Here is a 56,477-nt window from a genome sequence, read left to right as displayed (position 1 = left end):
CAGCCCATCGTCGCGGCCGGGGCGAGCCCTCCGCATGAGTACCGCTACTCAGCTCTCCCGCTGATCAGCTCCCGGCGATGACGTCCGCCAGGAAGTCGTCGACATGGACCTCCTCGCGGCCCGGCCGCACGATCTCGTAGGTCTCCCGCAGGAACGCCGCGAACGCCGGGGCCCACGCGAACACCACCGCGTGGTGACGGCCGCCGTCCGGACGGGCGTCCCCGAGGAACTCCATGCGCAGCTCCTGCCACATGCCCCGGGACTCCGGCCGCATCCGCACGTCCCCGATCCCGACGGGGCGCCGCAGCGCGTCACCGAGCATCTCCCGGTCCAGCTGCCACCGGGCGAGGACGCGGCCGTCGTGGCTGAAGACCACGGTGACGGCGAAGGGGTCCGTGGTGTCGTAGCTCAGGTGGGCGAGCACGGAGAAACGGTCCGTGTCGCCCGCCTGGAGCTGCACCACCAGGGTCTTGTGCACGAAGGAGTTCACGAGAGGGCCTCCGGTAAGAACCGACGTAGAGCCCTCTAGTACCCCTCACACGCACAAGATGCTCAGCCCTCCGGGTGATTCGCGCGGGCTCCGCGCAGGGACGCGATGCAGACGGCCACGGCCTGCTGGAGTTCCTCCAGCCGCTGGACCATGTCGTCCTCGTAGAAGTCCCCGGCGTCGTCGAAGGTCAGCTCCTCGAACACCTTCGTCGCCTTCTGCAGGCTGCTGTAGAACTTCGTGCGCCGCTCCTGCACGCGCAGGCCCGGGTCGGTCTCCACGGCCTCGACGACGAGGGACTTCATGGTGTCGTAGGCCTCGGCGGCCCATTCCCCGGAGTCCTCGCCCTCGTCCAGCTCGTCGATGAGCGACAGGTGCCGCTCGGCCTCCTGCCGCAGCTCGACGGGCGCGTCGACGGTCTGCCCGGCGGGCGTCTTGATCTGCCCCGACTCGGCGATCTGCCGCACGTACCCGATCCGGTCGGCCGCCCTGCTCTCGCCGGCGACCGCCTTCTTCAGCTCGTCGGTGCGCACCACGTCACGGGCCAGCTCGGCCTGGAGGTCCGGATCCTCCCGGACCCGGTCCAGCAGGGCCTGGCGGGCCGCCCGGGCGGTGGAGGGGTCGGCGAGGATCGCGGCCCGCAGGGCGGTGGGGTTCTCGGCGACCTCCAGCGCCTTGGTGGGCCGGATGCCCTCAGCCTCGGCGGCCTCGGTGATGGCGGTACCGCGTTCGGAGGTGGCGCTGTTGCGGGAGACGTAGTAGCTCAGCCACACGTCGGCGTCCGGCAGCTCCACCTCCTGACCCGGCGTCAGGGCCTCGAACTGCGGGACCAGCCCGTCGTCGGCCGCCCGGTCCCACGCCTTGTAGTAGCGCATGACCCGGTCGGGGGAGCACCCGGCGAGCTCCGCGAACTCCTTCGCGGACACCTTCGGCGTCTCGTCCGCGCCCTGCCCTCCGGGCCGGACGCTGCGCGCCACCTTCAGCCCGAAGGCCCACCCTCCGGTCCGGGCGTACGCTCCGAACTCCCGCGCGTCCCGCGCGACCGGGTCGCAGACGGGCGCGGGCGGCGCGGGGGACGTCTCGGGCGGGGTGAAGGCTACGGTCACGGACGACTCTCCTGGGACGGGGCAGGTCGGGGTGCACGAGGTGCGGACGGAAGCCTATCGGCATCCGCCGACCCGCTGTTCACCGTCTGCGCAGGCCAGGGCCGTAAACCGGTTTCCCCGCCGGTCGCGGGTGCGCGAGGATGCGCACCATGGTGCGACCCGAGGTCGGTGCGGCGCCGCGCCGCTGCGCCCGGTGCGGTGGACTCGAGTACGGCGGTGCCCCCGCCTGTGCCGCCTGCGGTGAACTGGTGGACGGCATCGTCGAGGGGGAGTGGGCCGCCTTCCTGCGCCGGTGGGACGTCTCCGGCGCCGGGCAGGAGAAGGCCCTGGCCGAGATGGTCGCGGCCGAACCCGACCGGCACGACTGGCGGGTGGTGGACGCCGCCCTCGACCGGCTGGTGTGCCCCGACTGCGGCGACCGGCTCGCACGCGGCCCGGCCGGCTGTCCCTCCTGCGACCTGGCGCACGGCTTCCGCTACGCCGCGATCGAGACGGACCGGCCGGCTGTTCCGCCGGGCAACGAACACGCGATCCGGGTCAACGTCTCGGTGGTGCGCAGACCGCAGGGCAACTCCGCGACCGAGGTGCTCGTCAGACGCCTGCTGCTGCCGCTGCTCCTGGTCGGGTACCTGCCCACCACCGAGGAGGCGCAGCGGATCAGCGCCGTCGTGAAGAAGAGCCCTCCGGCGCGGAGGGCTCAACTCGTCGAACAGGTCGTCGAAGCGCTGGCGGCGGACTTCAGCCGAACGCGTCGCGCAGCGCGGGCAGCAGGGTCTTCTCCGACCAGTCCAGGTACGCCGGCTGCGACTCGCCGCCGATCTGGACCAGGGCGACCTCGGTGAACCCGGCCTCGGCGTACGGGCGGACGGCCTCCACGAACGCCTCCGGGTCGTCACCGCACGGGATGGCACCGGCGACGTCGTCGGGCCTGACGAACTGGGTCGCCGCCTCGAAGGAATTCGGGTGCGGCAGCTCCGAGTTGACCTTCCAGCCGCTGCCGAACCAGCGGAACTGGGAGTGGGCACGCTCGATCGCGGCGTCCCGGTCGGGGTCGTAGCACACCGGCAGCTGGCCGACCCGGGGCTTGCCCTCACCGCCGTGCCGGTCGAACGCCTCCAGCAGATCTGCCTTGGGCTCCGTGGCGATCACCAGGTCGCCGAGCCGGCCGGCGAGCTCGCACGACTGCTCCCCGGAGACGGCGACACCGATGGGCGGCGCCTCCTCCGGCAGGTCCCACAGCCGGGCCGACTCCACGTCGAAGTGCGTGCCGTGGTGGTTGACGTGGCCACCCTTGAAGAGGGCGCGGATGATCTCCACGGCCTCCTCGAACATCTCGTGCCGTACGTCGACGGCCGGCCAGCCGCCGCCCACCACGTGCTCGTTGAGGTTCTCGCCGGAGCCGAGCCCCAGCCGGAACCTGCCCTCGGACAGCAATTGCAGCGTCGCCGCCTTCTGCGCCACCACCGCGGGGTGGTAGCGGAACGTCGGGCACGTCACGTACGTCATCAGCGGGATACGTGACGTGGCCTGGGCGGCCGCGCCGAGCACCGTCCACGCGTAGGGCGAGTGACCCTGCGAACGCAGCCACGGGAAGTAGTGGTCCGAGGTCACCGAGAAGTCGAAGCCCGCCTCCTCGGCCCGCACCACATGGTCGACGAGCTCCCGGGGGCCGGCCTGCTCGGTCATCATCGTGTATCCGATTTGCACCATGGCCGTCGAGTCCCCTGACAAGGGGCCGGAAAACAGCTCGATCAAGGTGCGCTCGGAGGGGCAGGATGCCCCCATGAGCGCCTCTGACCTGCCCACCGGCAGCCCCGCCGCCCAGGGGGTCGACGCCTTGGGCGTCCACGCCTTTCTGGACGCCCTCGAAGCGGCCCCGGAGATCGAGCCGCACAGCCTGATGATCATGCGGCACGGACACCTGGTCGCCTCCGGCTGGTGGGCGCCGTACACCCCCGACCGCCCCCACCTGCTGTACTCGCTCAGCAAGAGCTTCACCGGGACCGCCGCCGCCCTGGCCGAGGCCGAGGGCCTGCTCGACTTCGACGCGCCGGTGATCTCCTACTTCCCCGAGTTCGAGGCCGACATCACCGACCCGCGCAGCCGGGCCATGCTCGTGCGGCACGTGGCGTCCATGTCGAGCGGCCACGAGAAGGAGACCGTCGACGAGGCCTACCGGACGGACCCCCTGGAGCCGGTCCGCGGGTTCCTGCTGCAACCGCCGGACCGCGACCCCGGCACCGTCTTCGCCTACAACCAGCCCGCCACCTACACGCTGGCCGCGATCGTCCAGCGGGTGACCGGGCAGCCGCTCACCGCGTATCTGCGACCCCGGCTGCTGGATCCGCTGGGCATCGGCGAGGTCTCCTGGCGGCGCGACCGCACCGGCCGCGAGATCGGCTTCAGCGGGCTGCACGCCACCACCGACGCCGTCGCGCGGTTCGGTCAGCTGTATCTGCGCGACGGCGTCCGGGAGGGCGAGCGGCTGCTGCCCGAGGGGTGGGTGTCCCGGGCCGCGCGCCCGCACATTCCGACCTCCGGCGCGATGGGTGACGCGGACCGGCAGGACTGGGACCGGGGCTACGGTTTCCAGTTCTGGATGTCCCGGCACGGCTTCCGGGGCGACGGCGCGTACGGCCAGTTCTGCCTGGTGCTGCCCGAGCACGACGTGGTCATCGCGACGACCGCGGCGACCGAACGGATGCAGGACTTCCTGAACCTCGTCTGGGAGCACCTGCTGCCCGCCTTCGGCCCCGGGCCCCTGCCCGGCCGGGAGGCCGCCGACACGTCCCTGCGGGAGCGCCTCGCGGGCCTCGCGCTGCCGCCCGCCCCGGGCAGGCCCGCACCCCCGGACCGGGCCGAGGAGTGGTCGGCCGCCGAGTTCGCGTCTTTGCAGGGGGACGGTCCGGCCCGGGCGGCCCGGCTCGTACCGGACGCCGGCGGCTGGACGCTCAGGCTCACGGAGGGCGAGGACCGGCTCGATCTGCGGATCGGGGCGGACGGCTGGACTGTGGCGGAGGAGCCGCTCCCGACCGCGGTGAGCGGCGGCTGGACCGATTCCGGCACGCTGGCCGTGGAGGTGACGTTCCTGGAGACCCCGCACCGCCTGGCGCTGACCTGCTCCCTCGCGGAGCGTACGCTCACCGCGCGCTGGCGCACCCAGCCCCTGCACCCCGGCCCGCTCACCTCCCTGCGCGCGCCGCGCGGCTCAGTCTGAGCCCGGCCGGAAGGTCTTCAGGACGGTCCGCAGTGCCTCCTGGTTCGCGGCGTCCTTCCAGTCGGCGTCCGGGGCGCTCCAGCGCAGCGAGAAGCTCCGGCCCCCGCCGAGCAGGAAGCCCCTGCCGAAGGTGTGCGTCCGGATGTCGCCGACGTCCGCCGTCCACTCCATGTCGGCGGCCTCGAGCCCCTGGTACGTCGTCGCGCGGATCTCGCCGATCCGCCGGTAGTCGCCGGACCGCTCCAGGTTGGGTTCGACCTCGTCCCGCCACACGGCCACGGGGTCCGGGCCCACACCCTTGCTGTAGGTGACGGCCAGCGTGCGGTCGTCGCCGTCGGCGCCGAAGACGACCCGGTACCGCAGATCGCCCTGGCGGTCGGTGTCCAGCCGCTTCCAGCCCTCGGGCAGCGCGACGGAGAAGCCCTCCGGCGCTTGGTAGCGGTGGAAGCCCGGCGGCAGGGCCGTGGCCGGGGCGGACGCTGTGGGCGTGGGCGTGGGGGACGACGGGGTGGGCGTGGGCGAGGAGGGGCTCTTGGTCGGACTCGGCGCGCCGGACGGACCGGTGCCGTCGCCGCCGGTGGGCTCGCCCGGCGTGGCCGCGGAGGCCGGTGGCCGGGCCGGCGAGTCGGACGCGTCGCTGCCGGAGTCGCCGCCGGGCAGCCCCTGCGTCGCGGCGAGCACGGCGACCGCGACCGTGACGACGGCCAGGGCGGTCCCGGCCATCATGGTCCGTCTGCTCCACGCCGGGCTCCCCGGCCGGATGGCGGCGTACGCGCCCCGCAGCCGCGGAGCCGGAACCGACGCCAGGCCCGCCTCGGGGTCCTCGCTGAGGGCACGGGTCAGCGCCTCACGGACCACCGTGCGGGTCAGCCGCTCCCGTGAGTCCTTGCGCAGCAGCCCTTGCACGACCTGCGTCAGCGGCCCGGCGCGCATCGGTGTGCGCAGCGGCAGCCGGTCCACGCCCTTCAGGGTGTTCTCCGGACGCCCGCGGTCCCGGAACGGCGGGCGCCCCTCGACCATCGTGTACAGGATCGCGCCGAGCGCCCACAGGTCGGCCGCCGGCCCGATGCGCTCGTCACGGGCCTGCTCCGGCGAGGCGTACGCGAACGCCGTGAGCCGGGGCGCCAGGGTCGCACCGGCCAGGCCGAAGCCGGTGACGACGATCGAGTGGTCCTCGCGCACGAACACCTGGCCGGGGCTGAGCTCGCCGTGGGTGATGCCCTCGGCGTGCGCGGCGTCCAGTATGTCGAGCAGTTCCAGGCCGACGCGGGCGGCCCGCACGTAGTTGAACGTGCCCTGCTCCGACAGGAGCTCACCGAGGGGAGTGCCGTCGATCCACTCGTTGACGGTCCACAGGGTGCCGGCCTCCTCGACGGCGTCCACGACCGCGGCGATCCGGCCGGGGCTCAGCAGCGCCATGTTCTCGGACGTGCGCAGCAGGCGGGCGGCGGCCCGCCGCTCGGTCTCGTACGCGTTGTCCGGAAGCCCGACCTGCATGACGACGCACGGCCGGGAGATGTCGCCGGTGCCGAGGTCCTCGGCGTACCAGCAGATGCGGTTGGTCTCCCGCTGGATGATCTCGAGCAGCCGGTACCGGCCGGCGACCAACTGGTGTGTGGAGACGTGCGCCCTGCCCATGGCCATCCCTCGCTGGAAACCTGGCTCTCACCTTTTCCAGAAGTACGGGGGATGAGGCGTGCCGCGTTCAAACGGATCGCAACTCCGCGGTCATTCTTGTCTTTTATTCAAGAGTGGGGAGCAAGTGTGCGAGAGAAAACGGTCTTTCGCGGGCTCAGCGGCGGCTCAACTCGGCCGCCTCGGGCCGCCGAAGGGTGAGCGAATTCGCCGGCCGAAGCCCGGGGATTCGCAAATCCCGGGCTGGCCTGGTGGTAACCGGGGGTAAATACGAAGCTGTCCGACGGCTGAACTCGAACCCCTCCGACGAATTCGGCGGCCGATTCCCCGGGGGGCGGTCGGCTCAGAGGTCTCGTCGGACCAGGAAGCCGAGCAGTGCGCGCAGTTCGGCGGCAGCCCCGGCCTCCAGCGGCACCCCGGCGAGCGCCGTGTCGATGAGGGCGATATGACGCCGGGCCTCCGCCATGGCCGCCGAACGGCCACCCGCCTGCTCGATCAGCTCCGCAGCCTCACCGGGCGCGTCACCGGCCTCCAGGAGTGCGGCGATCCGGCCGCGCGCGGGGGAGCCCAGCGCGACCAGGACCGGGAACGTCTTCTTCCGCTCCCGCAGGTCGCCGTGGACCGGCTTGCCGGTGACCCGTGGGTCTCCCCAGATGCCCAGTACGTCGTCGACGATCTGGAAGGCGATCCCGAGGTGCCGGCCCACCCGGTCGAGGGCGGCGACCGTCTCGGGGGCGGCCCCGCCGAGCGCGGCGCCCAGCGCGGCCGCGCAGCCCAGCAGGGCACCGGTCTTGTGCTCGGCCAGCGTCCGGTACTCCTCGGGCCGTACTCGTTCCGGCCCCGTCCAGGGACGGTCGGTGAACAGCAGGTCGTCCGCCTGGCCGCGCACCAGGTCGCCCAGCGCCGCGGAGAGCGTCCGCACGGCCCCGGCACCGCCCGGCTGCGCGGCGAGCGTCTCGACGGCCAGCGCGAACAGGGCGTCTCCGGCGAGGACCGCAGGGCCCGTGCCGTAGGCCTTCCACACGGCCGGGCGACGGCGCCGGTCCGCGTCGCCGTCCATGATGTCGTCGTGCAGCAGGGAGAAGGTGTGCACCAGCTCCACCGCCACGGCCGCGGCCACGCCCGCTCGCGCGGGTGCGCCGGCCGCCTCGGCACCGAGCACCGCGAGGGCCTGCCGAACGCCTTTGCCGCCGGGGGCGGCCACCGGGGCGCCGCCCACCTCGCACCAGCCGAAGGAGTAGGCGGCCATCTCGCCGATCCAGGGGTGCAGTCGCCCCACGGCTTCGGTGAGGGCGGGACGTACGAGCGCGCGGCAGCGGTCGAGGACCCGGTGCGCGTCGGCGGGGTGGCCGGGGTCGCTTTCGTGGCCCTGCCGCTCACCGTGCGGTGACGTGGCCTGCCGCGCCGTCTCCGCCGTCAGGGAGGACACCGTCACCGGGCCACCTCCGACGCCCTCGCCGCCGCGCCCCCGGCATCCGGTATGCCGAGCTCCTCGAACGCGCGAGCCACCATCTTGCGGGCGTGCTGGAGGCCGATCCGCTCCAGCGTGCCGGCGAGATCGGCCAGTTCGGCCGCCGTCTCGGCGTGATCGCGGCCCAGCCGGGCCCGGGACTTGGCGAGACCCAGCCGCGACAGGGCCTGACCGCGTGGTTCGCTCATGGTGCGGAACTCCTCGAGCGCCTGTTCGTACAGGGCGCGCGCCTCGGCGTAACGCCCCGCCCGGTACAGGACGTTGCCGCGCATCTTGTGGTTGTAGGCCAGCGCGCTGGAGAGCCACATCGCACGGCACGTCGTCTCCGCCTCGCTCAGCAGCTCCAGCGCCCGCTCGGTGTCCCCGTCGCGCACCGACACGACATCGGCCAGACCGCGCAGCGCCCAGGCGTGGCCGCGTCGGTCGTCGGCGCGTGCGGCGATCTCGGCGGCCTCCTCGAAGAGGGCGTACGCGGTGTCGTAACCCCCGGTGTTGCGGTGCATCTGCGCGATGCCCTCCAGCGCCCAGACCGTGTGCCGCGCCTCCCCGCGCCGCCGGGCCTCGGCGAGCAACTGCTCGTGGAGCCGGCCGACGGCCTCGTAGTCGCCCTGGATGCGGCCCGTCTCGGCCAGGCCGGCCAGTGAGTAGCCGCGTACGACGATGTCCCCGCCGCGTTCGCCCAGGTCGGCCGCGAGCTGGAGGAGCCGCCGGGCCAGGGGGAACGCGCCGCGCTGGCGGGCGAGCGTGCCGCCGCTCCACAGCGCCCAGGCCATCGCCCCGACATCCTCGGCCTGACGGGCGGCACGGTAACTCGCCTTCCAGGCGCGGTCCGCGTCCTCGACCCGGCCCAGCCGGCGGTGTGCCTCGGCCACCGCGAGTCCGGAACGCGCCACCTCGCCCGGACGTCCGGCGCGCTCGGCCGCCCTCAACTGCTCGGTGCCGGCTGCCAGGACGTCGGTCAGGGAGGAGTTGACGGACAGGGTGGTGAGGGCGCCCTGGTATTCCGGGGCGAATGCCTTGCCGTACATCGATGCCTTTCCGTCGGTGAGCATGTCGGTATACGCACCATGTATACACAGAGCGTATACATGACGTGCATAGCAGGCTGAAAACCTGCCCCGGCCACAAGGGCCAGGGCATCACCTGTTGCCGATCAAGACGACGACGGGTCGGACGGGGTTGCCTGTGAGGCGCAGATCACTGACAGGGTCTCAGTGCTGGCCGGCTTTCTGCGGTGCCGCCTCGCTCGGCCGCACGACGACGTATCCCTTGCCCTGGAGCATGAGTTGCACGGCCTCGCCGGAGCCGCCGCGCAGCATCGACCCGATGGACTGGGAGCGGTGCAGGGAGGTCTGGAGGCCCGCGGTCCAGCCGACGATCGCGTCGGTGTCCACGTACACCGGGTACTGGGGCGAGACGGGGATGACGAGCGGATTGCCCTCGCAGACCAGGCCCAGCCTGCCCTGTCCGGTGAAGACGCTGTTGAACAGGCCGCCGCCGGTGATGCCGGCGCCCTTCACGGTCGCGATGCGGTAGGACAACGTGGCGTCGAAGCAGAGCACGTTGCGGCCGTTGACCGTGAACTCGTCGCCGGGTTCGACGTCGACGACGAAGCAGTTCTGCGCCTCGTGGGCGAACCAGGCCTCGCCCTGCCCCCGCACCGCCATCAGCGGCAGACCCTCCCCGGTGACCGCGCGCTTGAGCATGCCGCCCACGCCCTGGCCCTTGCGCTCGAACTGGAGGTTGCCGCGGTAGGCGATCATCGCGCCCTGCCGGGCCAGCATCTCGCCGTTCACCGTGTACCGGACGCACTTGGCGTTCTCGACCGTCATGCCCGGTGCGACGGCCGGCTGCACGGTGTGCTCGCTTGAAAAAAGGTCACCCTTCATGCGGGCATCCTCGCCCGGAGCGTTCCCCTCCGCCAAGATCGCGCCCGCTCGAACCCGCGCCGACGGCACGGCCGCCCGCCGAGGCCACCCCGCACGGCGTCGGAGGCCGCACCGCTACCGTGTGGTACGCCGGGCGGGCACGGCGGGTCCGGTTCGCGCCCGGCGGCTCCGCGACCTCGCGGGATCCCGCCCCCCGACCCCTCCCGCCCACGCCCACCGGCCGAAGGAGCGCCCTCGTTGCCCCGCACCGCACGCCCCCGCCGCCGCACCGCCCTGGCCGCCCTGTCCACCTGCCTCGTGCTGGGCTGCGCGTCCGGCGAGATCCCGGGAGAGGAGCCGCCCCCCTCTCCCGGCGCCACGGCGCCGTCCGGCGACGGTGTGGTCACCTGGGCCTCCTCCGCCGACCGCGTCGGCGTGGCGGTCGACGGCCGCGGCTACCGGCTGGTCGTCCGCACCAGCGTCGGCGGCTCCGGTCTCCGGGTGCGGCTGTCCAACGCCTTCGGCGACCAGCCGGTGACGTTCGGGAACGTGCACGCGGGTCTCCAGCGCCGGGGAGCCGCGCTCGTGCCCGGCAGCAACCGGCGGCTCACCTTCGGTGGCGCCCGCTCCGTCACCGTCCCCGCCGGCGGCATCGTCTACAGCGACCCGCTGCCCGTCCGCGTTCCCGCCGCGAGCGCGCTCGTCGTCAGCCTGTTCGTGCCGCGGGCGGGAGGAGCGCTCACCGGGCACTGGATGGCGATGCAGACGTCCTACACCACCGACGGCGACCACACCGCGGAGGAGAGCGCGGCCAACTGGACGCAGCGGACCGGCTCCTGGTTCTACCTCGACGCCGTCACCGTGCGGCCCCGGCCCGCGGCGGGCGCCGTGGTGGCACTCGGCGACTCCATCACCGACGGCTGGCACTCCACGACCGACCTCGACCGCCGCTGGCCCGACCATCTCGCCCGCAGGCTGCGCGCGTCCTCCACGTCGGCCGTCAAAGGGGTGGCCAACGAGGGGATGGCCGGCAACCGGGTCCTGACCGACGGACCGGGGCAGAGCGCCCTGAACCGTCTCTCGCGGGACGTGCTCTCGCTGCCGGGCGTGCGCACGGTTTTCCTCTTCCAGGGGGTCAACGACATCAAGGCCGAGCCCGGTGCGACCGCCGACCGGATCATCGCCGGATACCGCAGGCTCACCGAGCGGGCCCACGCGGCCGGGAAGTGCGTCGTCGCCGCCACCATCGCCCCCTACAAGGGCTGGGGGGAATGGGACCCGGCGGGGGAGGCCGTACGGCGGCGGGTGAACGCGTTCATCCGCACCGGCGGCACGTTCGACGCGGTCACCGACTTCGACCGCGTCCTGCGCAGCCCCCGCGACGCCGAGCGGATCCGTCCGGCCTTCGACGGCGGCGACCATCTCCACCCCAACGACAAGGGGATGCGGGCCATGGCCGACGCCGTCGATCTGGAGAGCCTCGACTGCGAAGCCGGGCCGCACGGTCAGGGATAGGCGACCAGAAGACTCTGCGGGAGCTCAGCCGGACGCCGACGGCTCCGGAGCGATCAGCCCCTCCCTGTAGGCCACCGCCACCGCCTCACCACGGCTCGAAGCGCCCAGCTTGGCGAGGATGTTGGAGACGTGAACGCTCGCCGTCTTGCCGCTGATGAACAGCTCCTCGCCGATCCTCCGGTTGCTGCGGCCGAGCGCGAGCAGCCGCAGCACCTCCTGTTCGCGTGCGGTGAGCACACCGGCACGGTCGCCGGTGCACGTGGTGTCCGCCAGGCGGCCGCGCCGGACCAGCGCGTCGACCCGCTCCCGCAGAGGCAGGGCGCCGAGATCGTCCGCGGTCTCCCGGACGGCCCGGGCCTGCGCCACGGCTTCCTCGCGACGCCCGGCCGCCACCAGCGCCTCGGCGTAGCGCAACCGGCAGCGCGCCCGCTCGTAGACGTCGCCGTAGCCGAACGCCGTCACCACCTGCGACCATGCCGCCGCGTCCGGCCCCGACACGGCCCGGATCCACTCCGCCTCCGCGCGGGCCAGCCATGCCTGCCCCTCGGGTCCCTGGGGCGTGCCGTTGGCGCCGTGGGCGGCGGTGGCCCGCGCCAGTTCCACCAGTTCGGTCGCGACCTCCGTCCAGCGGCCGGCCCCGGCCTCGTCACCGGCCGACCGCAGACCGGCCGCCGCGTCGGCCACCGCGGACAACGCAAGGGTCGCGAGCCGGACCGTGACGTCCGGGCGGGTGCCCGCCTCGTCCGTCAGGGTCGTGACCGTGGACCGCATCCACCGCACCGCGTCCTCGGGATCGCGGCGCAGCCCCGCGGCATCGGTGAGCACGATGCCCGCGACCAGGGTGGCCATCCAGTCGAAGGGCCCCTCCAGCAGGGAACGCGCCCGGTCGGCGGCCGTGAGATCGCCGCGGGCCAGCGCCACGTACAGCGCGGGCCCGACCGTGTGACCGCCGGCCGCCGGCAGCACCTCCGCGTCGGCCGCCGCCGCGCGCACGCACTCGTCCCAGCGACCGAGGACATGCAGCACCACCAGGCGCAGATACCGCATCTCCAGCGGGTACGACGAGGACAGCAGCCCCGCGCGCCGGGCCCGGTCCAGGCCCTCGGTCAGCCAGGGCACACACTCCGCCAGGGCGCCGGACTCGTAACAGCCCATGGCCAGGTTGAACAGGGCGCGCAGCTCCACCGGCGCGTTGCCCGAACTCCGGGCCAGTTCCCGGGCCTTGAGCAGCCGCTCCTGGCCCTCCGGGCCGCGCCGCCCGCCGATGTCGCTGACGGCCAGCGAGATCAGCAGGTCCGCCTGGGCGTCGGTCACCCGCAGCCGTTCCGCCACCCCCAGGGCCCGGCGGGCGACCCGCAGCGCGGTCTCGTTCTCCCCGACGTGGCGTGCGGCCATGACATGGGTGGCCGCCGCCCACACCCAGGTACGCGACGGAGGATCCTCGGGGATCATCCCCAGGGCCTCGCTGCTGTAGGCGAACGCCGCCGTCAGGCTGTCCACGTTCAGCAGGTTCCCGGCGAGGGTGTAGCGGACCCGGGCGGCGAGCTCCGGGCCCGCGTCCTGACCGAGTTCGGCCAGCGCGGACCGGCTGAGGGAGACCGCGCGGTGCAGCTCCCCGGCGTGCGCGGCAGCCGCCGAGGCGCGCAGCGTCAGGGTCACCCGGTCGACGCCCCCGCCCGAGGGCCGGGCCCCGGGTTCCACCGCCGGCCACAGATCGAGCGCCGCTTCCAGATGCCGTTGCTCCTCGGCGGGCGCACCGACGCGCTGCGCGTGTTCGGCGGCCTCCAGGGAGGCGGCCAGCGCCTCGGCGAGGTCGTGGCTCTCCCGGTAGTGGTGGGCGCGCTCGGCGGCGCGTTCGGCGGTCCGGCCGTGCCCGGCGAGCAGCCGGGCGAACGCGCCGTGCAGCCGAGCCCGCTCCCCGGGCAGCAGATCGGCGTAGACGGCCTCACGGGCGAGGGCGTGCCGGAAGGAGTACGTGTCGTCGTCCCCGGCCACGAGGAGCTGCCTGCCCACCGCCTCGCGCAGCGCCGACTCCAGCTCCTCCTCGGGCAGCCCGACCGCCTCCCGCAGCACCTCGTGCTCCACCCGGCGCCCGGCCACGGAGGCGGTCCGCAGCACCTGCTGCGCGATGTCGGAGAGCTGCTCGAACCGGATCAGCAGCACATCGGCGAGCCCGCCGGGCACTCCACCGGACTCCGTGTCGGTGGCCGCGAGCAGTTCCTCCGCGTAGAAGGCGTTCCCCTCGGCGCGCTCCACGATCCGCCGGACAGTGGCGTCCGGCAGCGGCCGGTGCTCCAGGGCACGCACCAGCCGCGCCACGTCGGTATCGCCCAGCGGACGCAGCTCCAGCCGCTCCACGGCGGGCAGCCGTACCAACTCCGCCAGCAGCGGCCGCAGGGGATGCCGGCGGTGCAGGTCGTCGGCCCGGTACGAGGCGAGAACCGCCAGGCGGTGCCGGAGGACACCCCGGCCGAGCAGGAACCGCAGCAGGTCCCGCGACGACTGGTCGGCCCAGTGCAGATCCTCCAGCACGAGCAGCAGCGGGGCGACCTCCGCCGCAGCGGCCAGCAGCCCCGCCACCCCCTCGAAAAGCCGCAACCGCCCGTCCACGTCCCGCACGGCATCGGTCCCGGCCCCCAGCAGCCGCTCGACGACGGGATGAGCGGCGAGAGCGGCGGCGAACCGCTCATCGGCGGCGAGCACGCCGAGCACTTCGGTGAACGGCAGATAGGGCAGCCCGACGTCCCCGAGGTCGACGCAGTGCCCGGTGACGACGGTCATCCCGTCGGCCTCGGCCCGCGCGGAGACCTCGTTCAGGACCCGGGTCTTGCCCACGCCGGCGTCCCCGGCGACCAGCACGGCCCGGGCTTCACCCCCGCGCGCACGCTCCAGCACGCCGGAGAGCCGCTCCAGTTCGGCGTCCCGCCCGACCACGGGCGTCACCGACGAAGCCTGCGGCAACAGAACCAACCCCCCTTCCGGGCTCCTAGGCCCGCAACACCTTCGCCCAGTCCACCGGCACCCGCCCCGCGGGGCCCGGCGTCGGCTGATCCGCGGGATGACTCACCGGCGGGGCCAGCTCCGGCCCCGACTCGTACAACTCGTTCGTCCCGTAGTCCCAGTACCAGCTCTCACCCGGCTCGAAGCTCTGCACCAGAGGGTGCCCGGTCTCCCGGAAGTGCCCCGTCGCGTGCTTCGCGGGCGAACTGTCGCAGCACCCCACGTGCCCGCACCGCGCGCACCGCCGCAGATGGAACCACCATCCCCCGGCCGCTTCGCACTCGGCGCACCCGTTCCCGCTCGGCGGAACACTCGGGTCGATCCCGTTGTCGTCACTCATGAAGGCTCCTCCTCGACCGCGGTCAGCGGCAGCAGCACCTGGAACCGTGTGTCCCCCGGCTCCGACTCCACCTGGATGGTCCCGTGATGCTTGTTCACCACGATCCGCCAGGAGATGTCGAGCCCGAGCCCGGTCCCCTCACCCACCGGCTTCGTCGTGAAGAACGGATCGAAGATCCGGCCCCGGTCCTCCGGCGGAATACCGACGCCCGTGTCCCGGAACTCCACCAGCAGCCGGTCGTGATCCGGAGCGGTCCGCACGGTCAACGTCCCTTCGCCGCCCGCGCTGTTGATGGCCGCGACCGCGTTGTCGATCAGGTTCGTCCACACCTGGTTGAGCTCCGCCGGGTACGCCGGGATCCGCGGCAGCGTCCGGTCGTACTCCTTGACGACCCTGATCTGATTGCCGATCTTGCCCGACAGCATCAGCAGGGTGCTGTCGAGGAGTTCGTGCACGTCGGCGTTCTGGAACGGCGCGCGGTCGAGCTGGGAGTACTGTTTGGCGGCGTCGACGAGATGCGAGATGCGGGTGGTCGAGTCGTTGATCTCGTCCATCAGCAGTTCGGTCTCGACGGTGTAGTTGAGCCATCCGATCGCGCTGGTCAGCATCTCCTCGTCGACGGCCGCGGCGACCTGGTCCAGCCAGTCCACGTCGAGACCGGCCTGGACGAAGGTGGGCGCGATCCGCCAGCCCTCCGTGATCCCGTGGTCGTCGAGCCAGTCGGTGACCGTGTCCTCCCGGTCGGAGGCCTCCAGCGGACTCAGCGTGGGAGCCTTGGCGACGCGTTCGGCGGTCCGCTCCTGGATGTCGATGAGGTTGGACATGACCTCGGGGGAGTAGGAGCCCTGCGCGATGATCGCCAGCTTGTGGCGCATCTTGCCCACCCGCTCCCGCAGCGTCGCGGTCGCCCGTACGGCCGCGGCGGCGGGGTTGTTGAGCTCGTGCGTGAGCCCGGCGGACAACGAGCCCAGCGCCAGCAGCCGTTCACGCTGCCCGATGGCCCGCTGGGTGCTCTTGGAACCGAAGAAGAGCCCCTCCAGCAGATGCACCGCCATCGGGAACCACTCCTGCATGATCTCCGCGAAGGTGTCGGCGGGCAGCACGAAGAACCGCGTCGGTTCGGTGACGCGCATGGAGTTGTTGTAGACCTGCCGCACCCGGTCGCCCAGGTACGCCTGCATGGACCCGGCGTACACCCCGCGCTGCGAGGTCCGGGTCACCTCCACGTCGTCCCCGCCGACCCGGCGGTACAGCACGACGGTGCCCTCGAGCATCACGTAGAAGCAGGTGGCCGGCTCGCCCTCGGTGTACACGGGGCCGGGCTCGAACCGCTCCACGCGCCCGGCGGCGCACAGCCTGCCGAGCTGTTCCGGGGTGAGCTTCTCGAACAGGAACAGCGCCCCGATCTCCTCGGGGCTGCACGGTAGCGACTGCCCGCTCACGACTGCTCCAGATACCGGTGGACGAGCATCACGGCCATGGCTCCCTCTCCGACGGCGGACGCGACCCGCTTGGCGGACTCGGAGCGGGCGTCGCCCGCCACGAACACACCGGGCACGTTGGTCTCCAGGTGGTACGGCGGCCGGTCCAGCTCCCAGCCCCGCGGCGGCCGGCCGTCGGCGGTCAGGTCGGGCCCGGCGAGGATGAACCCGCGCTCGTCCCGCAGCACCGTGCCGTCCAGCCAGTCGGTCAGTGGGGCCGCGCCGATGAACACGAACACCCATTGCGTGTCGACCCGTTCGGTCGTGCCGCTGTCCACGTCCCGCAGGGTCAGGCGTTCCAGGTGGCCGTCGCCGTGCGCCTCCTCGACGACCGTGCGGCAGCGCACCTGGATGTTGGGCGACTCCTCGATCTGCTGGATCAGGTAGTGCGACATCGACGCCGACAGCGACGCGCCACGCACCAGCAACGTCACCGACTTGGCGCCCCGGGACAGGTACATCGCCGCCTGCCCGGCGGAGTTGGCGCCGCCCACGATGTACACGTCCTGCCCCTGGCAGGAGGGCGCCTCCGTCAGGGCCGACCCGTAGAACACCCCGCAGCCGGTCAGGTCCTCGCAGCCGGGCGCCGCGAGCTGGCGGTAGGACACGCCGGTCGCCAGGATCACGCTGTGCGCGGCGACCGCCGAGCCGTCCGAGAACCGTACGATCCGGGCGGCGCCGTTGACCTCCAGCGCGGTCACCTCGCGCGCGGTGAGGATCTCGGCGCCGAACTTCGCCGCTTGCCGCCGCGCCCGGTCGGTGAGCTGCGCGCCCGACACCCCGTCGGGGAAGCCGAGGTAGTTCTCGATGCGGGAGCTCTGCCCCGCCTGACCGCCCGTCGCGGACCGTTCCGCCAGCACGGTCCGCAGCCCCTCGGACGCGCCGTAGACCGCCGCGCCGAGCCCGGCCGGGCCACCGCCGATCACGACCAGGTCGTAGAAGTCGGCCGTCGGAGTGGTGGCCAGACCGACCCGGGCCGCGAGGTCGACGGCCTCCGGCTCGACCAGTGGCGTCCCGTCCGGAGTGACCACCACCGGCAGCCGCATCCCGTCCTCACCGGCCGCTGCCAGCAGGCGCTTGCCCTCCGGTTCGTCGGAGGAGTACCAGCGGTACGGCACCTGGTTGCGGGCCAGGAACTCCCGTACGTCCGAGGAGCGTGAGGACCAGCGGTGCCCGACGACCTTCGTGCTGGGCACCGGCCGGTAGTCGCTGGAGCGCCACGCCTGGAGCAGGTCGTCGAGGACCGGGTACAGCTTCTCCTCGGGCGGGTCCCACGGCTTGAGCAGGTAATGGTCGAGGTCCACCACGTTGATCGCGTCGATCGCCGCGTTGGTGTCCGCGTACGCGGTCAGCAGCACTCGCCGCGCGCCCGGGTACACGTCGAGAGCCTGTTCGAGGAACTCGATGCCGTTCATCTGCGGCATCCGGTAGTCGGCCAGGATCACCGCCACGAGATCGCCGCGCAGCTTCAGCTCCCGCAGCGCCTCGAGGGCCGACGCGCCGGACTCCGCGCGCACGATCCGGTACGACGCGCCGTAGCGCCGCCTCAGGTCCCGGGCCACGGACCGGGAGACACCCGGGTCGTCGTCCACGGTCATGATGACGGTCCGCGCCGTATCGGCGGCCTGTGCCATACGTCCCCCACACCGGGCGGTCGACTCACGACACGGCGTCCCCGGGGCACCGTGCCGCCCTCCGCCCATCGTATGTTCGATCGTCGCGCCGCGCTTCGATACGGAGATCGGCTCCGGCGGGGACGCGGCCGGCGGGACGCGTCGCCCCGGTAGGGAAGACTGGGCGGCACGCAGGGACCTTTTCTCAGGGAGGCAGCCGAATGACACGCCCGATCACCGCAGGGGTCGACGGATCGCAGGAGAGCCTCGCCGCCCTGGCCTGGGCGGCGCGGGAGGCGGTACGGCGCGATCTGCCGCTGCGGGTGGTGCACGCCTGGCGCCTCCAGTCGCAGGAGACGCTCGAAGCGGGGATCGAGGGGGACGCGGACAGCCAGGCCGAGTGGGTGCACGGCGCGGTGGCCGAGGCGGTCCGGACCGTCACCGAGCAGCACCCCGAGCTCGACGTGATCACCGACGTCCTGGAGGGCGCCGTCGTCGACACCCTGGTCGCGGCCGCCGCCGACGCCGAGTCGCTGGTGCTCGGCTCGCGCGGGCACGGGCCGATCGTCGGGTTCCTGCTCGGCTCCGTCGGCCAGCAGGTCATCGCCGGGGCCGGCCGGCCCGTGGTGCTCGTCAGGGCCGGTGACCAGCCCTCGGCCGAGGCCGCCGGCCGCGAGGTCGTCGTGGGGCAGCAGGGCGACCCGGAGGACAGCGCCGACGCACTGCGGTTCGCCTTCGAGACGGCCGCGGCGCGCGGCGCGACCGTCCGGGTCGTCCGCGCCTGGACGCTGCCGCCCGTGTTCGCTTACAGCCCGGGCTCGCTGAAGCTCGCCGACGAGGCCGGGGGACTGGAGCCGTACGAGAGGAAGGCACTGGCCGCCGCGGTCCGGCCGTGGCGGGAACGCTTCCCCGGCGTGCCGGTGGAGGAGCACGTGGAGATGGGCAGCGCGGGGCAGGTGCTGCTGTCGGTGGCGGGGACGGCCCAGCTGATGGTCGTCGGCCGCCGGGCGCACCGCACGGCCGTCGGCGCCCGGATCGGCTCGGTGGCGCACGGGGTGCTGCACCACGCGGACTGCCCGGTGGCCGTGGTGCCGCACACCTGACGCCGGCCGCTCCTCAGTCCGCCGTCGGCTGGAGCGTCTTGCGGGCCTTGGGGAGGATGTTGGTGATGTAGTCCTCGACGACCGCCTCGATGCCGATGTCCTGCTGGGCCCGCTCGGACATGTACCAGCGGTGTTCGAGGAGCTGGTGGTAGATCTCGGCCGGGTCCATGGCGCCGCGCAGCTCCGGCGGCACGGCCCGCACGGTCGGCCGGAACACCTCCCGCACCCAGCGGTGGGCCAGCACCTCGGGACGCGCGCCCAGGGGATCACCCGGGGCGTAGTCGTCCTGGGTGGCCATCCAGCTCTCCAGGTCGTTCAGCAGCCGCCGGGCCTGGTTCTCCTCCGTGTCGAGGCCGGTCAGACGCAGCAGCTGCCGCTGGTGGTGGCCGGCGTCGACGACCTTGGGCACAAAGCTGACCGTGTCACCGTTCGAGGCGTGCTCGATCTGCATCTCGGCGACGTCGAAGCCGAGGTCGTTGAGGCGGCGGATGCGGTGTTCGATGTAGTGGTACTTGCCGGCCGGATACACCGAGGTGCGGGTCAGCTCGTCCCACAGGCTGCGGTAGCGCGCGCAGATCTCCATGCCGAACTCGATCGGGTCCACCGAGGGGTGCAGCGCCCCGGACGCCTCCAGGTCCAGCAGCTCCCCGCTGATGTTGACCCGGGCGAGGTCCAGGTCGTACTCGCGCTGCCCGTCGCTGAGCCGCGGATGCAGATCGCCGGTCTCGGCGTCCACCAGGTACGCCGCGTAGGCGCCGGCGTCACGCCGGAAGAGGGTGTTGGACAGCGAGCAGTCGCCCCACGCGAACCCGGCCAGGTGCAGCCGCACCAGGAGCACGGCGAGCGCGTCCATCAGCCGGTGCATGGTGGCCGGCCGCATGGTCGTCTCGAACATCGAGCGGTACGGCATGGAACCGCCCAGGTGCCGGGTCACCAGAACGCTCTCCAGCGGGGCGCCGCTCGCGTCGAGGCGGCCCGTCACCACGGCCAGCGGGTCCACCGCCGGGATGCCGATCCGGTCGAGGTCCCGCAGCAGCTGGTACTCGCGCAGCGCGGGCCGCTCGGCCAGTTCCTTGACGGCGATCACCTCGTCACCGGCCCGCGAGTAGCGCACCACGTGCCGGGAGATGCCGCGCGGCAGCGGCACGAGGTACTCCTCCGGCCACTCCTCCAGGGGCACGTCCCACGGCAGCTCCAGCAAGAGCGCGGGATGCTCCGGGTTGGTCGCGCTGATCTGCAGTGCCATGAGCCGGGTGTCCTTGTCTCGCCGCCGATCGTCACATCAGATTAGAGGGCGCGATCCCGGGCCCGGAGCGCGGCGTCCCGCACCGGACCGCGGTGGACCGGCCCGTGTCCCGGCAGCAGCAGTTCGCCGTCCAGCTCCGCCAGGACGTCCAGGGAGGCCACGGCCCGCGGGCGTTCGTGGTGGAACATGTCCGGCAGCAGCTGCGGCCCCTCGATACGCGAGGTCGGATGCCCGCTGACCAGGGCGTCGCCGGAGATCAGCACACCGGTGCCCGGCACGTGGTAGGCGCAGTGCCCGTCGGTGTGGCCGGGCGTGTGCACCGGCACGGGCCGCCCCGGCAGGTCCAGGGCGCCGGCCGCCGGAAACGGCTCGGGGGCCGTGACCGGGTTGTGCGTCGTGCCGCCGGAGCGCAGGGCGTGCACGACCCACGGCAGCACCCCGGGGCGCCAGCCGTTCCTGAGCACCGTGCCGACGGACACCTGGTGCAGGAACTCCCGGCGCGCGTGCGGCACTTCGGCCTCGTGCAGGTACACGGGCGTGCCGTACGTGGCACGCAGGTACTCGGCGGAGCCCAGGTGGTCGTTGTGCGCGTGCGTGATCAGTACGGCCGCGACGGCCTCCGGGGAGCTTCCCACCTCCGCGAGCGAGGCGAGGACCTGCTCCCGGTCGCCGGGGTACCCGGTGTCGACCAGCGTGACGGCGTCCCCCTCGGTGAGGATCACCCAGTTCGTGTGGGAGCCGTGCACCAGATAGGTGCCGTCCGCGACGTGGTGTACGTCTGCCCGCATGTTCGCCCGCCTCGTGTGGTCCCGGCCCGACGGGAAAAGGAAAGCAGAACCCCCGGCAGGCAGAATGGCCGGGTCCGCTGGGCGGTCTCTCGGGGCGGGGCCGTTCGGGCGGCTCACTGCACGCCGTGCGGGCGGAACTGGATGCTGATGCGCGGGCCCGTGGCGCGCGTGCTCTTGGGAACGGAGTGCTCCCAGGTGCGCTGGCAGGAGCCGCCCATCACGACGAGGTCGCCGTGACCGAGCGGGCGGCGCACGGTGTCACGGCCGCCCCCCGCCGGGCGCAGCAGCAGGTCCCGGGGCGCTCCCACGGACAGGATCGCGACCATCGTGTCCTCGCGCGCTCCGCGCCCGATGCGGTCGCCGTGCCAGGCCACACTGTCCCGGCCGTCGCGGTAGTAGCACAGTCCGGCCGTGGCGAAGGGCTCGCCCAGTTCCTCGCCGTAGTGGGCGCTCAGCGCGTTCCGCGCCTCGGCCAGGATCGGGTGCGGCAGGGGGTCCTCGGCGGCGTAGAACGCGAGCAGCCGGGGCACGTCGACGACGTTGTCGTACATCTTGCGCCGCTCGGCCCGCCACGGCACCTCCGAGGCCAGCTGCTCGAACAGCGCGTCGGAGCCGCTGAGCCACCCGGGCAGCACATCGAGCCAGGCGCCGGAGCCGAGGTGGGTACGGCCGATCCCGTCGAGGGGGCCGAGGCGCAGCTCGTCGGTCTGGTCGAAGAGAGAGCCTTGGAGGTGCATGCGGCCAGAGTACCTCCGAATCGAAAATATGTTCCATGGGAAGGCGGTGTGGGCCGGGCCTTTCGATACATCGATGTATCGAATACAGTCCTGTATCGAAAGGGGGCCGCGCATGGCCGTCGAAGCAACCACCGGGCGCGTGACCAGGCGCCGTGTCCGGACCCGCGCCAATCTCCTCCGCGCGGCGTTCTCCGTGTTCGCCGCCAAGGGCTTCGGGCACGTCTCGATCGAGGAGGTCTGCGAGGCCGCCGGCTACAGCAGGGGCGCCTTCTACTCCAACTTCTCCAGCCTCGACGAGCTGTTCTTCGCCCTCTACCGCGAGCGGGCCGACGTGATCGCCGAACAGGTCTCCGGCGCCCTCGCCCTCGACGGTCCCGATCTCGACGTGCCGGCCGCCGTCGACCGGGTCACCGAGGTGCTGCTCCTCGACCGGGACTGGCTCCTGGTGAAGACGGACTTCCTCGTGCACGCCGCCCGCGACCCGGAGGTGGCCCGGAGCCTGCTGGAACACCGCGCCCGGCTGCGGCAGGCCGTCGCCGACCGGCTCGCCCGGGCCCGCGGCCACACCGCGCTGCCCGCCGTGCTCGGCGACACGGACGGCGCCGCCCACGCCGTGGTCGCGGCCTACGACGGCGTCACCACGCAACTGCTGCTGGACCGGGACGTCGACCATGCCCGCACCTGGCTGAAGCAACTGCTCACGGCCCTGCTGACCGATGGCAGCGGCACCCCCGACCACACGCGGAACTGAAGAAGGGAACGGTCGCATGGACGCCGACGTCATCGTCGTCGGAGCGGGCCTCGCCGGCCTGGTCGCGGCACACGAACTCACCAGCAGGGGCAGGAGGGTCGCGCTCGTCGACCAGGAGAACGCCGCCAACCTCGGCGGCCAGGCCTTCTGGTCCTTCGGCGGGCTGTTCCTCGTCGACTCCCCGCAACAGCGGCGCCTCGGCATCAAGGACTCCTTCGACCTGGCCTGGAGCGACTGGCGGGGCAGCGCCGGCTTCGACCGCCTCGACGACGAGGACTCCTGGGCCGTGCGCTGGGCACGCGCCTACGTCGAGTTCGCCGCGGGGGAGAAGCGGTCCTGGCTGGACCGGCACGGCATCACGTTCCTGCCCACCGTCGGCTGGGCCGAGCGCGGCGACCTCACGGCGCACGGGCACGGCAACACCGTGCCCCGCTTCCACATCGCCTGGGGCACCGGCACCGGCGTGGTCGAACCGTTCGTCCGGTACGCCAGGCAGGCCGCCCGCGACGGCCTGCTCACCTTCCACCACCGCCACCGCGTCGACGCACTGGTCGTCGACGGCGGCACCGCCACGGGCGTGCGCGGCACGGTCCTCGCCGAGGACACCTCACCCCGCGGCGTCGCCTCCAACCGCGACGCCGTCGGCGAGTTCGAACTCACCGCCCAGGCCGTGATCGTGACCAGCGGCGGCATCGGCGCCGACCACGACATCGTCCGCCGCTACTGGCCCGAGCGCCTCGGCACCCCGCCGCGGGAGATGGTCACCGGCGTCCCCGCCTACGTCGATGGGCGGATGCTCGACATCAGCGCCGAGGCGGGCGTCCGGCTGGTCAACCGCGACCGCATGTGGCACTACACCGAAGGCCTGCAGAACTGGGACCCGATCTGGCCCGGCCACGGCATCCGCATCCTGCCCGGACCGTCCTCGATGTGGTTCGACGCCCTCGGCCGCCGCCTGCCCGGCCCGTACCTGCCTGGCTACGACACCCTCGGCACCCTGAAGCACCTGCGTACCACCGAGGACATCGCCGGGTACGACCACTCCTGGTTCGTCCTCACCCAGAAGATCATCGAGAAGGAGTTCGCCCTCTCGGGCTCCGAGCAGAACCCCGACATCACGGCCAAGGACCGCGCAGGTTTCCTCAAGGAACGCATACTCGGCAAGGGCGCGCCCGGTCCGGTCGACGCGTTCCTGCGCAAGGGCGCCGACTTCGTCACCGCGAACAGTGTGGAGCAGCTCGTCGCGAAGATGAACGAGCTCACCGACAAGCCGCTCCTCGACGCGGCCGCGATCAGGCGCCAGATCGAGGCGCGCGACCTGCAGCTGGCCAACCCCTACGCCAAGGACGCCCAGGTGCAGGGCATCCGCAACGCCCGTCGCTACGTGGGCGACCGCCTCGGCAGGGTCGCGACCCCGCACCGCATCCTCGATCCGGCGGCCGGCCCCCTCATCGGCGTCAAGCTGCACATCCTCACCCGCAAGACCCTCGGCGGCATCCAGACCGACCTCGACTCCCGCGCGTTGGGCACCGACGGCAAGCCGGTGGAGGGGCTGTACGCGGCCGGCGAGGTGGCCGGTTTCGGCGGCGGCGGTGTGCACGGCTACAACGCGCTGGAGGGCACCTTCCTCGGCGGCTGCCTCTTCTCCGGCGGGGCGGCGGGGCGCGCGGCGGCGAAGCAGACGGCCTGAGGACCTCAGGGGAGAGCCCGGCTCACCCCTCCAGGAGGCGGGCCAGCACCGTGGCGTGGCTCCGCTCGGGCGTCTTCGACGCGGTCAGCAGCGTCACGTCGCCCTCGCGGGCCAGGTCACGGACGTGGCCGAGGAGTTCGGCGGCGTCGTCGGCGGCGAGTTCCGCCTCGTACCGCTCGGCGAACTCCTCGTACGAGCCCTCGTCCGCGTGGTACCAACGGCGCAGCTCCGTCGACGGGGTGAGCGCCTTCGGCCACTCGTCCACCCGCGCCGCGTCCTTCGCCAGTCCGCGCGGCCACAGCCGGTCGACCAGCACCCGTACGCCGTCGTCCGGCTCGGGCGGTTCGTAGACGCGGCGCACACGAACGCTCATGGTCGGCCCCTTCGCGACGGACGGGTGTGCCGCGAGCCTAACCCCGCTGCGACCGGGCGGCGCGCCGTGCGGCGCGAGCGGCCGATCCCGCTCGCGCCGGACTCGGCGACGCACCGCTGCTCGCCGACGCCCGGCAGATGAGCTGGACCGGCCAACGGGTGACGGCGGACGTCAGCCGGAGCGGCGGCGGGCGGCCGCACGCCGCTTCAGCGCGCGCCGTTCCGCCTCGCTGGTCCCGCCCCACACGCCGATGGACTGTCCCGTCTCCATCGCCCACTCCAGGCACCGATCCTGCACGGGGCAGCTCCGGCACACCGTCTTGGCCTGCTCCGTCTGGAGCAGGGCCGGCCCGGTGGTGCCGATCGGGAAGAAGAGTTCGGGGTCCTCGTGCCGGCAGGCAGCGTGGTCTCGCCAGTTGTCCATCGAAGTCACCTGCATCACAGTAGAAACGTGCCCGTTCGGATGCTTACTCCTTTTCGGGTCACCTGTCGATGCTCGGTGAAACAGCGTCTCGCCGGACTGCCGTTCACATCTCGCGGATGCCCCACGGCGAACCGTAGGCCGTCAGCAGGTCCAGGAACGGGACCGCCGGGAAGGCCTCCGGACCGAGCACGCCCGCGCCGGACCAGGCGCCCGTGGCGAGGAGTTCGAGCGCGACGACGGGGTTGACGGCCGTCTGCCACACCACGGCCTGGGAGCCGTACTCCGCCATGGACCACTGGTTGTCGACCACGTGGTACAGGTACACCTCGCGCGGTTTCCCGTCCTTGAGGCCCCGCACCCAGGTGCCCGCACACGTCTTGCCGTGCATCCGCTCGCCCAGGGACGCGGGGTCGGGCAGGCAGGCCGCGACGACGTCCCGGGGCGAGACCGCCACCGGACCGTCCGGCCCCGGCACGGTCACCGGCTCGGTGCGGTCCAGGCCCAGCAGGTGCAGCGTCTTCAGCGTCTCGACGAACTCCCGTCCCAGCCCGTACTTGAAGGTGACCCGGCGCGCGTCGACCCAGCGCGGGACGAGCAGCACCTCCTCGTGCTCGACGTTCACACACTCGACCGGGCCGATGCCCTCGGGGAAGTCGAACACCTCCGGCTCGCTGAAGGGTTCGGTGGTGAACCAGCCTCGGCCCCTCTCGTAGACGACCGGAGGGTTGAGGCACTCCTCGATGGTGGTCCAGATGCTGAACGACGGCGCGAAGTCGTAGCCGTCGACGGTCAGGTTCGCACCGTCGCGGACGCCGATCTCCTCGATCTCGTCGAAGAGTTCGTCGGCGGCGTAGCGCGCGAACACGTCCGACAGGCCTGGCTCCACCCCCATGCCGACCAGGGCCAGCAGGCCTTCCTTCTCCCAGTCGGCCGCCTGCTCGAACTGTTCGTCGCCGAGCTTGACCCCGCACTGCGCGTACGGCCGGTCGGCGTGCGGGCGGGACAGCGACATCGCCATGTCGAGGTAGCCCGCGCCCGCGGCGCGGGCCGCGCGGAACAGAGGCATCACGAAACGCGGGTCCGTGGCGTTGAGGAGGACGTCGCAGCGGTGCCGCGCGAGCAGCCGGGCCACGGCCTCCTCGTCGCCCGCGTCCACCCGCTCGGCGGTGAACCGCGCGTCGCCGCCCAGCGCGGCGACCGCGGCCTCGGCCCGGCCCGGGTCGTAGTCGGCCACCACCATCGCCTCGAAGAACGGTCGCCGGGCGGCGATCCGGGTGATCGCGCCGCCCACACCACCGGCACCCACGAGCAGTACACGCATGACGGAAACTCCCTTTTTGCGAAGAACGTGGCGCGCCCTTGGGGAGATACAACGCCGCCGCGTGTCTTAAGGTCAATGGCGTTGGCATAAGGGCGTGAGGAGGGAGCCGTCGTGCCCAAGCCCGTGGTGCCCGAGGAGAAACGCCGTCGGCGCAGGCCCACCAAGAGCGGCACCGTGCTGTCCGAGGAGCTGATCGTCGAGACCGCGTTGCGCATGCTGCACGAGCACGGCAGCGCGGGGCTGTCCGCCCGCAGGCTCGGCCTGGCCCTGGACGCCGACCCGAGCACGCTCTACCGGTACTTCCGCGGCATGGACGACCTGACGCTCGCCATCGGCGACGCGCTGATCGGCCAGGCCCTCGGCGGCTGGGCACCGACGGGGGAGTGGCGGGCCGACCTGCGGGCCGTCGGGCTGCGCATCCACGCCGCGTACGTGGCGCACCCGCAGGCGGCGGTGCTCACCGCGAGCCGGGTCTCGGGCCGGGCCAACGAACTCGCCGCCGACGAGGCCGTCCTGGACATCCTGCGCACGGCGGGCTTCCCGCTGCCGGAGGCGGTGCGCGTCTACCACGCCTTCATCGACACCACCCTGGGCATCGCCGCCCTCGACGCGGCCTCGCTGGCCCTGCCGAGCGCCTCGCTCCACGCCGACGAGGAGATGTGGCGTTCGACGTACGCGCGCCTGCCCGCCGCCACCCACCCCCGGATCGCCGAGGCGGCACCGCTGCTCGCCACCCGCATGGTCACCAGCGCCTATCCGACGGCCCTGGACATGCTGCTGGACAGCGCGGCGGCCCGGCTGGACAGGTCGCGGGAGTAGGGCGTCACGCCCGCAGCGCCCGCGCGGCGGTCGCCGTCACCGTCTCCGCCACCTGCGCCAGCGCCGGCGAGTCGAGCTTCCACTGCTGCCAGTACAGCGGCACGTCGACCGTCCGCCCCGGGGCGAGCCCGGCGAGCCGGCCGGTGCGCAGCAGCGGGTCCGCCTGGGCCTCGGGCACGAGGCCCCAGCCCAGTCCGGCGGCGACGGCCTCCACGAAACCCTCCGAGGTCGGCACGTAGTGCCGCAACGCGCTCGCCCCGCCCCGCCCGCGGGTCAGCCGGCGGACGAAACCGTCCTGGAAGTCGTCCCGCCGGTCGAACGCCACCACGGGCACCTCGGGGAGCACCCGCTCCAGAGGGCCGTCGAGGTGGCGGGCGGCGAAGTCCGGCGCGGCCACCGGGATGTAGCGCATCCGCCCGAGGGACCGCACGGAACAGCCCGGCACGGGATCGGGCGACGAGGTCACCGCGGCCATCACCACGCCCTCCCGCAGCAGTGCCGCCGTGTGGTCCTCGTCCTCACGGCGGAGTTCGAAGCAGAGCCGCAGGTCCTCCGGTACGCGCGTGAGCACCGGGAGGAACCAGGTGGCCAGCGAGTCCGCGTTCACCGCCACCGACACCCGGGTCGGCTCCCCGGTTCCGCTCAGCCCGAGTTCCGCGTAGGCGTCGTGCTCCAGGCGCCCCACCTGACGGGCCAGCCGCACCAGCACCTCACCCGACTCGGTCGGCCGCACCGGTTTGGTCCTCAGCAGCAGCACCCGTCCCGTGCGCTGCTCCAGCGCCTTGACGCGCTGGCTGATCGCCGAGGGCGTCACATGCAGGGCGGCGGCCGCCGCGTCGAACGTCCCCTCGTCCACGACCGCGAGCAGGGTCCGCACCTGGTCCAGAGGGAGATCCGTCATCACCGTGTCATCACGCTCGCTAATGATACGTAAGAATCATTAGCTGTACCTGAGGACCGCCGATCCGTAGCGTCGAGGCCATGACCAGCACCTTCACCGCCGCGGCCGCGGGTTTCGGCACCGGCCTGTCCCTCATCGTCGCCATCGGCGCCCAGAACGCCTTCGTCCTGCGCCAGGGGATCCGCCGTCAAGCCGTCCTCGCCGTCGTCGGCATCTGCGCCCTGTCCGACGCCGCTCTCATCGCGCTCGGGGTCGGCGGGGTCGGGGCGGTGGTGGTGGCGTGGCCGGGCGCGCTGACGGCGGTCGGCTGGATCGGCGGCGCGTTCCTGCTGTGCTACGGCGCCCTGGCCGCCCGCCGGGTGTTCCGGGCCGACGGCGACGCGCTCCGGGCGGAGGGGGAGGCGGCCGGGTCGCGCCGCGGGGCCGTGCTCACCTGTCTGGCGATGACATGGCTCAACCCGCACGTCTATCTCGACACCGTGTTCCTGCTGGGCTCCGTCGCCGCCGATCACGGCCCGCTGCGCTGGACGTTCGGCCTGGGCGCGGTGCTGGCCAGCGTGTGCTGGTTCGCGGCCCTCGGCTTCGGCGCCCGGATGCTCGGCCGTTTCCTCGCAAAGCCGGCCGCCTGGCGCGTCCTGGACGGCCTGGTCGCCGCCACCATGATCGTGCTCGGCGCCGTCCTCATCGCCGGTAGCTGAGACCTCGGCTCCGAGCCGCTCGGCAGCCGGTGCGATAGTGATCCCCGGCCCGGACAGATGTAGCGACCATCCAGGAAGCGGCGAGTGGACACCAGCGAGAGCCCGACCGAAGAGCAGGACCCGGCGCCGCAGGCGCCCCGCAGACGCGGCTGGCGGCGCTGGGCCATGGACACCCGCCCGCTGCGCCGCCCGGCCTACCGCCGCCTGTGGATCTCGACCATCGTCACGGCCGTCGGCAGCCAGCTCACCGCCGTCGCGGTACCCAAGCAGATCTACGACATCACCGGGTCCTCGGCGTGGGTGGGCGCCGCGAGCCTGGCCGGGCTGGTGCCCCTGATCGTGTTCGCGCTGTGGGGCGGGGCGATCGCCGACAGCATGGACCGGCGCAAACTGCTGCTCGTCACCAACAGCGGCATCGCCGTCACCTCGCTGCTGTTCTGGCTCCAGGCCTTCGCAGGCCTGGAGTCGGTGCCCGCGCTCATGCTGCTGCTCGCGATGCAGCAGGCCTTCTGGGGCCTCAACGCGCCGGCCCGCAACGCCTCCATCGCCCGCCTGGTCCCCGAGGGCGAGCTGCCCGCGGCCAATGCCCTGGGCTCGACCGTGATGCAGACCGGCCAGGTGGCCGGGCCCCTGCTCGCCGGCGCCCTCATTCCGGTGGTCGGCCTGCCCGAGCTGTACCTGATCGACGCCCTGGCCCTGTGCGTGACCGTGTGGGCCGTGTACCGGCTGCCGTCGCTGCCGCCCCTGTCCGCATCGGCGGCGCGGCGTGCGGGAGTCCGGGAGATCGCCGCCGGCTTCCGCTACATCTCCGGGCACACCGTGCTGCTGCTGTCGTTCCTCGCCGACATCATCGCCATGGTCCTCGGCATGCCCCGGGCGCTGTTCCCGCAGCTCGCCGCCCAGACCTACGCGCCCTACGGCGAGGGGCTCGCGCTGGGGCTGCTGTTCGCGGCGATCCCCATCGGCGCCGTGCTCGGCGGACTGTTCTCCGGCACCTTCTCCCGGGCCCGGCGGCACGGCTGGATGGTCATCGGGGCGGTCACCGTCTGGGGCGTGGCCATCGCGGGCTTCGGGCTGAGCGGCAATCTGTGGGTCGCGGTGGCGTTCCTGGCCGTGGCCGGGGTGGCCGACATGGTCTCGATGGTCTTCCGCGGGGCGATCCTGCTGTCCGCCGCCACCGACGAGATGCGCGGGCGCATGCAGGGCGTCTTCACCGTCGTCGTGGCGGGCGGCCCGCGCCTCGCCGACGTGCTGCACGGCACCGCGGGCTCCGCCTTCGGCCCCCGGACCGCCGTCGCCGGCGGTGGGCTGCTGGTCGTCGCCGTGATGCTGGCGCTGGCCGCGGCGGTCCCGGCACTGCGGCGCTACCGGGTCTGACGTCTCACAGGGCCCCTCTGCGGTGCAGCGTGTACTGCTCCATCAGCTTGCCCCGGGTCATCTCCAGCCGGTGCGCGAGCACCTCGGCGACCGACCGCACCAGCGTCACCCCGAGCCGGGGATCCTCCTCGCACAGCGCCAGCACGGCCCCGGCGTCGAACTCGTAGGCGCGCACCGGGCTGAACGCCACCGCGCCGAAGTCCCAGGTGTGCGGGGGGAACAGCCAGGACCAGCCGAGCAGGTCGCCCGCGCCGAGGCTCGCCACGGTCACCCGCTGCAAGGAGTTCACCTGCTGGTCCAGGGAGACCGCACCGGAGCGGATGACCCAGAAGCGGTCGGCCGTACCGCCCGCTTCGAAGATCCTGGTGTCCTCGGGGAAGGACACCTCCCGGGCGAGCGTCATCAGACGCTGCCGCTGGGGCTGAGGCAGGGCGTTCAGGAGTTTGATCGCTTTGGTCATCCGGAGCTCCTCGCCGTGCGGTCGACTTCCGGTGCTTTCCCTACGCCCATTTCAGCCGCTGGCGGGGCCCCGGGCACCTCGGCGGACACAACTTTCTCGGAGCATGAAAAAGCCCTGGCTGGACGGGGGAGACCAGCCAGGGCCGTCAGAGGTGATGCACGGAGGACGAGGGGGTCGACTCCGTCACCACGTATGAGTGAACGATAAACCATTCACCGGGGCCCAGCGTACCCGAGACCGGGCCGCGTGACCCGTTTCACTTCAATGCGCGTCCTCGGTGAGAACCCGGAGGGTCCGCAGTTCCGGGTCCGTGGGGTCCGGCAGGTGCATGCCCGCGGCCAGTCCCGTCCCCAGATAGGCCAGCACCGGCTCGGTGAGGCGCTCGCCCGGAAGGACGGCCGGGATGCCCGGCGGATACGGAGTGATCATCTCCGCCGCGACCCGCCCGGCCGCCCGGTCCGCCGGCACGGCCTCGGCCGGGCCGAAGAACGCGTCGCGGGGCAGTACCGCCTGTTCCATCCGCAGCTCCGCCGGTGACGGCACCGCCACGCGAGGCGCCCGCGGCAGGTCCTGGGCGACTGCCGCGAGGTCCCGCAGCGCCTCGAGCAACTGCCCGGTCGTCTCCCGGTCGTCGCCGTGGGTGATCTGCGCGCCGATACGGCGGTGGTCCACCAGATGCGCGTCGATGTACCGGTGCTCGCGCAGCCAGTCCGCCGCCTGGAAGCCGGTGATCCCGAGCCCGCCGAGGTCGATGACGCCGGGCAGCGGGTCGAGGTCGTCGGACAGGCCCGGGCCGCAGAAGTCGTCCCGGTCGTTGACGTGCAGCCCGTCGATCTCCTCGATGGCCGCCCGGACCTCGGCGGCGAGGTCCAGCGCGCCGCCCATCAGCTCCTTGCCGTGCAGCGCCATCTGACGGCGCCAGCCGTCGAGACCCGCGAAGATCAGTACGGACGGGCTGGTGGTGCCCAGCAGGTCCGCGCGCATCCCCAGCACCTCCGGCGGCACCAGATCGCCCTGGAGGTGGAAGACGGAGCCCTGTTCCAGACCACTGCCCATCTTGTGGATGCTGGTCACGCAGATGTCCGCGCCCGCGTCCATCGCCCAGGACGGCAGGTCGGGATGGAACGGCAGATGGGCGCCCCAGGCCTCGTCCACGATCAGCGGCCGCGAACGCCGGTGGCACACGTCCGCGATCGCCCGCAGATCCGCGCAGCCGCCGTACGGCGTGGGACTCGTGACCAGCGCGCCCCGCGCGTCCGGATGGGCGTCGAAGGCCTGGTCGAACTCCTCCGCGGACGGGGGATGGGCCAGATTCCGCTCCGCGTCCCACCGCGGCTCGACCCATACCGGCTCGATACCGGAGATGATCAGCCCCGACACCACCGATTTGTGGGCGTCACGCCCGATCAGCAGCTTCTCGTGTGGCCCCGCGACCGACAGCATCGCCGCCTTGACCGACAGGGAACTGCCGCACGTGCTGAAGAACGTGTGCTCGGCGTGGACCGCGTCGGCCATCAGCTCCTGCGCCCGCTCGAGCACCCGGCCCCGGGTGAGCCGGTCGTCCAGACCGCCCGAGGCCAGCACGTCGCCGTGGAACACGGCGTCACCGAGGATCTCCCGGACCGCCGGATCGGCGCCGCGGGCCTGCTTGTGTCCCGGCGGTGTGAACGACAGCCTCCCCTTGCGGCGGTACTCGTCCAGAGCTTGCAGAACCGGTGCGCGGGTGTGGTCGACTGTCATGCGCACCGGGTTCCCGGGACATGCCCGCACAATCCGCCCGCGCCCGTCACCGGGCCCAGGCTCACCCGGTCAGCCCTCGGCGGCGTGTTTGCCCGGGGTCAGGATCTCGTCCAGCACCCTCAGCACCGCCTCGTAGGACATCCGCCGTACGGTCGCGTCCCTGGCCCCCTGCGGGTCGGTCGCGCCCAGCTCCTCGCTCCTCGTCCGCCACGCCCGCTCCTCGCGCACCGCACAGGCCCTCGCGCGCTGGATGCGTCGCAGGAGTTCGTCCGAATCCACCACATCGGTCATGCGGACCGCGTACCCCCGCAACGCCTGAAGATGGCACCGACTCGCGGCCGTCCGGGGCCTTCCTGACTCATCGAGGGGGCTTTCCGGACGAACCGGAGGTTTGCAGGTGCGGGGAGAGGTGAGCCGAAGAGTAAGACCCGCGGCGCTCGCGCGGTGCGCGCCTCGAACGCCGTGGGCGGTGGAAGCAGTCAGCGGGTCCGTGAGCCCGGGGTGTGCCGGTGCGGCAGCCACGGCAGGCGGCCGGACCCGGCTTCGTCCTCACCGACCAGGGAGCTGAAGGATGTGCGAGGAGCACATGATCGAATCCGTATTCGAGCCGCCCGGTGCGAGCCGGGGCCGACCGTGCAAACCCGCCGAGGCGCGCCGGGCCGTGGAGCGCGCGATCGCCGAACGTTGCCGGGCCACCCACACCCCGTGTGACATGGACGCCCTGTCCGACGCGCTGCTGGTCGCCTCGGAACTCACGACCAACGCGATCCTCCACGGCGGCGGCGTCACCGACTTCCAGGTCGACATCGACGGCCCCGGCCTGCGCGTATCGGTGAGCGACGGCAGTGACGAACTGCCCGTCACGGCACCGCCGACCGACCCGCACGGACGGCTGCGGCACGGCGGCCACGGCTGGCCCATCGTCTGCCGGCTCGCGCGTGACGTCCGGGTGTCGGACCTGCCCGCCGGCGGCAAGTGCATCACCGCGGTCGTACCCCTCTCCTGAAGACCGTGTGCGGGTTCCCGAAAGATTGCACAGCAAAGCGGAGTTTGTTCCACCGGGTGCAGGGCAGTCGCAGTCTCGTGCTTCGGACCGGAGGCGCGCCAGCGGGAGCGGTATGACTGCCCCGGGGGCCCTCCAGGCGATCCGGGCGGTGCCGTTCTCGCGGTAAGTCCCTGAAACCCCTGTTGGTCAGGAGCGAATCCGCATGCTCATCGATACGCCCACGAACCGTCCCGGAACCCCCGAAACGGTGACCACCGCCACCCGGCGGCGGCACGACGACGCTCCGGACACCGCGACCCTCTTCGCCCGAATGGCGGAGCTGGAGGAAGGACCCGAGCGGGAAGCCGTCCGCGACGAACTCGTCGCCCTGTGGCTGCCCATGGCCCACCGCATCGCCGGCCGCTTCCGCGACCGCGGAGAGTCGATCGAGGACCTCCGGCAGGTGGCCGCCCTGGGCCTGGTCAAGGCCGTCGACCGCTTCGACCCGAGCCGGGGCGCCTTCGAGAGCTACGCCGTCCCCACCATCACCGGCGAGGTCAAGCGGCACTTCCGGGACCGCATGTGGGCCCTGCGGGTCCCCCGCCGTGTGCAGGAACTGCGCAACAAGGTGCGGGTGGCACGCCGTGAACTCACCCAGAATCCGGGCAGCCCCGAGCCCTCCGTGGCGGCCCTCGCCGCGCACACCGGCCTGACCGAGGAAGAGGTCAACGCCGGGCTCGAGGCCCTGGACAGTTTCAGCACCCTGTCGCTGGACGCCGAGCTCTCGGCCGACGACGACGGCTACAGCCTCGCGGACACCCTCGGCGCGTCGGACACGTCCTACGACGTCGTGGTCGACCGCGAGTCCGCCAAGGAAGGCCTGCGCCGCCTGCCGGAACGCGAACGGGCCATCCTCTACATGCGGTTTTTCGAGGACATGACGCAGAGCCGCATCGCCGACCAGCTGGGCATCTCCCAGATGCACGTCTCCCGGCTCATCAGCCGCAGCTGCGCCCGGGTGCGTGACGAGGTCCTGGGACAGCGCGCGGCCGGCCGGGGATGACGGCACCTCCAAGACGGCCTGACCACCCGACCCACCAGGAGCGACAGAACATGCTGAGGCCCCACCCTGCCGTGCTGCGCCGCCTCGTCGACGAGTACGAGGCCCTGTCGGCCGCCGAGGCGGCGAGCGAACCGGCCGACCTGAGCACACGGACCCGCGACCTGGCGTACACGCTGTGCGTGTCCACCGGGACCCGGGACGTCGAGCGCGCTCTCGAGCTCGCTCACCACTGGCTCGCGGCCGGCCCGGCACCGGCCCGCGAGACCGCCCCGCCGCCCACCGTCGAAGAGCACACGCGGACTCCGGAGCCGGCGTGATCCTCGCTCGCTCCTGACACGAGGGGGGAAGAGCCGGCACCTGAGGGGCCCGGCCGACGGACACCAGCCGTCGGCCGGGCTCCTTCGTGTCATGCCCGTTCGAGTCGATGTCCCTTCATGGGGTGTCACACAACCGGAACCCGCAGGTCCGGCGGCTATGCCGCGTATGCGGGGGAGAACCCGGGGCATCCGGACTCCGGGAGGTCTACATGAACACGAGTGTGTTGGCACGGAGCGGACGGTTCCGGGCCCGGCGGGTGGCGCGGGGGTCGGTGACCGAGGGGGCGGCGCGGGCAGGGCTCGCCGCACGGGGCGTGATCTATCTGCTCGTCGGGGCGCTGGCACTGCAGGTCGCCTTCGGCGACACCAAGGAGCAGGCCGACCGCGGTGGCGCCCTGGCGGAACTGTCGCAGAAGCCCTTCGGCGCGGTACTGCTGTGGGCGCTGGGCATCGGGCTCGCCGGCATGGCCCTGTGGCGGCTGTCCGAGGCGCTCTTCGGCTCCGTCGGCCGGGACGGCCGCAGCGCCCGCAAGCGGCTGCTGGCGACGGTCCGCTTCGGCTTCTACGTCTTCGTCGCCTACTCCGTGCTGTCCTTCGCGGCGAGCCGGAACCAGAGCGGTGGCGGCTCCAGCGACCGGCAGTCCCGGGACGCCACCGCCAAGGTGCTGGAGATGCCCGCCGGCCAGTGGCTGGTCGGCGCGGCCGGGATCGCGATCGTCGCGGCGGGCGGCTGGATCGGGGTACGCGCGGTGCTCCGCAAGTACCACGACAAGCTCCGCCTCGGGGAGATGGGACCCCGGACCCGGCGGCTGGTGGACGTCACCGGTGTGGCCGGGGGCGCCGCCCGCGGGCTGGTGTTCGCCGTGGCCGGTGTCTTCGCCGTCCGCGCGGCGATCGACTACGAGCCCGACCGGGCCAAGGGGCTCGACGACACCCTGCGCACCTTCGCCGACACCCCGCTGGGCCCCTGGCTGCTGGTCTGCGTCGCGGCCGGGCTCGTGCTCTTCGGAGTGTTCTCTTTTGCCATGGCCCGCTGGCGGCGGGTCTGAGCGGCGTCTCGCGGGGAACACGAGACGGATGAGCGATTCCGAGATTCCGCAAGACGACGGCCGTCCCGTGGACGTGTACCTGGACCTCCTGCGCATCCGGATGGACACGGAGGACTACCGCCTCCTGATGCGTGTGGTGGAGCCGGTCCTCCAGGCGATCGACGAGGAGCGCCTGTCCAGCCTCGACTTCGCGCTCGACTCCGGGCGCGACGACGAACTGCCCCAGGAGATCCGTGACGAGGTGGCCCTCGTCATCGCGACCGCGGTCACCGGCCGCCTGGACAACGAAGTGATCGAACTCGACGTCGACGACACCGGACCGGTCAGGATCGTCACGGACGCGAGCACCGCGTCCGACCCGATCCGCCTGAGCGAGATCGCCGACTACATCAAGGAACGCCACCGGCAGACGGAAGAGCTGCGCGGCATCGCCGAGGTGAGCGGACTGCCCACGGACTTCTGATGCGATCCGGGCGCCCTCCGCGCGGCGCCCCTCACTTCTGGGGCGCCGCCACCGGCACGTCGAGCGGCCTGGCGAGACCGACCACGGCCTCGTCCAGCCGCTCCAGATGCCGCAGCACGCGGTCGGTGATCCGGCCGTAGCGCGGAGTGCCGGCGTCGGACCCCAGCAGCGAGGCGATGCTCGGCCCCGTCACCACCAGCGCAGGGGCGTGCTCGTCCGCGACCCGGGCCGCGATGGCCTCGATGTTGCGCACGGTGCGCGCCGCGGCCCCGCGCAGTCGCGGGTCCGCCGCGATCGAGGGATGCGTGGGCAGCAGCTCGGCGGTCGCCGCCAGCGTCCGCGCGTGGTAGGCGCAGGTCTCCAGCAGCGCCACGACGTACCGGGCCGTGTGCCGCCGGGCCCGCAGCGGTGTGACCGGATGGATCAGAGGCTGCGTGGCGGCTCGCAGATCGGCCAGCGCCTGGTCCAGGTCGCGCGCCTTGTCCAGCAGATCGTCCGCCGGCCCGCCGCTCAGCTGGCCGACCGCGGCCTCGGTGACGGCGGCCAGCCGCTCCAGCACGGTGCCGAGCAGCTCGTTGGTACGGCGGTCGGTCCGCACCGGCAGCACCAGCGCCGCCGCGGCCACTCCGCAGGCCGCGCCCAGTGCCGTCTCCTCCACCCGCAGCAGCAGCACGTCCAGGCTGTAGGTGTGCAGCAGCGTGTACAGCAGCCCCAGCATCGCGGTGACGAAGAACGACATCAGCGTGTACGACAGCGGCGCCACGTAGAACATCGCGAAGATCAGCACCAGGACCAGGGCGAACGCCGTCCACGTGTGCTGCCCGACCAGACCCGCCAGCAGGATCCCGGCCACCACACCGAACACCGTGCCCAGCAGCCGGCGATAGCCCTTGACCAGGATCTCGCCCGTCGAGGCGGTGTTGAGGAAAACGATCCAGCAGGTCAGCACCGCCCAGTACCAGCGCTGTGTGGACAGCAGCTCACCGCCCACGATGGCCAGCGACGAGCCGACGGCCACCTGCACGGCCGCACGCGTGGTGGGCCTGCGCAGTCCCGTCTCCTCCGCCGGCTCCGCCTCCTCGCCACCGGCGTCGATCGCGGCGTCCTCGGCATCCAGTTCCTCGCGGGAACGGGCCGTGGCGGGGGAGTCGTCCGACTCGTCCTGCGGGCCGTCCAGCGCGATCCGCAGCCCCAGCACCGCCCGGGCCAACTCTCCGATGCCCCGGAACACGTCCTGGACGGCGGCGGACGCCGGCGGCAGGTTCTCCTCGTCCCGGTAGCCGAGGAGCCGGTTGCGCACATGGGCCAGCGCGGTCCCCGAGTCCCCGCTGCCCGCCCGCAGCACGAGCGTGCGCAGCGCCTGGAGGTCACGACGGAGCGTGGCGGTGGCCTCGTCCGGCACGGCCGACTGCCCGAGCGAGGGCGCGGGCGCGCCCGGCAGGTGCAGGGTGAGCGTGTCGGCCCGTTCGGCGGTGCGGGCCGTCAGCAGCAGCAGACCGAGCCGCTCGGCGGCGATCTCGGCGTCCGCGATCCGGCGCTGCACGAGCCGCGCCGCCGACTCGTCCGGCGTGCCCTCGTCCAGCCGCGACTGGATCATCATCGCGCTCTCGTGCAGCCTCGCGGTGCCGTCCCGCACGGCCTCGAGGGCCTTGTCCATCTCGTCCGTGCCGGCGTCGAGCAGATCGAGCTGCGCGGACACCAGCTGGGCCAGCCGGGCCCGGAAGGCCAGCCGCAGCCGCTGCAGGACGGCCGTCGGGGTCGCGGGCACGACCGCGAAACGCAGCAGGGCACTGGAGCAGAAGGCCAGTGCGATGACGCCGCACAGCGCGGGCAGCGAGGAGAGCGTGGCGCCGACGAACAGCGACAGGAAGTAGACCTGGAAGCCGATCAGCCCCAGCGCGGTGCCGCGGTCGCCGAACCGGCGGCCGTACACCGCGCAGAAGATCAGGACGACGAAGAAGATGTCACCGGCGTACAGACGCGCGTTGAGTACCGCGCCCAGACACACCGAGGCCAGGGCCACCGGCAGGCCCAGCGCCAGTGTCACGGCCTGAGCGCCGAGCTGCTTCTCCCGGATGGCGAAGGTGGCGACCATCGCCGCCATGGCCCCCGCCACCAGAAGGTGCACGTCCGCCCGCAGCGCGGCGAGCACGGCCAGGGTGAGGGCGATGGCGCCCACCGTCCGCAGCCCGGCCGTCAGACGCAGCAGTCCGGGGTCGGACGCCGCGATACGGTCCCGCAGTCGTGTCCGCACCGAGCGTCCCGCTGCCCTCACGCCGCCGCACTCTCTCCCGACTCACACCGCACACCAAGATCCGCGTCTCAGCATGTCATGCCGTGAGCGGAAGCTCCCGCCCGGCCCTTCCGCTACCCCTGCCGGCCGGCTCCCTCGATGTGCGCCTGCACCTGCTCCGGCGTCAGGTAGGCGTCCGTGTACTCGAAGTCCTTCAGCCGGGCCGCCCTGCGGGTCTGGAAGCCGGTCCGGACGAAGTCGTCACCGGCCACCGCGTTGAGCAGCCAGTTCGTCATCACCCGGGTCTTGGCCACATTGGTGCGCAGCGCCGACCAGTGGTAGCCGCGGGCGACGGCCTGGGCGGGCAGGCCGCGCAGCTCGATGCCCAGGGGCTTGGAGACCGCGTCCGTGCCGCCGAGGTCGACCACGAGCCCGAGGTCCTTGTGCACGTACGGCTTCAGCGGGCCGCCCCGCAGCGACGCGATGACGTTGTCGGCGACGTGCCTGCCCTGCCGCTGGGCGTGTTGCGCGGTGGGCGGGCACATCGCCCCGTCGCCCTTGGCCAGGTCGGGCACGGCGGCCGAGTCGCCGAGCGCGAACACGCCGTCGCCGCCGGGCAGGTTCATCTCGGGGGCGACCGCGAGCCGCCCCTTGACGGTCTCCGCGCCGAGCGTCGCGATGAGGGGGCTGGCGACGACCCCGGCGGTCCAGATGAGCGTGCGGGTCGGGATCACCCGCCCGTCGGTGAAGGTGACCTCCTCCGGGCCCGCCTTGGCGATGGAGACGCCGAGCGAGATCTCGATGCCCCGCCGCCGCAGGATCTCCTGCGCGCTGCTGCCGAGCTTCTCGCCGAGCTCCGGCATCAGCTTCGGAGCGATGTCGATCAGATGCCACTTGATCAGCCCCGGGTCCAGCCGGGGGTAGCGCTTCACGGCGGCATGCGTCAGGCGCTGTAGGCACGCCGCGGTCTCGGTGCCCGCGTAGCCGCCGCCGACGACCACGAACTGCAGCCGCGAGGCCCGCTCGTCGGGGTCCTGGCTCGCGTCGGCCAGATCGAGCTGCGCGATCACGTGGTCACGGACGTAGGCGGCCTCGGCGAGGGTCTTCATCCCGAACGCGTGGTCCGTCAGCCCCGGGATGTCGAAGGTGCGGGTGATGCTGCCGGGGGCGAGCACGATGTAGTCGTACGGCTCGTCGACGATCTGGTCGGTGATGGTGCGGATGACGCAGACCTTGGACTTCAGGTCGACGCCGATGGCACCGCCCGGAATGATGCGTGTGCGGTACTTCTTGCTGCGGCGCAGCGAGACGGCGATCGACTGCGGCGTCAGCACGCCGGATGCGACCTGGGGGAGCAGCGGCAGGTAGAGCTGGTAGGCGAACGGCGTCACCAGCGTGACGTCGGCCTCGTCGGGGGAGAGTTTCCGTTCCAGACGGCGGACGCACTCCACGCCGGCGAAGCCTGCGCCAACCACCAGGATCCTGGGTCGTGTCACGGTGTTCATCCCTTTCTGCGGCTCCAGGCGGTCTGCCTCGAACGCCTTTCGACTGCCCCTGGATCGCTGGTTCGCACCCCATTGATCCCAACGTGTCCTGGACCGGCATGCCAGTCGGACGCGGCAGGCAGACGAACGCGTCGATCACCACCATGCCCGTCCTGTGGCCGAAAAGCACCAGGCCGGCGTGAAGAAGGCGTGCACAGACCCGCGGGACCGGCCCTTCCGTCAGGGCCGGGCGCCCTCCCCCTGGAGGTGACACAGCAACAGACACACGTCGTCGTCGCGTTCGGAGTCGCTCAGCAGCGGATGCAGGATCCGGTCCGCCGAGCCTTCCAGGTCCGCGTCGAGCTCCGCGGAACGGAACCCGCCGAGGGCCTCCGCCAGCCGCTCGATGCCCGGGTCTATGCCCTGCGCACGCCGTTCGACCAGCCCGTCCGTGTACAGCGCGAGCGTCGAGCCGGGTGCCAGACGCTCCGTGTGGTCGCCGATCTCCTGGGTGAGCGGGATACCGAGCATGGCACCGGGTTTGGCGTCGAGGGTGCGCACGGTTCCGTCGGGCAGCCGCAGCACCGGCGGTGGATGGCCCGCGGCCGCCCACGTCAGCGTGGGTTCGTCGGGGTGGAACCGCGCGATGACGGCGGTGGCGTACAGGTCCGGCTGGAGATGGTGCAGGAACCGGTGCAGCCGGGTCAGCAGCCGGCCCGGGCTGTCGCCGTCCACGGCGTACGCCCGCAGCGCGGTGCGCAGCTGGCTCATCATGACGGCCGCGTGCAGACCGTGCCCGGTCACGTCGCCGATGACCGTGATGAGACCGCCGTCCCGCTGGCGGAACGCGTCGTACCAGTCACCGCCGATGTTCAGCCCGTGGGTGGCGGGCAGATAGCGCGCCGCGAGGCTCAGGCCCGGCGTGGCCGGGAGATCCGTGAGCAAGGCCCGTTGCAGCGTCTCGGCGATGTCGCGGTTGTGTTCAAAACGCCGGGCGTTGTCGATCGCGATGCTGGCCCGCCGGGTCAGCTCGATCAGCATCACCGCGTCGTCCGGGTCCCAGCGGGGCCCGGGCGGCGACAGGGTCAGCACCCCGAGCGGCGCCCGCCGCGTCGGCAGCGGCACGCACAGCAGCGGACGCCCGGGATCGAGCGCCGACGGCGGATGGTCGTCGACGCCGGGCAGCCCGCCGGGATGGTCGGCGGCGTACTGGGGCCGGCCGGTGCGGGCCGCGACCACGGCGGCGGCCGGGTGCGGCGTCGACCGGCGCTTGTCGGCCTCGTGGTCGAACAGCCAGATGTCCACACTGCTCGCGTACTCCGGAACCAGCAGGTCCGGCAGCCGGCGCACGATCTCCTCGTGGTTGAGCGAGGAGGTCAGCACGGCACTCGCGTCCGCGAGGAACGTCAGTCTGCGCCGGGCGCTCTCCGCCTCGTTCCGGGCGCTGCGCTCGGCGGCGAAGGCCTCGCGCTGCGCCAGCCCGGCCGCGTCCAGCTCCGCGTGCAACGCCAGGACGCCCTGGTTGGTCTGGTGCAGCTCCTCACGGTGGAAGGCGACCAGATCCTCCTGCTCGGTGAGCTTGTCCAGCACCACGGCCGTGTCCTCGTCGGCGCCGAGCAGCGCCTCCGCGAGGGCCGCGGGGTCGTCCGCGACGGCGCCGTCCTCCGCGCTCCGGGCCGCCTCGGGGCAGGGGACCGTGACCTCCCACGGCGGCTCCCCGGCGGCACACGCCTCCGGGGACGGCGTCACCACGGCGTGCAGCAGTCCCTCCTCGGCGGGGGAGCCGGCCATGTCCAGGGTGAGCAGCCAGGTGCCGCCCTTGGTGAGGCACTGCCGCAGGTGGCCGCTGAGGGCGGCCGCGAGCCGCGTCCGTTCGACGGTGGGCACACCGTACGCGGCGGCCAGTCGCGCGAGGGCGATGCGGGCGCGGGCCGCGTCGGTGACGGTGGTGATCTGCCAAGTGCGCATCATGGGTGTTCCGGCGGGGTCGGAGTCAGCACGGCCACGGCGGTGTCGTCCCGCACCGGCCGGGCGGGACTGCTCGCGTCACGTATCGTCACGGCGGCCGTCACGGCCGGGTCGGCCGCCGCCGGGCCCGCGTCGGACGGCGGTGTCCAGCGGCTGGGCAGGCCGTCGGTGTGCAGGATCAGCAGCGGGTCGCCCGTCCAGTCGGCCTCCTCCGCACGGAGGGTGGCGGGCCGGTGCACGCCGACGATGCCGGGCCGGGACACCAGGGGATGCCAGGTGCCGTCGGTGCGCAGCCGCGCTCCCACGTTCCCGATGCCGGCGAACCGCAGCCGCCCGGCACGCAGGTCCAGCTGGGCCAGGGCGACGGCCGCGCCGCGGGTGGCCTTGAGGGCGTCGTGGAGCTGCCGCAGCGCCTCGGCGGGACCGAGGTGGGCCCAGCGGTGCAGCGCCGCGACCGCGGCCGACGAGGCCCGGGCCGCCTCCGGACCGTGCCCCAGCCCGTCCGCCAGCATCAGCGTCACCAGGTCCCCGGAACGCACCCACGTCCAGGCGTCTCCCGAGAACTCGGCACCCGCGTAGGGAATGTTCACCCCACCGGCGCGCACATCGGCGACCGGCATGGAGGGCTCCCTCGACGGGTCCGGCCGCTCGGCGCACCGGGTCCCACCGTCTCCCGGCAGCCCGCGGGCCGGAACCGCCTCGGCGCCGGGCGGTCCGGGAGCGGGCGCTTCGCGGAGGTAGGGCTCGACCGCCCACGCGGGGCTGTCCGCGGGCGCGTCGGCGGGCAGGGGCCTGCCGGCCACCGCAGGGTGTCCGGTCAGGCCGCCGCAGGCCACGGTGTCCGTGGGCGTGGTGCCCTGTGTAGCGCTGTCCGGCACGCCGGACGGTCGGCGTCCGGAGCCGGAGGTCCCGCCGCCGGACCACACGGAGTCCGGGGCGACGCGCCCGGACCTGTCGTCCCGGCTGCCCGGCACCCCGTCGGACCACACCGTCTCGGCCGGCCCGGCGGACACGCCGTCACCGCGCTGTGTGGAGCCCACGCGGGCCACCGCGACCGTGCCGCGGCCCGGCGTGCTGTGCAGGTCGAAGTCGTCGGCGAGCCGCAGACACGTGCCGAGGCCGGCGCCGAGCGAGCGGGTCGTGGAGACGCCGTCGCGCAGCGCCGCGGGCAGGTCGGCGATGCCCGGGCCGTGGTCGATCGCGACGATCTGCACCATCCGGGCCCCCGCACCGACCCGCCGCAGCACGGGAGGGTCCACGACGTCGATGAGCACCTGACCACCCTCGCCATGCTTGAGCAGGTTCGTGGCGAGCTCGGTCGCGACCAGCGCGGCGGCCGCGGTGCGCCGCTCGTCGAGTCCGGCCAGGGCCGCCGCGCCCTCCGCGGCGACCCGCGTCTCGCGCACCCGGGTCGAGTCGCGCACCGGGACGTCCCACAGGCGGGGCATCAGGCCCCCTCGCGCGGCCGGGGCGGCCGGGCCACCCAGCAGGTGACCCGCACGGCGGTGCCGGAGCCCGGGGTGCTGTCGATGTCGAAGTCGTGGACCAGGCGCCGCGCACCGCTCAGCCCCATGCCCAGACCGCCGCCGGAGGTGTAGCCGTCGCTGAGCGCCAGCTCCAGGTCGGCGATGCCCGGCCCCTCGTCGGTGAAGGCCAGCCGGAGCCCCTGCGAGCCCCCGTTGCTCACCTGCGTCACCGTCATCTGTCCGCCGCCGCCGTGCACGAGGGTGTTGCGGGCCAGCTCACTGGCCGCTGTGACCAGCTTGGTCTGATCCACCAGACCGAAGCCGAGACGGGCCGCGGCCTGCCGCACGTGCTGTCGCACCCACACCAGGTCCATGTCGGACCGGATGGGCAGGCAGGCCTCCACGCCCGCGGCGGTGTGCATCACGGACTCTCCTGACGCGGACCGCCCGGGCGGGACGGGGCCTGCTGCGAGAGGAGCTCCATGCCCGCCTCGGTGCTGAGCGCGGTGCCGAGACCGGGCAGCGTCAGGCCCAGTTCCACCAGGGTGATGGCGACCGCGGGGCGCATGCCGGCCACCACGGTCCGCGCGGCGAGCAGCTTCGCCTGCGCGGCGATCTCGGCCAGCACCCGGCCGAGGAAGGAGTCGACGATCTCCACGCCCGAGATGTCGATCAGGACACCGCGCACCCCGGTGCGGGAGACGGTCTCCGCGAGGTCCTGCTGGAGCTGCTGTGCCGTGCTGTCGTGCAGATCCCCCTGGAGCGTGACCAGCAGGACGTCGCCGAGCCGGAGCACCGGTACGTGCCCCGTGACGGGACCGGAGTAGGCGTCGCTCACCGCTGACCCGCACCCGGCTTCACGATGTCCGCGCCGAGCTGGTGCAGCGCGTAACCCAGCGCGTCGGCGAGGCTCGCGCGGGTGATCACGTCCAGGTCCAGGCCGAGATGGACGATGGTCTGCGCGATGGCGGGGCGGATGCCTGAGACGATGCACTCGGCGCCCATCAGCCGCGCCGCCGCGACGGTCTTCATCAGATGCTGCGCCACCAGCGAGTCGACCGTGGGAACGCCGGTGATGTCGAGGATCGCGAACCGGGCGTGCTGCTCGACGACGGCGTTCAGCAGCGTCTCCATCACGATCTGGCTGCGTGCGCTGTCGAGTGTTCCGATCAGCGGCACGGCCACGATGCCGTCCCACAGCCGGATGACGGGCGTGGCCACCTCCATCAGCTGCATCCGCTGCCGGTCGCTGAGCGCCTGCCACTCGCTCAGCGCCGTCTGCATCGCCACCAGCCGCAGGGTGCCCATCAGCACGGTGAGGACCGTCGAACACTCCCGCAGGTGCTCGGGCGGCGCCTGCTGAAGATCGGCGGTCAGCAGGTTCTCGACGGGCGGCCGCAGCGCGGCCAGCTCACTGGAGACCTGCGTGTTCGACAACCCGGCGCGCGAGCGGGCGGCGCCCATCCGGCCCAGCTGCTCGCGCACCCCGCTGAACCCGGCGGAGTCCGGATCCTCCACGTGCCCCGAGTCGGCCACCTGGGTCAGCGCGTCCACGACGACCTTGCCCGCTTCCACCGCCTCGTCGCGCGAGACGGTGAACACGGCGCGGAACAAGGGCTCGTCCGCCCACCGCTGGGCGATCTGCTCACGTCGGCGGTGCAGGAAGTCCCTCACCTCGTCCGTGGGCGTGGCGAGCTGTCCGTCCGCTTCGTGCTCCGGCACCTGGTTCTCTCCTCATCCACTCATCCGCGTTGCGTCGGCCGAACCCGCTTCAGACAACGAGACGGCGATGTGACACTTGCCGGGCGACAACTCTAACCATGCGCCGACCTCGCACGACACCTGATCCCGCGCAAGTGGTCCGGTCCCGGAGAACGGCGGTTCGGCCACCGCCGTCACCGGCGCACGCGGGGTGGACCGACGTCCGGGCAGGGCGGATCGAGGACACTCGGCCGCCGGTCCTGCCGGGGCCGTGCCCGCGGGGGCACCCGGTTCGTCAGACGCCTTCCTGCCCCGGCTCCTCGGGGACGGCCGGCCCGGCGTCGACACGGGCCAGGGCCTCTTCCAGGCTCTCCGATATCGGCACCGTGATACTGACGCCGGTCAGGTCCAGCACGCGTCGCACCGCCGGGGTCGGGCTGATGACATGCACGCTTCCGCCGTCCCCGCGGGTCTCCTGGTACACCCGCAGGATGATGTTCATCCCGGACGAGTCCATGAACGGGACGGACGACAGGTCGAGCAGGAAGTGCCGTCGGCCGTGGTGGAGTTGGTTGGCCAGATGGGCCTGGAACTCGGTCGCGGTGTCGACGTCCAGGTAGCCGTCGACCGTGATCAGGGCCACGTCCTCCCGGGGCAGTTCGACTTCCACGGACAGCGGGTTCTGGGCGAGGGGCACGGGTACCTCCAACAAGTGCTACGGCCTGGGCAGGTCACCTCTGCGGATGACCGCGGTGCGGGGCGATGCCGGTCCTGGGGCGGGTTCTGATGCCGTTTCTCATGTGCCTCCCTTCATGCCGGTCTCCGTTTTCACCGCGCCCCGCGATTACCCCGGACGCGGCCCTCCATGCCTCCGGCGGCGAACCTGTCCGAGCCCCGACGCCCGAGGCCCCGGGACCGCCGGGCCGTGCGCCGAATGCGCTTGCGACAGAGGGGTAATTGCTGCTGTGGAGCGGGGCGGGCGGGAGCCGTCCGCCCGGGTTCGAGGGATCCGCACACCCCCAGGGAGGATGGAGCAGCGTGGCCATCGACAGAATCTGGTCGTACGCACCGGACAGCGGTCACGTCGAGGGGCAGGACCTGACCGGGTTCACCGTCGCCGCGACCGACGGCACGATCGGGCACGTGGACCGGGAGGCGGCCCCGCACGGCATGCGGCACCTGGTCGTCGACACCGGCGTCTGGGTGTTCGGCCGCAGTGTCCTGGTACCGGCCGGAGTCGTCACCGCGGTCGACCCGCAGGCCCGCAAGATCATGCTGGCCTGCAGCCGGTCGGACGCCAAGGCGGCACCTCGCTTCCAGACGGACAGCGAGACCAGGGACCGGGAGTATCTGACCGCCGTCGGCGACTACTACCACCGGCTGCCGCCGCGCGAGACGGCCTCGGCCTGAGCGAACCGGTCACGGGCGCACAGCGCCCGTGACATTCGCGGTTCACCAGGGCAGAAAGACGTGCACGTCCTTTCCGCGGTCGTCGGTCACCACGCTGACCTGGTCGCACAGGGTGTGGATCAGGTGCCAGCCGATTCCGCCGCCGCCACTGCGAGGATCGAAGGGGCGGGGGGCGGGCTCCTTGGTGCTGGTGTCGTGCAGGACCACATGCACCCCGTCGAAGGTCCGGCGCATCCGCAGCGCGAACGGGCCCGGCGCGTACTGGACCGCGTTGGCGGCCAGTTCCGTCACCACCAACAGGATGTCGTCCCAGTACTCGGGGGCGGAGGGGGGCGAGGAGCGTGCCAGATCACGCAGGAACTCCTCCGCCGCGAGCCGCGCACCCGTCACGTCGTGCGGCTCGCCCACGAAGCTGTTCGTGCGGCTCGGGATCTCCTCGGAGGTCAGTGCGTCATCCCCACGCGGCTCGGTTGACATATCGCCTTTCCGGCCCGGCGCCAGCAAGGGCTGTCGTCAGGGCTGTCGTCCTTTCTCTTGCGTCGCCACTGTTGCGTGTTCCCGAGGGGGCGAGGGCTACGCGTCCAGCTCCCGAGCTCAGCGGAACACATTGTCCGAGTCATCCCAGTTCGACGCTTCGTCCGCGCTGATCGTCGCCCGCCCGGGACGCCTGCGTGACTGGTACATCGCGTCGATCTCGGTCGCGTAGTGTCGCACGATCTCGTCCCGGCGCAGCTTCATCGAGGGCGTCAGCAGTCCGTTGGTCACGTCGAACGGCTCCGGCAGGACCCGGAACACCCGGATCGACTCCGACCGGGACACGGCGCTGTTGGCCGCCGCCACGGCCCGCGCGACCTCCTCCCGCAGCGCGTTCTCCTCACGGGCCTCCCGCATCTCGCCCTGGAGCGCCAGCGCCGCACGCCAGTGCGCCAAGAACTCCGGATCCAGCGTGATCAGGGCGCCGACACAGGGCAGGTTGTCGCCCACGACCACCGCCTGGTGGATGAGCGGGTGCATCCGCAGCCGCTGTTCCAGGGCGGCCGGGGCGACGCTCTTGCCGCTGCTGGTGATGATGATGTCCTTCTTGCGGCCGGTGATCGTCAGATAGCCCTCGGAGTCCAGCTGCCCCAGGTCCCCGGTGGCCAGCCAGCCGTCGCGCAGCGCGGCCCGGGTGGCGCCGTCGTCACCCAGGTATCCCTGGAACACCGACGGGCCGCGCACCAGGATCTCCCCGTCCTCGGCCAGCTGGATCTCCGTGCCCGGCAGCGGCTGCCCGACGGTCCCCGACTTCTCCCGGCCCAGCGGCTGCATCGTCACCCCGCCGCCGGTCTCCGTCAGGCCGTACCCGTCGTGCACGTAGATGCCGATGCCCTCGTAGAACAGCGACAGGTCCCGGCTGAGCGGGGAGCCGCCGGACGTCGCCCGGCGCACCCGGCCGCCCAGCGCGGCCCGTAGCCTGCGGTACACCGTCCGCTCGTACAGGGCGTGCTGGAGCCGCAGATCGAAGCCGGGGCCGCGGCCCCGGCCCAGACGCTGGCGCTCCAGCGCCGCGGCGAAGTCCCGCGCCGTCTCGGCGGCCCGCTCGAACAGACCGGCGTGACCCCCCTGCTGGGCCGTGCGCAGGAAGTTCTTGTAGATCTTCTCGAACATCGACGGGACCGCGTAGAAGTACGTGGGCCGGAAGGAGCGCAGCGCCGAGAACAGAGCTTCCCCGTCCAGGTCGGCCTGGTGCCCCATCAGCAGGCCACCGCGCAGGCACAGGCCCTGGATCATCAGCCCGTACACGTGCGAGAAGGGCAGGAAGGCGAGCACCGACCCCTGCTCACCGGGGCGTGCGGCGGTGTGCCCCCAGCCCGCCAGCAGCGTGTCGCAGGGGGCGGCCAGGTTGCGGTGGCTGAGGGCGCAGCCCAAGGCGTGGCCGGAGGTGCCGGAGGTGTAGGCGACGACGGCCGTGGAGTCCGGCAGCACGATACGGCGCATCGAGTCCACCGTCGCCTGCGGGACGGACTCCCCGCGCACCGCCAGTTCCTCCAGCGCACCGGCGTCCAGCTGCCAGACGTGGCGCAGCAACGGCAACGACGCGCACACCGAGCCGACGGTCATGACGCCCTGCTCGTCCTCGACCACCACGGCGACACAGCCGGCGTCCCGCAGGATCCACTCGACCTGGTCGCGCGAGGCCGTCGGATAGACCGGGACGACCTCGGCCCCCACGGCCCACAACGCGTAGCACAGGACCGTCCACTCGTACCGGGTGCGCGCCATGATCGCCACGCGATGGCCCGGCGCGATCCCGGAGGCGATCAGCCCCTTGGCCGCGTCCACCACCTCGTCGCGCAGCTCGATCGCCGTCACCTCCTCCCAGCGGGCGGAGGCGGGGTCGGCGCGGCGGGCGAGCAGCGGCCGGGTGGGCTCGCGGTCCGCCGTCTCGAAGACGCTGTCGGCGAGCCCGCCGGTCAGGGGCGTCACGGCCGGTGGAGCGACGGCGAGGTCGCGCATGCACTGCTCCTGACGTGTACGGGGTGTGACATTGCCGACGGGTACCGTCATCGGCGGGGCTCGAATGTAGTCGAGGAGGGCGCCTCAGGGGTCCGGAAATACGGAAGTGGTTCATCTGATGATCTCGGCGTGAGGGGGGACCCGGACGGCATGACTCACATCAGTCCCGATCCCGAACCCGAGCGCACCCCCGGCCTGGAACCGGGCGGCGGCGTACCGCCGGGCGAGACCCCGCCCGCGGAGAGCAGCCTGCCCGAGGCGGGGCCCCGGGAGACGCACAACCCGCCCAAGGGCTGGTCCAGGGCACCACTGGCCGTGATCATCGTCGTCGTGGTGCTGGTCGCGGCGTTCTTCCTGGCCTACGCCCTCGTCCTGATCCTCTGAACCCGTACCGCGCGGCAGCCGAGACGTCTCACGCCTGCGTATGGCGCACGCACTCGGTGACGACGTCCCGCAGGCTCCCCGTGCGCTCCATCAGCTCGCGCTGCACCCGGGCGCCGTTGCCGTCCCGCAGCACTTCCTCGCAGGCGGCCCGCGCCCGATCGAGGTCACCGGTGCCCGCGAGGGCCTCCTCGACGTGGTCCAGCAGGGCACGGACGACTGCCTCCGCGGGCATCCGCCGCATGGTCACGGGGTGCAGCAGCTCGCCCGTCAGGCCGGACCGGGCGGCCTGCCAGTCGGCCAGCCGCAGCAGGCTGACACTGTGGTCGAGCGGTTCGCGCCCTTCCCGCCACTCGCGGGCGGCGGTCTCGACGAGCCCGCGGGCGAGCATGGCGATCAGCACGGCGGTGCCGGAGTGCAGGCAGACGTCCGAGACCCGGATCTCCACCGTCGGGTACCGCTGGGACAGCCGGGCGTCGAAGTAGATCATCCCGTCGTCGAGGATGGCGCCCGTGGCCACCATGTCCGCGATCAGCCGGTGGTAGCGCTCGGCCGACCCGAAGATCTCCGTGGGACCGGCCGACGGCCAGCGCAGCCACACCCTGCTGCGATAGCTGCTGTAACCCGAGTCCTTGCCCTGCCAGAACGGCGAGTTCGCACTGATCGCCTTCAGGACCTGGAGCCAGGGCCGCAGTCGGTCGACGACCGCCACGCCCTCGTCCTCGGACTCGACCGAGACGTGCACATGGCAGCCCATGACGAGCTGTTCCCGGGTGGCGATGCCGTACTGGTCCGCCATCCACTGGTAGCGCCGGTTGACGCCGATGGCGGGGCTCACCGGCAGCGGGGAGGTGGCGAGCGCCGCGACCGTGCAGCCGATCTCCCCGGCGTGCCGGGCGGCCTCCTTGCGGCAGCGGACGATCTCCGCGCGCAGGCTCTCCATGGACGACTGCGGATGGGTGGCGAACTCCAGCATCTGCTCGTGGAGTTCCTTCTCGAAGACGTCCTGTTCCGCGTCGTCCTGTGCGGCCCTGGCGAGCACCGCTGCGGACAGTGCCCGCGGTTCCCCTGTCTCCGGATCGACCAGGAGGAGTTCTTCCTCCACTCCGACGGTGCGCACCCTGATGCCCGCCCTTCTGTGCCCCTGCCGCCTCGTACCACCGGGTTCTCCCGGCGGGTACGACCCTTAGTGCCCCTCACAGGCGGCGGGACACCTGGCGCGACGGCAGGACTTCACGGAGCGAACGGCGTCAGCCAGACCGTGGCCAGCGGAGGCAGGGTGATGCGGACACGGCCGTCCTCCCGTTTCACCGGATCCGGGTTGGTGACGCCGCTGCCCCCGTAGCGCGTGGCGTCGGTGTTGAGGCTCTCCTGCCAGGCGTCGGTCTCGTCCGGGACCCACAGGTCGTAGTCGTGCCGGACGACGGGGGAGAAGTTCGACACCGCGAGCAAGGGGTTGCGCTCGGCGTCGTACCGGAGGAACGCGAAGACGTTGTCGTCGGCCGAGTCCACCGCCACCCAGCGAAAGCCCTCCGGGCGGGTGTCGCACTGCCACAGCGCCGGGGTCGCCCGGTACGCCGCGTTGAGATCGCGGACCAGATCGCGCACGCCCCGGTGGTCGCCCGCCGAGTGGTAGCCGTCGTCGAGCAGCCACCACTCCGGCCCGTGCTCCACCGACCACTCGGCCCCCTGCGCGAACTCCTGCCCCATGAACAGCAGCTGCTTGCCGGGGTGGCTCCACATGAAGCCCAGATAGGCGCGGACGTTCGCGCGCCGCTGCCACCAGTCGCCCGGCGCCTTCGACACCAGTGCCTGCTTGCCGTGCACGACCTCGTCGTGGGAGATCGGCAGGACGTAGTTCTCGCTGTACGCGTACACCATCGAGAAGGTCATCTCATGGTGGTGGTACTTGCGGTGCACCGGCTCGTGGGAGAGGTACTCCAGCGAGTCGTGCATCCAGCCCATGTTCCACTTCAGCCCGAAACCGAGCCCGCCGGTGTCGGTGGGCCGGGTCACCCCGCCCCAGGCGGTGGACTCCTCCGCGATCGTGATCACGCCGGGGGCGCGCCGGTACACGGTCGCGTTCATCTCCTGGAGGAACCCCATGGCCGCCAGATCCTCCCGGCCGCCGTAGGCGTTGGGCTCCCACTGGCCGTCCTCGCGGGAGTAGTCGAGGTAGAGCATCGAGGCGACCGCGTCCACCCGCAGTCCGTCGATGTGGAACTCCTCGCACCAGTACACCGCGTTGGCCACGAGGAAGTTGCGCACCTCGGTGCGGGCGAAGTCGAACTCGTACGTGCCCCAGTCCGGGTGCTCGGCGCGCCGGTCGTCCCCGGGCTCGTACAGCGGGTCCCCGTCGAACCGGGCCAGCGCCCAGTCGTCCTTCGGGAAGTGCGCCGGGACCCAGTCCATGATCACGCCGATGCCGGCCCGGTGGCAGGCGTCGACGAAGTACCGGAAGTCGTCCGGAGAGCCCAGCCGCGCGGTCGGCGCGTAGAACCCCGTGACCTGGTAGCCCCAGGAGCCGTGGAAGGGGTGCTCGGCGACCGGCATCAGTTCGACGTGCGTGAAGCCGAGGTCCTTGACGTAGGCGGGAAGTTCCTCGGCGAGCTGCCGGTAGCCCAGCCCCGGGCGCCAGGACGCCAGATGCACCTCGTACACCGAGAACGGCGCCTCGTGCACCGGCGTGTCCGCGCGGTGCGCCATCCACTCGGCGTCGCCCCACTCGTAGTGCGAGGCCGTCACGATCGACGCCGTGTTCGGCGGTTCCTCCGTGCGGCGCGCCATCGGGTCCGCCTTGAGGAAGCGGTGGCCGTACCGGGAGTGGATCTCGAACTTGTAGGCGGTGCCCTCGCCGACGCCCGGCAGGAACAGCTCCCACACCCCGGAGGCGCCCAGGGACCGCATCGGGAACTGCGTACCGTCCCAGTGGGTGAAGTCCGCGGCGACCCGCACGCCCTGAGCGTTCGGCGCCCACACCGTGAACCGGGTGCCGGTCACGCCCTCGTGGGTCATCGGCTGCGCGCCGAGCGCCTGCCACAGCTGCTCGTGCCGGCCTTCGCGGATCAGGTGCAGGTCGAGCTCGCCGAGCGCGGGCAGGAAGCGGTACGGGTCGTGCGTCTCCTGCTCGCCGTCCTCATAGGCGACGTGCAGCAGGTACTCGGGGATCTCCGCCAGCGGCAGCACGCCCGAGAAGAGACCGTCGCCCTCCGAGGCGAGGGCTGTGCGCTTCCCGCCGATCACGACGCTCACGGAACGGGCGAAGGGCCGCAGCGCCCGGAACACGATCCCGCCGGGCACCGGGTGGGCGCCCAGCAGCGCGTGCGGGTCGTGGTGGGCGCCCGCCAGCAGGCGGCCGCGGTCCTCCGGACTCAGGGCGGGCGCGCTCGTGCTCGGGACCGGGCCGGCCGGCTCCTTGATTGAGGTGTCACGCAGGGCCACGGCTCAGTCTCCTCTCACAGCGAGGCGCTCGATCGCCGCCATCGGTACAGGCAGCCAGTCGGGGCGGTGCCGTGCCTCGTACAGCACCTCGTACACGGCCCGGTCCGTCTCGTAGGCGCGGAGCAGTCCGTGTTTCTTGCGGGGGTCCCAGCCGGCTCGGGCGGCATAGCCCGCGCAGTAGGCCTCGCGGCAGCGACGCGCCCACTCCGGCCGCCAGGGGCGGCGCTGCCGGGCGGCGTAGTCGAACGAGCGCAGCATCCCGGCGATGTCCCGCACGGGGGAGTGGGCGCTGCGCCGTTCGGAGAGCGGCCGGGACGGCTCGCCCTCGAAGTCGATGACGAACCATTCGCGGCCGGCCCGCAGCACCTGGCCCAGGTGCAGGTCGCCGTGGATGCGCTGGGCGGGCGGACCGGCATCGCAGGTCGTGAGGGCGGCGAACGCGGTCCGCAGGCCCGGCACGAACGGCTGGAGCGCGGGCACACAGTGCGCGGCGGCGTCCAGCCGCTCGGTCATCGCCGTCGCCGTACGCCCGTTCTCCCCGGGCGCGCCGACCGGGAAGGCCGAGGCCAGCGCGAGGTGCACGTCCGCCGTCGCCGCGCCCAGCGCCCGGGCCTGCACCGTGAAGTCGTCGCCTGCGGCCAGGGCGTGCAGCGCGAGCGTCCAGCCGTCGGAGGCGTCCCGCAGATACGGCTGGAGCACGCCGAGCGTGGCCTTGAACGGATGCTTCGTCTGGAACCAGGCCACCGGCGCGGGGACGCGGTGGCAGCCCTGACGGACCAGCGCGCCCGGCACCTCCAGGTCCGGATTGACACCCGGCTGGATCCGCCGGAAGACCTTCAGGATGTACTCGTCGCCGTACACCAGCGAGGAGTTGGACTGCTCCGCGTCCAGCAGCCGCGGCACCAGTCCGGCGGGCACCCGCTGGTCCGGGTCGCAGTCGAAGCGCAGGGGTCCCACGGTGCCGGGGAGCCGCAGCCGGTCCAGGAGCAACTGGGCCGAGCGGGGGTCGTGCAGCGCGTCGTAGACCGTCAGGCCGGCCAGCGGCCCGTCCTGCACCCGTCCGATGAGCGCCCGGCCGAGGCGCGGTGACGGGTGCTCCCGTACGCCGAGCAGCAGCTGGTAGCAGTCGCCGGCCGGGAGGGCCCCGCCGGGCGAGGGCACGCCCGTGTGACCGGCGTGCACCAGCAGGTGCAGACGGCCGGGGAACAGCTCGGTCATCGACAGCAGGCCGAGCTCGGTGACGGGCCGGTCCTTGCCCGCGAACCAGCGCTGTCGCGGCAGCCAGTCACGCAGCAGCGCGCCGAGCGACTCCATGGGCTCGGCCAGGCGCGTGAGGCCCGGGCGGACGGATGCCGTCTTCGGCATGGTCACGCCTCCTTTCGTCGGCGCGTGCTCACAGTCGCCTGCCGATGCGGGACGCGACGCGGTTGAGCCGGAACCAGTAGAAGCCGTGGCCCCCTAGGGTCAGCAGGTACGGCAGCTCGCCGATGGCGGGGAAGCGGACCCCGCCGAACAGCTCCACCGGGTGCCGCCCGGCGAACTCGCGCAGATCGAGTTCGGTGGGCTGGGCGAAGCGGGCGAAGTTGTTCACGCACAGCACCAGGTCGTCCTCGTACTCGCGCAGGAAGGCCAGCACCGCCGGGTTGGAGGAGGGAAGTTCGGTGTAGGTACCGAGACCGAAGGCGGGGTTCTGCTTGCGGATCTCGATCATGCGGCGGGTCCAGTGCAGCAGCGACGAGGGCGACGACATGGACGCCTCGACGTTGGTGACCTGATGGCCGTAGACCGGGTCCATGATCGCCGGCAGGAAGAGGCGGCCCGGATCGCAGGTGGAGAAGCCGGCGTTGCGGTCCGGCGTCCACTGCATCGGCGTGCGGACCGCGTCGCGGTCGCCGAGCCAGATGTTGTCGCCCATGCCGATCTCGTCGCCGTAGTAGAGGATCGGTGAACCGGGGAGGGCCAGCAGGAGCGCGGTGAACAGCTCGATGGTGTGCCGGTCGTTGTCCAGCAGGGGCGCGAGGCGGCGCCGGATGCCGATGTTGGCGCGCATGCGGGGGTCCTTGGCGTACTCGGCCCACATGTAGTCGCGCTCTTCGTCGGTGACCATCTCGAGCGTGAGCTCGTCGTGGTTGCGCAGGAACATCCCCCACTGGCAGCCCGAGGGGATGGCCGGGGTCTTGGCCAGGATCTCGGAGACGGGGTAGCGGGATTCCCGGCGGACGGCCATGAAGATGCGCGGCATGACCGGGAAGTGGAAGGCCATGTGGCACTCGTCGCCGCCGGCGGCGTAGTCGCCGAAGTAGTCGACGACGTCCTCCGGCCACTGATTGGCCTCGGCCAGCAGCACGGTGTCCGGGTACTGGGCGTCGATCTCGCGGCGGACCCGTTTGAGGAACGCGTGGGTGGCGGGCAGGTTCTCGCAGTTGGTGTCCTCGGCCGCGTACAGGTACGGCACGGCGTCCAGCCGGAACCCGTCGATGCCCAGGTCCAGCCAGAACTTCAGCGCGGCCAGGATCTCCTCCTGGACGCGCGGGTTCTCGTAGTTGAGGTCCGGCTGGTGCGAGAAGAAGCGGTGGAAGAAGTACTGGCCCCGCACCGGGTCGTGGGTCCAGTTCGACGTCTCGGTGTCGACGAAGATGATCCGCGCGTCCGGATAACCCTTGTCGTCGTCGGCCCACACGTAGTAGTCGCCGTAGGGCCCGTCGGGATCCTTCCTCGACTCCTGGAACCACGGGTGCTGGTCGCTGGTGTGGTTCATGACGAAGTCGATGATCACGCGCATGCCACGCTGGTGGGCGGCGTCGACGAACTCCACGAAGTCGGCGAGGTCGCCGAACTCCGGCAGTACGGCCGTGTAGTCGGCGACGTCGTAACCGCCGTCGCGCAGGGGGGACTTGAAGAACGGGGGCAGCCACAGGCAGTCGACGCCGAGCCACTGGAGGTAGTCGAGTTTGGCGGTCAGACCCTTCAGGTCACCGACGCCGTCGCCGTCGCTGTCCTGGAACGAGCGGACGAGCACCTCGTAGAAGACGGCGCGCTTGAACCAGTCCGGGTCCCGGTCCCGGGCAGGAGTGTCCTCGAAGGTGTCCAGCACGGGCTCGTTCACGGTCATGACGCTCCTGTCCCTCCGTTCGCCCCCGCGGCGGGCGGTGACAGGACGTGGAAGACGTGCGCGGGAGCCCGCCCCGGCTCCAGGCGCACGTAGTTGTTCCCGCTCCAGTGGTAGGTCTCGCCGGTGAGCTCGTCGCGCACCGGAACCGACTCGTGCCAGTCCAGGCCGAGTTGCGGCATGTCCAACGAGACCGTGGCCTCCTGGGCGTGGTGCGGGTCGAGATTGGCGACCACCAGGACGACGTCGGACCCGGTGCGCTTGCTGTACGCGATGAGCGCGTCGTTGTCGGTGTGGTGGAAGCGGAGGTTCCTGAGCCGGTGCAGCGCGGGGTGTTCCCGCCGGATGGTGTTGAGCCTGGTCAGCAGCGGGGTCAGGGTGCGGCCCTCGCGTTCGGCGGTGACCCAGTCACGGGGCCTGAGCTGGTACTTCTCCGAGTCGAGGTACTCCTCGCCGCCCTCCCTGAGCGGGGTGTTCTCGCACAGCTCGTAGCCGGAGTAGATGCCCCAGGTCGGGGAGAGGGTCGCGGCGAGCACGGCCCGGACCTCGAAGGCGGGCCGGCCGCCGGTCTGGAGGTAGTCGTGCAGGATGTCGGGGGTGTTGGTGAAGAAGTTGGGCCGCATATAGGAGGCGGCCTCGCCCGACAGCTCGGTGAGGTACTCGGTCAGTTCCTGCTTGGTGTTGCGCCAGGTGAAGTAGGTGTAGGACTGCTGGAAGCCGATCTGGGCCAGGGTGTGCATCATCGCCGGGC

The 56,477-nt window shown here is 72.4% G+C and carries 51 protein-coding genes and 2 pseudogenes; 16 read left to right on the top strand and 37 right to left on the bottom strand.

Going from position 1 to position 56,477, the window contains the following annotated elements; genetic code table 11:
* Window positions 1-64: 64 nt before the first annotated feature.
* Window positions 65-490, bottom strand: a complete 426-nt coding sequence (locus tag ABEA82_RS14000) for an SsgA family sporulation/cell division regulator (protein ID WP_345661776.1) — start codon at window positions 488-490, stop codon at window positions 65-67.
* 62 nt (window positions 491-552) lie between these two features.
* Window positions 553-1,593: a hypothetical protein gene (locus tag ABEA82_RS13995; RefSeq protein ID WP_345661775.1), complete on the bottom strand. Its 1,041-nt coding sequence runs from the start codon at window positions 1,591-1,593 to the stop codon at window positions 553-555.
* A gap of 149 nt (window positions 1,594-1,742) precedes the next feature.
* On the opposite strand from ABEA82_RS13995, the gene ABEA82_RS13990 reads away from it, so the two are divergent.
* Window positions 1,743-2,435: a hypothetical protein gene (locus tag ABEA82_RS13990; RefSeq protein ID WP_345661774.1), complete on the top strand. Its 693-nt coding sequence runs from the start codon at window positions 1,743-1,745 to the stop codon at window positions 2,433-2,435.
* On the opposite strand, the gene ABEA82_RS13985 is transcribed toward ABEA82_RS13990, so the two are convergent.
* Window positions 2,332-3,303, bottom strand: coding sequence for an LLM class F420-dependent oxidoreductase (locus tag ABEA82_RS13985; protein WP_345661773.1), 972 nt, complete (start codon window positions 3,301-3,303; stop codon window positions 2,332-2,334). The two genes, ABEA82_RS13990 and ABEA82_RS13985, sit on opposite strands and share 104 nt — an antisense overlap.
* A gap of 73 nt (window positions 3,304-3,376) precedes the next feature.
* Between ABEA82_RS13985 and ABEA82_RS13980 the strand changes: the two genes are divergently transcribed.
* Window positions 3,377-4,810 (top strand): serine hydrolase domain-containing protein, encoded by a 1,434-nt coding sequence (locus tag ABEA82_RS13980; RefSeq protein ID WP_345661772.1) that lies wholly within the window; start codon window positions 3,377-3,379, stop codon window positions 4,808-4,810.
* Here the strand turns inward: ABEA82_RS13980 and ABEA82_RS13975 are convergent.
* The 4 genes from ABEA82_RS13975 to ABEA82_RS13960 all read right to left on the bottom strand — a co-directional run bounded on the left by ABEA82_RS13975 (window position 4,802) and on the right by ABEA82_RS13960 (window position 9,805).
* Window positions 4,802-6,448 (bottom strand): serine/threonine protein kinase, encoded by a 1,647-nt coding sequence (locus ABEA82_RS13975; protein ID WP_345661771.1) that lies wholly within the window; start codon window positions 6,446-6,448, stop codon window positions 4,802-4,804. The genes ABEA82_RS13980 and ABEA82_RS13975 overlap by 9 nt on opposite strands.
* A gap of 340 nt (window positions 6,449-6,788) precedes the next feature.
* Window positions 6,789-7,880: a polyprenyl synthetase family protein gene (locus tag ABEA82_RS13970; protein WP_345661770.1), complete on the bottom strand. Its 1,092-nt coding sequence runs from the start codon at window positions 7,878-7,880 to the stop codon at window positions 6,789-6,791.
* The gene (locus ABEA82_RS13965) at window positions 7,877-8,944 is read right to left on the bottom strand and encodes a tetratricopeptide repeat protein (RefSeq protein ID WP_345662348.1); all 1,068 of its coding nucleotides are present in this window, start codon (window positions 8,942-8,944) and stop codon (window positions 7,877-7,879) included. Before ABEA82_RS13965 ends, ABEA82_RS13970 begins: the two co-directional genes overlap by 4 nt.
* Before the next feature lie 183 nt (window positions 8,945-9,127).
* Entirely contained in the window at window positions 9,128-9,805 is a 678-nt protein-coding gene (locus ABEA82_RS13960; protein WP_345661769.1) for an AIM24 family protein, read from the bottom strand.
* Window positions 9,806-10,042: 237 nt separating this feature from the next.
* Here ABEA82_RS13960 and ABEA82_RS13955 point away from each other — a divergent pair, with 237 nt between their 5' ends.
* Complete coding sequence (locus ABEA82_RS13955; protein ID WP_345661768.1) at window positions 10,043-11,299, top strand: SGNH/GDSL hydrolase family protein; 1,257 nt, start codon at window positions 10,043-10,045, stop codon at window positions 11,297-11,299.
* Window positions 11,300-11,323: 24 nt separating this feature from the next.
* Here the strand turns inward: ABEA82_RS13955 and ABEA82_RS13950 are convergent, their stop codons facing one another.
* From ABEA82_RS13950 to ABEA82_RS13935, 4 genes are read right to left on the bottom strand one after another with little or no spacing between them, the layout of a single operon-like run.
* On the bottom strand, window positions 11,324-14,242 hold the full coding sequence (locus ABEA82_RS13950; RefSeq protein ID WP_345661767.1) for a helix-turn-helix transcriptional regulator: 2,919 nt from the start codon (window positions 14,240-14,242) through the stop codon (window positions 11,324-11,326).
* A gap of 43 nt (window positions 14,243-14,285) precedes the next feature.
* Window positions 14,286-14,639 carry a UBP-type zinc finger domain-containing protein gene (locus ABEA82_RS13945; protein ID WP_345661766.1) on the bottom strand — a complete coding sequence of 118 codons (354 nt, stop codon included), beginning with the start codon at window positions 14,637-14,639 and terminating at the stop codon, window positions 14,286-14,288.
* Window positions 14,636-16,081 (bottom strand): ATP-binding protein, encoded by a 1,446-nt coding sequence (locus tag ABEA82_RS13940; RefSeq protein ID WP_345661765.1) that lies wholly within the window; start codon window positions 16,079-16,081, stop codon window positions 14,636-14,638. The genes ABEA82_RS13945 and ABEA82_RS13940 overlap by 4 nt, the downstream gene beginning before the upstream one ends.
* Window positions 16,078-17,754 carry an NAD(P)/FAD-dependent oxidoreductase gene (locus ABEA82_RS13935; protein ID WP_345661764.1) on the bottom strand — a complete coding sequence of 559 codons (1,677 nt, stop codon included), beginning with the start codon at window positions 17,752-17,754 and terminating at the stop codon, window positions 16,078-16,080. Before ABEA82_RS13935 ends, ABEA82_RS13940 begins: the two co-directional genes overlap by 4 nt.
* 200 nt (window positions 17,755-17,954) lie before the next feature.
* On the opposite strand from ABEA82_RS13935, the gene ABEA82_RS13930 reads away from it, so the two are divergent.
* Window positions 17,955-18,836: a universal stress protein gene (locus ABEA82_RS13930; protein WP_345661763.1), complete on the top strand. Its 882-nt coding sequence runs from the start codon at window positions 17,955-17,957 to the stop codon at window positions 18,834-18,836.
* Window positions 18,837-18,849: 13 nt separating this feature from the next.
* Here the strand turns inward: ABEA82_RS13930 and ABEA82_RS13925 are convergent, their stop codons facing one another.
* From ABEA82_RS13925 to ABEA82_RS13915, 3 genes are all read right to left on the bottom strand, one after another.
* Window positions 18,850-20,082: a DUF4032 domain-containing protein gene (locus ABEA82_RS13925; RefSeq protein WP_345661762.1), complete on the bottom strand. Its 1,233-nt coding sequence runs from the start codon at window positions 20,080-20,082 to the stop codon at window positions 18,850-18,852.
* Between the two features lie 41 nt (window positions 20,083-20,123).
* Window positions 20,124-20,870 (bottom strand): MBL fold metallo-hydrolase, encoded by a 747-nt coding sequence (locus ABEA82_RS13920; RefSeq protein WP_345661761.1) that lies wholly within the window; start codon window positions 20,868-20,870, stop codon window positions 20,124-20,126.
* A 113-nt stretch (window positions 20,871-20,983) separates the two neighbouring features.
* Entirely contained in the window at window positions 20,984-21,607 is a 624-nt protein-coding gene (locus ABEA82_RS13915) for an alpha-ketoglutarate-dependent dioxygenase AlkB (protein WP_345661760.1), read from the bottom strand.
* Between the two features lie 112 nt (window positions 21,608-21,719).
* Between ABEA82_RS13915 and ABEA82_RS13910 the strand changes: the two genes are divergently transcribed.
* Both ABEA82_RS13910 and ABEA82_RS13905 read left to right on the top strand, forming a co-directional pair.
* On the top strand, window positions 21,720-22,358 hold the full coding sequence (locus tag ABEA82_RS13910) for a TetR/AcrR family transcriptional regulator (RefSeq protein ID WP_345661759.1): 639 nt from the start codon (window positions 21,720-21,722) through the stop codon (window positions 22,356-22,358).
* 16 nt (window positions 22,359-22,374) lie between these two features.
* Window positions 22,375-24,048 (top strand): FAD-binding dehydrogenase, encoded by a 1,674-nt coding sequence (locus ABEA82_RS13905; protein ID WP_345661758.1) that lies wholly within the window; start codon window positions 22,375-22,377, stop codon window positions 24,046-24,048.
* A gap of 22 nt (window positions 24,049-24,070) precedes the next feature.
* Here ABEA82_RS13905 and ABEA82_RS13900 read toward each other — a convergent pair whose 3' ends face one another.
* The 3 genes from ABEA82_RS13900 to ABEA82_RS13890 form a co-directional block, all read right to left on the bottom strand.
* On the bottom strand, window positions 24,071-24,421 hold the full coding sequence (locus ABEA82_RS13900; protein ID WP_345661757.1) for a DUF488 domain-containing protein: 351 nt from the start codon (window positions 24,419-24,421) through the stop codon (window positions 24,071-24,073).
* A 171-nt stretch (window positions 24,422-24,592) separates the two neighbouring features.
* On the bottom strand, window positions 24,593-24,844 hold the full coding sequence (locus ABEA82_RS13895; RefSeq protein ID WP_345661756.1) for a WhiB family transcriptional regulator: 252 nt from the start codon (window positions 24,842-24,844) through the stop codon (window positions 24,593-24,595).
* A 103-nt stretch (window positions 24,845-24,947) separates the two neighbouring features.
* On the bottom strand, window positions 24,948-26,165 hold the full coding sequence (locus ABEA82_RS13890; RefSeq protein WP_345661755.1) for a saccharopine dehydrogenase family protein: 1,218 nt from the start codon (window positions 26,163-26,165) through the stop codon (window positions 24,948-24,950).
* Window positions 26,166-26,276: 111 nt separating this feature from the next.
* Between ABEA82_RS13890 and ABEA82_RS13885 the strand changes: the two genes are divergently transcribed.
* Window positions 26,277-26,984 carry a TetR/AcrR family transcriptional regulator gene (locus tag ABEA82_RS13885; protein ID WP_345661754.1) on the top strand — a complete coding sequence of 236 codons (708 nt, stop codon included), beginning with the start codon at window positions 26,277-26,279 and terminating at the stop codon, window positions 26,982-26,984.
* A 4-nt stretch (window positions 26,985-26,988) separates the two neighbouring features.
* On the opposite strand, the gene ABEA82_RS13880 is transcribed toward ABEA82_RS13885, so the two are convergent.
* Window positions 26,989-27,885: a LysR family transcriptional regulator ArgP gene (locus ABEA82_RS13880; RefSeq protein WP_345661753.1), complete on the bottom strand. Its 897-nt coding sequence runs from the start codon at window positions 27,883-27,885 to the stop codon at window positions 26,989-26,991.
* Window positions 27,886-27,965: 80 nt separating this feature from the next.
* Here ABEA82_RS13880 and ABEA82_RS13875 point away from each other — a divergent pair, with 80 nt between their 5' ends.
* Both ABEA82_RS13875 and ABEA82_RS13870 read left to right on the top strand, forming a co-directional pair.
* Window positions 27,966-28,583, top strand: a complete 618-nt coding sequence (locus tag ABEA82_RS13875) for a LysE/ArgO family amino acid transporter (RefSeq protein WP_345661752.1) — start codon at window positions 27,966-27,968, stop codon at window positions 28,581-28,583.
* An 84-nt stretch (window positions 28,584-28,667) separates the two neighbouring features.
* Window positions 28,668-29,960 (top strand): MFS transporter, encoded by a 1,293-nt coding sequence (locus tag ABEA82_RS13870; RefSeq protein ID WP_345661751.1) that lies wholly within the window; start codon window positions 28,668-28,670, stop codon window positions 29,958-29,960.
* A gap of 4 nt (window positions 29,961-29,964) precedes the next feature.
* Here the strand turns inward: ABEA82_RS13870 and ABEA82_RS13865 are convergent, their stop codons facing one another.
* From ABEA82_RS13865 to ABEA82_RS13855, 3 genes are all read right to left on the bottom strand, one after another.
* Entirely contained in the window at window positions 29,965-30,420 is a 456-nt protein-coding gene (locus ABEA82_RS13865) for a cyclic nucleotide-binding domain-containing protein (protein ID WP_345661750.1), read from the bottom strand.
* Between the two features lie 261 nt (window positions 30,421-30,681).
* Entirely contained in the window at window positions 30,682-32,160 is a 1,479-nt protein-coding gene (locus ABEA82_RS13860; RefSeq protein WP_345661749.1) for an aminotransferase class I/II-fold pyridoxal phosphate-dependent enzyme, read from the bottom strand.
* Window positions 32,161-32,229: 69 nt separating this feature from the next.
* Window positions 32,230-32,451: a hypothetical protein gene (locus ABEA82_RS13855; protein WP_039934613.1), complete on the bottom strand. Its 222-nt coding sequence runs from the start codon at window positions 32,449-32,451 to the stop codon at window positions 32,230-32,232.
* Window positions 32,452-32,731: 280 nt separating this feature from the next.
* Between ABEA82_RS13855 and ABEA82_RS13850 the strand changes: the two genes are divergently transcribed.
* The 5 genes from ABEA82_RS13850 (at window position 32,732) to ABEA82_RS13830 (ending at window position 36,037) form a co-directional block, all read left to right on the top strand.
* Window positions 32,732-33,166, top strand: coding sequence for an ATP-binding protein (locus ABEA82_RS13850; protein WP_345661748.1), 435 nt, complete (start codon window positions 32,732-32,734; stop codon window positions 33,164-33,166).
* Window positions 33,167-33,368: 202 nt separating this feature from the next.
* Entirely contained in the window at window positions 33,369-34,208 is an 840-nt protein-coding gene (locus ABEA82_RS13845) for a SigB/SigF/SigG family RNA polymerase sigma factor (protein ID WP_345661747.1), read from the top strand.
* 50 nt (window positions 34,209-34,258) lie between these two features.
* Window positions 34,259-34,525, top strand: coding sequence for a DUF5133 domain-containing protein (locus ABEA82_RS13840; RefSeq protein WP_345661746.1), 267 nt, complete (start codon window positions 34,259-34,261; stop codon window positions 34,523-34,525).
* 209 nt (window positions 34,526-34,734) lie between these two features.
* A complete protein-coding gene (locus ABEA82_RS13835; protein WP_345661745.1) occupies window positions 34,735-35,574 on the top strand; it encodes a DUF1206 domain-containing protein in 840 nt (279 codons plus the stop codon).
* A 28-nt stretch (window positions 35,575-35,602) separates the two neighbouring features.
* Window positions 35,603-36,037, top strand: coding sequence for a hypothetical protein (locus ABEA82_RS13830; RefSeq protein ID WP_345661744.1), 435 nt, complete (start codon window positions 35,603-35,605; stop codon window positions 36,035-36,037).
* Between the two features lie 31 nt (window positions 36,038-36,068).
* Here ABEA82_RS13830 and ABEA82_RS13825 read toward each other — a convergent pair whose 3' ends face one another.
* From ABEA82_RS13825 to ABEA82_RS13785, 9 genes and pseudogenes are all read right to left on the bottom strand, one after another.
* Window positions 36,069-38,312, bottom strand: coding sequence for an FUSC family protein (locus ABEA82_RS13825; protein WP_345661743.1), 2,244 nt, complete (start codon window positions 38,310-38,312; stop codon window positions 36,069-36,071).
* 92 nt (window positions 38,313-38,404) lie between these two features.
* Entirely contained in the window at window positions 38,405-39,775 is a 1,371-nt protein-coding gene (locus ABEA82_RS13820) for an NAD(P)/FAD-dependent oxidoreductase (RefSeq protein WP_345661742.1), read from the bottom strand.
* A gap of 219 nt (window positions 39,776-39,994) precedes the next feature.
* Window positions 39,995-41,725, bottom strand: a complete 1,731-nt coding sequence (locus ABEA82_RS13815) for a PP2C family protein-serine/threonine phosphatase (protein WP_345661741.1) — start codon at window positions 41,723-41,725, stop codon at window positions 39,995-39,997.
* Window positions 41,722-42,345: pseudogene (locus tag ABEA82_RS13810) on the bottom strand (SpoIIE family protein phosphatase); the annotation flags it as partial. The pseudogene ABEA82_RS13810 and the gene ABEA82_RS13815, both read right to left, overlap by 4 nt.
* Window positions 42,346-42,717: 372 nt before the next feature.
* Window positions 42,718-43,170: pseudogene (locus ABEA82_RS13805) on the bottom strand (anti-sigma regulatory factor); the annotation flags it as partial.
* Window positions 43,170-43,610, bottom strand: a complete 441-nt coding sequence (locus ABEA82_RS13800; protein WP_345662347.1) for an anti-sigma regulatory factor — start codon at window positions 43,608-43,610, stop codon at window positions 43,170-43,172. The gene ABEA82_RS13800 and the pseudogene ABEA82_RS13805, both read right to left, overlap by 1 nt.
* Window positions 43,610-44,026, bottom strand: coding sequence for an STAS domain-containing protein (locus tag ABEA82_RS13795; RefSeq protein WP_003987869.1), 417 nt, complete (start codon window positions 44,024-44,026; stop codon window positions 43,610-43,612). Before ABEA82_RS13795 ends, ABEA82_RS13800 begins: the two co-directional genes overlap by 1 nt.
* A complete protein-coding gene (locus ABEA82_RS13790) occupies window positions 44,023-44,910 on the bottom strand; it encodes an STAS domain-containing protein (protein WP_345661740.1) in 888 nt (295 codons plus the stop codon). Before ABEA82_RS13790 ends, ABEA82_RS13795 begins: the two co-directional genes overlap by 4 nt.
* Window positions 44,911-45,184: 274 nt before the next feature.
* Window positions 45,185-45,586, bottom strand: a complete 402-nt coding sequence (locus tag ABEA82_RS13785; protein ID WP_345661739.1) for an STAS domain-containing protein — start codon at window positions 45,584-45,586, stop codon at window positions 45,185-45,187.
* A 341-nt stretch (window positions 45,587-45,927) separates the two neighbouring features.
* Here ABEA82_RS13785 and ABEA82_RS13780 point away from each other — a divergent pair, with 341 nt between their 5' ends.
* Complete coding sequence (locus tag ABEA82_RS13780; RefSeq protein WP_345661738.1) at window positions 45,928-46,299, top strand: PRC-barrel domain containing protein; 372 nt, start codon at window positions 45,928-45,930, stop codon at window positions 46,297-46,299.
* Between the two features lie 42 nt (window positions 46,300-46,341).
* On the opposite strand, the gene ABEA82_RS13775 is transcribed toward ABEA82_RS13780, so the two are convergent.
* Complete coding sequence (locus tag ABEA82_RS13775) at window positions 46,342-46,776, bottom strand: ATP-binding protein (RefSeq protein WP_345661737.1); 435 nt, start codon at window positions 46,774-46,776, stop codon at window positions 46,342-46,344.
* A 117-nt stretch (window positions 46,777-46,893) separates the two neighbouring features.
* Entirely contained in the window at window positions 46,894-48,795 is a 1,902-nt protein-coding gene (locus ABEA82_RS13770; protein WP_345661736.1) for an AMP-dependent synthetase/ligase, read from the bottom strand.
* 150 nt (window positions 48,796-48,945) lie between these two features.
* Between ABEA82_RS13770 and ABEA82_RS13765 the strand changes: the two genes are divergently transcribed.
* A complete protein-coding gene (locus ABEA82_RS13765) occupies window positions 48,946-49,179 on the top strand; it encodes a DUF6480 family protein (RefSeq protein WP_345661735.1) in 234 nt (77 codons plus the stop codon).
* A 28-nt stretch (window positions 49,180-49,207) separates the two neighbouring features.
* Here the strand turns inward: ABEA82_RS13765 and ABEA82_RS13760 are convergent, their stop codons facing one another.
* The 5 genes from ABEA82_RS13760 to ABEA82_RS13740 form a co-directional block, all read right to left on the bottom strand.
* A complete protein-coding gene (locus ABEA82_RS13760; protein WP_345661734.1) occupies window positions 49,208-50,296 on the bottom strand; it encodes a glutamate--cysteine ligase 2 in 1,089 nt (362 codons plus the stop codon).
* A 113-nt stretch (window positions 50,297-50,409) separates the two neighbouring features.
* A complete protein-coding gene (gene glgB / locus ABEA82_RS13755) occupies window positions 50,410-52,617 on the bottom strand; it encodes a 1,4-alpha-glucan branching protein GlgB (RefSeq protein ID WP_345661733.1) in 2,208 nt (735 codons plus the stop codon).
* Between the two features lie 3 nt (window positions 52,618-52,620).
* Entirely contained in the window at window positions 52,621-53,982 is a 1,362-nt protein-coding gene (locus ABEA82_RS13750) for a maltokinase N-terminal cap-like domain-containing protein (protein ID WP_345661732.1), read from the bottom strand.
* A gap of 28 nt (window positions 53,983-54,010) precedes the next feature.
* Window positions 54,011-55,729, bottom strand: coding sequence for a maltose alpha-D-glucosyltransferase (gene treS, locus ABEA82_RS13745; RefSeq protein WP_345661731.1), 1,719 nt, complete (start codon window positions 55,727-55,729; stop codon window positions 54,011-54,013).
* On the bottom strand, window positions 55,726-56,477 hold a 752-nt coding region (locus tag ABEA82_RS13740), incomplete at its 5' end, for an alpha-amylase family glycosyl hydrolase (RefSeq protein WP_345661730.1). The genes ABEA82_RS13740 and treS, both read right to left, overlap by 4 nt.

This window comes from Streptomyces venetus, assembly GCF_039540295.1.
GTDB lineage: Bacteria > Actinomycetota > Actinomycetes > Streptomycetales > Streptomycetaceae > Streptomyces > Streptomyces venetus.
This window is presented reverse-complemented; position numbering and strand designations above follow the sequence as displayed.

Coding starts and splice junctions, on each gene's coding strand:
- ABEA82_RS13900 (WP_345661757.1), bottom strand. CDS start 24,421: ATGAGCGTTCGTGTGCGCCGCGTCTACGAACCGCCCGAGCCGGACGAC.
- ABEA82_RS13935 (WP_345661764.1), bottom strand. CDS start 17,754: ATGGCACAGGCCGCCGATACGGCGCGGACCGTCATCATGACCGTGGAC.
- ABEA82_RS13930 (WP_345661763.1), top strand. CDS start 17,955: ATGACACGCCCGATCACCGCAGGGGTCGACGGATCGCAGGAGAGCCTC.
- ABEA82_RS13820 (WP_345661742.1), bottom strand. CDS start 39,775: ATGAACACCGTGACACGACCCAGGATCCTGGTGGTTGGCGCAGGCTTC.
- ABEA82_RS13750 (WP_345661732.1), bottom strand. CDS start 53,982: ATGCCGAAGACGGCATCCGTCCGCCCGGGCCTCACGCGCCTGGCCGAG.
- ABEA82_RS13920 (WP_345661761.1), bottom strand. CDS start 20,870: ATGCGGGCAGACGTACACCACGTCGCGGACGGCACCTATCTGGTGCAC.
- ABEA82_RS13890 (WP_345661755.1), bottom strand. CDS start 26,165: ATGCGTGTACTGCTCGTGGGTGCCGGTGGTGTGGGCGGCGCGATCACC.
- ABEA82_RS13850 (WP_345661748.1), top strand. CDS start 32,732: ATGTGCGAGGAGCACATGATCGAATCCGTATTCGAGCCGCCCGGTGCG.
- ABEA82_RS13960 (WP_345661769.1), bottom strand. CDS start 9,805: ATGAAGGGTGACCTTTTTTCAAGCGAGCACACCGTGCAGCCGGCCGTC.
- ABEA82_RS13815 (WP_345661741.1), bottom strand. CDS start 41,725: ATGATGCGCACTTGGCAGATCACCACCGTCACCGACGCGGCCCGCGCC.
- ABEA82_RS13925 (WP_345661762.1), bottom strand. CDS start 20,082: ATGGCACTGCAGATCAGCGCGACCAACCCGGAGCATCCCGCGCTCTTG.
- ABEA82_RS13990 (WP_345661774.1), top strand. CDS start 1,743: ATGGTGCGACCCGAGGTCGGTGCGGCGCCGCGCCGCTGCGCCCGGTGC.
- treS (WP_345661731.1), bottom strand. CDS start 55,729: ATGACCGTGAACGAGCCCGTGCTGGACACCTTCGAGGACACTCCTGCC.
- ABEA82_RS13915 (WP_345661760.1), bottom strand. CDS start 21,607: ATGCACCTCCAAGGCTCTCTCTTCGACCAGACCGACGAGCTGCGCCTC.
- ABEA82_RS13945 (WP_345661766.1), bottom strand. CDS start 14,639: ATGAGTGACGACAACGGGATCGACCCGAGTGTTCCGCCGAGCGGGAAC.
- ABEA82_RS13800 (WP_345662347.1), bottom strand. CDS start 43,610: ATGCACACCGCCGCGGGCGTGGAGGCCTGCCTGCCCATCCGGTCCGAC.
- ABEA82_RS13965 (WP_345662348.1), bottom strand. CDS start 8,944: ATGTACGGCAAGGCATTCGCCCCGGAATACCAGGGCGCCCTCACCACC.
- ABEA82_RS13985 (WP_345661773.1), bottom strand. CDS start 3,303: ATGGTGCAAATCGGATACACGATGATGACCGAGCAGGCCGGCCCCCGG.
- ABEA82_RS13840 (WP_345661746.1), top strand. CDS start 34,259: ATGCTGAGGCCCCACCCTGCCGTGCTGCGCCGCCTCGTCGACGAGTAC.
- ABEA82_RS13980 (WP_345661772.1), top strand. CDS start 3,377: ATGAGCGCCTCTGACCTGCCCACCGGCAGCCCCGCCGCCCAGGGGGTC.
- ABEA82_RS13835 (WP_345661745.1), top strand. CDS start 34,735: ATGAACACGAGTGTGTTGGCACGGAGCGGACGGTTCCGGGCCCGGCGG.
- ABEA82_RS13905 (WP_345661758.1), top strand. CDS start 22,375: ATGGACGCCGACGTCATCGTCGTCGGAGCGGGCCTCGCCGGCCTGGTC.
- ABEA82_RS13845 (WP_345661747.1), top strand. CDS start 33,369: ATGCTCATCGATACGCCCACGAACCGTCCCGGAACCCCCGAAACGGTG.
- ABEA82_RS13865 (WP_345661750.1), bottom strand. CDS start 30,420: ATGACCAAAGCGATCAAACTCCTGAACGCCCTGCCTCAGCCCCAGCGG.
- ABEA82_RS13770 (WP_345661736.1), bottom strand. CDS start 48,795: ATGCGCGACCTCGCCGTCGCTCCACCGGCCGTGACGCCCCTGACCGGC.
- ABEA82_RS13975 (WP_345661771.1), bottom strand. CDS start 6,448: ATGGGCAGGGCGCACGTCTCCACACACCAGTTGGTCGCCGGCCGGTAC.
- ABEA82_RS13860 (WP_345661749.1), bottom strand. CDS start 32,160: ATGACAGTCGACCACACCCGCGCACCGGTTCTGCAAGCTCTGGACGAG.
- ABEA82_RS13830 (WP_345661744.1), top strand. CDS start 35,603: ATGAGCGATTCCGAGATTCCGCAAGACGACGGCCGTCCCGTGGACGTG.
- ABEA82_RS13855 (WP_039934613.1), bottom strand. CDS start 32,451: ATGACCGATGTGGTGGATTCGGACGAACTCCTGCGACGCATCCAGCGC.
- ABEA82_RS13880 (WP_345661753.1), bottom strand. CDS start 27,885: ATGACGGATCTCCCTCTGGACCAGGTGCGGACCCTGCTCGCGGTCGTG.
- ABEA82_RS13895 (WP_345661756.1), bottom strand. CDS start 24,844: ATGGACAACTGGCGAGACCACGCTGCCTGCCGGCACGAGGACCCCGAA.
- ABEA82_RS13875 (WP_345661752.1), top strand. CDS start 27,966: ATGACCAGCACCTTCACCGCCGCGGCCGCGGGTTTCGGCACCGGCCTG.
- ABEA82_RS13775 (WP_345661737.1), bottom strand. CDS start 46,776: ATGTCAACCGAGCCGCGTGGGGATGACGCACTGACCTCCGAGGAGATC.
- ABEA82_RS13765 (WP_345661735.1), top strand. CDS start 48,946: ATGACTCACATCAGTCCCGATCCCGAACCCGAGCGCACCCCCGGCCTG.
- ABEA82_RS13910 (WP_345661759.1), top strand. CDS start 21,720: ATGGCCGTCGAAGCAACCACCGGGCGCGTGACCAGGCGCCGTGTCCGG.